The sequence below is a fragment of the Paenibacillus sp. P46E genome, from assembly GCF_001909095.1.
Taxonomy (GTDB): domain Bacteria; phylum Bacillota; class Bacilli; order Paenibacillales; family Paenibacillaceae; genus Paenibacillus_AQ; species Paenibacillus_AQ helianthi.
On the sequence record NZ_LVYZ01000030.1, the window covers coordinates 57,672 to 115,342 of the forward strand.

At 51.8% G+C, this 57,671-nt stretch carries 52 protein-coding genes (2 of these 52 cut by a window edge); 23 read left to right on the forward strand and 29 right to left on the reverse strand.

The features are described 5' to 3' along the window. The 5 genes from A3849_RS08040 to A3849_RS08060 all read left to right on the forward strand — a co-directional run. Positions 1 to 83, forward strand: the final stretch of a protein-coding gene (locus A3849_RS08040; protein ID WP_074110946.1) for a response regulator transcription factor. Its footprint begins 604 nt before the window's first position; only the last 83 of its 687 coding nucleotides appear in the window; its start codon lies off the left edge, out of view; the stop codon is at positions 81 to 83. After that, positions 73 to 1,335, forward strand: a complete 1,263-nt coding sequence (locus tag A3849_RS08045) for a sensor histidine kinase (RefSeq protein WP_074110947.1) — start codon at positions 73 to 75, stop codon at positions 1,333 to 1,335. The genes A3849_RS08040 and A3849_RS08045 overlap by 11 nt, the downstream gene beginning before the upstream one ends. A 233-nt stretch (positions 1,336 to 1,568) precedes the next feature. Beyond that, positions 1,569 to 2,114, forward strand: a complete 546-nt coding sequence (locus A3849_RS08050) for an FMN-binding protein (protein WP_074082902.1) — start codon at positions 1,569 to 1,571, stop codon at positions 2,112 to 2,114. 11 nt (positions 2,115 to 2,125) lie between these two features. Continuing rightward, on the forward strand, positions 2,126 to 3,022 hold the full coding sequence (locus tag A3849_RS08055; RefSeq protein ID WP_074110948.1) for an FAD:protein FMN transferase: 897 nt from the start codon (positions 2,126 to 2,128) through the stop codon (positions 3,020 to 3,022). Then, the gene (locus tag A3849_RS08060) at positions 3,012 to 3,809 is read left to right on the forward strand and encodes an RnfABCDGE type electron transport complex subunit D (RefSeq protein WP_074110949.1); all 798 of its coding nucleotides are present in this window, start codon (positions 3,012 to 3,014) and stop codon (positions 3,807 to 3,809) included. The genes A3849_RS08055 and A3849_RS08060 overlap by 11 nt, the downstream gene beginning before the upstream one ends. Positions 3,810 to 3,813: 4 nt before the next feature. Here the strand turns inward: A3849_RS08060 and A3849_RS08065 are convergent, their stop codons facing one another. The 7 genes from A3849_RS08065 to A3849_RS08095 all read right to left on the reverse strand — a co-directional run bounded on the left by A3849_RS08065 (position 3,814) and on the right by A3849_RS08095 (position 8,293). Continuing rightward, complete coding sequence (locus A3849_RS08065) at positions 3,814 to 4,026, reverse strand: MerR family DNA-binding transcriptional regulator (RefSeq protein WP_074110950.1); 213 nt, start codon at positions 4,024 to 4,026, stop codon at positions 3,814 to 3,816. Positions 4,027 to 4,163: 137 nt separating this feature from the next. Further along, positions 4,164 to 5,096, reverse strand: a complete 933-nt coding sequence (locus A3849_RS08070) for an ADP-ribosylglycohydrolase family protein (RefSeq protein WP_074110951.1) — start codon at positions 5,094 to 5,096, stop codon at positions 4,164 to 4,166. Between the two features lie 86 nt (positions 5,097 to 5,182). Next, positions 5,183 to 6,181 (reverse strand): Gfo/Idh/MocA family protein, encoded by a 999-nt coding sequence (locus A3849_RS08075; RefSeq protein WP_074110952.1) that lies wholly within the window; start codon positions 6,179 to 6,181, stop codon positions 5,183 to 5,185. Positions 6,182 to 6,268: 87 nt separating this feature from the next. Continuing rightward, the gene (locus A3849_RS08080; protein WP_074110953.1) at positions 6,269 to 6,619 is read right to left on the reverse strand and encodes a DUF1648 domain-containing protein; all 351 of its coding nucleotides are present in this window, start codon (positions 6,617 to 6,619) and stop codon (positions 6,269 to 6,271) included. 47 nt (positions 6,620 to 6,666) lie between these two features. Further along, positions 6,667 to 6,996 carry a nucleoside triphosphate pyrophosphohydrolase gene (locus tag A3849_RS08085; protein ID WP_074110954.1) on the reverse strand — a complete coding sequence of 110 codons (330 nt, stop codon included), beginning with the start codon at positions 6,994 to 6,996 and terminating at the stop codon, positions 6,667 to 6,669. A gap of 46 nt (positions 6,997 to 7,042) precedes the next feature. Further along, on the reverse strand, positions 7,043 to 7,432 hold the full coding sequence (locus A3849_RS08090; protein ID WP_074110955.1) for a (deoxy)nucleoside triphosphate pyrophosphohydrolase: 390 nt from the start codon (positions 7,430 to 7,432) through the stop codon (positions 7,043 to 7,045). A 144-nt stretch (positions 7,433 to 7,576) separates the two neighbouring features. Beyond that, positions 7,577 to 8,293 carry a YceI family protein gene (locus A3849_RS08095; RefSeq protein ID WP_074110956.1) on the reverse strand — a complete coding sequence of 239 codons (717 nt, stop codon included), beginning with the start codon at positions 8,291 to 8,293 and terminating at the stop codon, positions 7,577 to 7,579. 183 nt (positions 8,294 to 8,476) lie between these two features. Here A3849_RS08095 and A3849_RS08100 point away from each other — a divergent pair, with 183 nt between their 5' ends. The 4 genes from A3849_RS08100 to A3849_RS08115 all read left to right on the forward strand — a co-directional run bounded on the left by A3849_RS08100 (position 8,477) and on the right by A3849_RS08115 (position 12,681). After that, positions 8,477 to 9,157, forward strand: a complete 681-nt coding sequence (locus tag A3849_RS08100) for a response regulator transcription factor (protein ID WP_074111006.1) — start codon at positions 8,477 to 8,479, stop codon at positions 9,155 to 9,157. Beyond that, a complete protein-coding gene (locus A3849_RS08105; RefSeq protein ID WP_074110957.1) occupies positions 9,145 to 10,563 on the forward strand; it encodes a sensor histidine kinase in 1,419 nt (472 codons plus the stop codon). Before A3849_RS08100 ends, A3849_RS08105 begins: the two co-directional genes overlap by 13 nt. Positions 10,564 to 10,658: 95 nt before the next feature. Next, positions 10,659 to 11,153 carry a hypothetical protein gene (locus tag A3849_RS08110; RefSeq protein WP_074110958.1) on the forward strand — a complete coding sequence of 165 codons (495 nt, stop codon included), beginning with the start codon at positions 10,659 to 10,661 and terminating at the stop codon, positions 11,151 to 11,153. Between the two features lie 70 nt (positions 11,154 to 11,223). After that, entirely contained in the window at positions 11,224 to 12,681 is a 1,458-nt protein-coding gene (locus tag A3849_RS08115; RefSeq protein ID WP_074082848.1) for an amidase family protein, read from the forward strand. A 60-nt stretch (positions 12,682 to 12,741) separates the two neighbouring features. Here A3849_RS08115 and A3849_RS08120 read toward each other — a convergent pair whose 3' ends face one another. The 3 genes from A3849_RS08120 to A3849_RS08130 form a co-directional block, all read right to left on the reverse strand. Continuing rightward, positions 12,742 to 13,062, reverse strand: a complete 321-nt coding sequence (locus A3849_RS08120; RefSeq protein WP_218619216.1) for a YciI family protein — start codon at positions 13,060 to 13,062, stop codon at positions 12,742 to 12,744. Between the two features lie 13 nt (positions 13,063 to 13,075). Next, positions 13,076 to 13,633: an SLOG family protein gene (locus A3849_RS08125; protein ID WP_074110959.1), complete on the reverse strand. Its 558-nt coding sequence runs from the start codon at positions 13,631 to 13,633 to the stop codon at positions 13,076 to 13,078. Between the two features lie 122 nt (positions 13,634 to 13,755). Next, the gene (locus A3849_RS08130) at positions 13,756 to 15,783 is read right to left on the reverse strand and encodes a beta-galactosidase (RefSeq protein ID WP_074110960.1); all 2,028 of its coding nucleotides are present in this window, start codon (positions 15,781 to 15,783) and stop codon (positions 13,756 to 13,758) included. A gap of 118 nt (positions 15,784 to 15,901) precedes the next feature. Between A3849_RS08130 and A3849_RS08135 the strand changes: the two genes are divergently transcribed. Beyond that, positions 15,902 to 16,738: an AraC family transcriptional regulator gene (locus A3849_RS08135; protein ID WP_074110961.1), complete on the forward strand. Its 837-nt coding sequence runs from the start codon at positions 15,902 to 15,904 to the stop codon at positions 16,736 to 16,738. A 140-nt stretch (positions 16,739 to 16,878) separates the two neighbouring features. Here A3849_RS08135 and A3849_RS08140 read toward each other — a convergent pair whose 3' ends face one another. From A3849_RS08140 to A3849_RS08155, 4 genes are all read right to left on the reverse strand, one after another. After that, positions 16,879 to 18,882: a beta-galactosidase gene (locus A3849_RS08140; protein ID WP_074110962.1), complete on the reverse strand. Its 2,004-nt coding sequence runs from the start codon at positions 18,880 to 18,882 to the stop codon at positions 16,879 to 16,881. 150 nt (positions 18,883 to 19,032) lie between these two features. Further along, on the reverse strand, positions 19,033 to 20,340 hold the full coding sequence (locus A3849_RS08145) for an ABC transporter substrate-binding protein (protein ID WP_074110963.1): 1,308 nt from the start codon (positions 20,338 to 20,340) through the stop codon (positions 19,033 to 19,035). A gap of 55 nt (positions 20,341 to 20,395) precedes the next feature. Continuing rightward, complete coding sequence (locus tag A3849_RS08150; RefSeq protein WP_074110964.1) at positions 20,396 to 21,229, reverse strand: carbohydrate ABC transporter permease; 834 nt, start codon at positions 21,227 to 21,229, stop codon at positions 20,396 to 20,398. Then, complete coding sequence (locus A3849_RS08155) at positions 21,229 to 22,110, reverse strand: carbohydrate ABC transporter permease (protein WP_074082835.1); 882 nt, start codon at positions 22,108 to 22,110, stop codon at positions 21,229 to 21,231. The genes A3849_RS08150 and A3849_RS08155 overlap by 1 nt, the downstream gene beginning before the upstream one ends. Positions 22,111 to 22,243: 133 nt before the next feature. Here A3849_RS08155 and A3849_RS08160 point away from each other — a divergent pair, with 133 nt between their 5' ends. The 3 genes from A3849_RS08160 (at position 22,244) to A3849_RS33305 (ending at position 25,889) form a co-directional block, all read left to right on the forward strand. Continuing rightward, positions 22,244 to 24,076 (forward strand): sensor histidine kinase, encoded by a 1,833-nt coding sequence (locus A3849_RS08160; RefSeq protein WP_074110965.1) that lies wholly within the window; start codon positions 22,244 to 22,246, stop codon positions 24,074 to 24,076. Then, positions 24,073 to 25,701, forward strand: coding sequence for a response regulator (locus A3849_RS08165; protein WP_074110966.1), 1,629 nt, complete (start codon positions 24,073 to 24,075; stop codon positions 25,699 to 25,701). The genes A3849_RS08160 and A3849_RS08165 overlap by 4 nt, the downstream gene beginning before the upstream one ends. A gap of 92 nt (positions 25,702 to 25,793) precedes the next feature. Then, a complete protein-coding gene (locus tag A3849_RS33305; protein WP_218619217.1) occupies positions 25,794 to 25,889 on the forward strand; it encodes a YjcZ family sporulation protein in 96 nt (31 codons plus the stop codon). A gap of 55 nt (positions 25,890 to 25,944) precedes the next feature. Here A3849_RS33305 and A3849_RS08170 read toward each other — a convergent pair whose 3' ends face one another. The 3 genes from A3849_RS08170 to yicI all read right to left on the reverse strand — a co-directional run bounded on the left by A3849_RS08170 (position 25,945) and on the right by yicI (position 30,072). Beyond that, the gene (locus tag A3849_RS08170) at positions 25,945 to 26,253 is read right to left on the reverse strand and encodes a hypothetical protein (RefSeq protein WP_074110967.1); all 309 of its coding nucleotides are present in this window, start codon (positions 26,251 to 26,253) and stop codon (positions 25,945 to 25,947) included. A gap of 85 nt (positions 26,254 to 26,338) precedes the next feature. Further along, on the reverse strand, positions 26,339 to 27,523 hold the full coding sequence (locus A3849_RS08175; protein WP_074110968.1) for an SGNH/GDSL hydrolase family protein: 1,185 nt from the start codon (positions 27,521 to 27,523) through the stop codon (positions 26,339 to 26,341). A 227-nt stretch (positions 27,524 to 27,750) separates the two neighbouring features. Beyond that, positions 27,751 to 30,072: an alpha-xylosidase gene (gene yicI / locus A3849_RS08180; protein ID WP_074110969.1), complete on the reverse strand. Its 2,322-nt coding sequence runs from the start codon at positions 30,070 to 30,072 to the stop codon at positions 27,751 to 27,753. A 126-nt stretch (positions 30,073 to 30,198) separates the two neighbouring features. On the opposite strand from yicI, the gene A3849_RS08185 reads away from it, so the two are divergent. Continuing rightward, positions 30,199 to 31,116, forward strand: a complete 918-nt coding sequence (locus tag A3849_RS08185) for an AraC family transcriptional regulator (protein WP_074110970.1) — start codon at positions 30,199 to 30,201, stop codon at positions 31,114 to 31,116. 297 nt (positions 31,117 to 31,413) lie between these two features. Here the strand turns inward: A3849_RS08185 and A3849_RS08190 are convergent, their stop codons facing one another. After that, the gene (locus A3849_RS08190; RefSeq protein ID WP_074110971.1) at positions 31,414 to 33,543 is read right to left on the reverse strand and encodes a class I SAM-dependent methyltransferase; all 2,130 of its coding nucleotides are present in this window, start codon (positions 33,541 to 33,543) and stop codon (positions 31,414 to 31,416) included. Positions 33,544 to 33,861: 318 nt separating this feature from the next. On the opposite strand from A3849_RS08190, the gene A3849_RS08195 reads away from it, so the two are divergent. Then, positions 33,862 to 34,671 (forward strand): DUF1963 domain-containing protein, encoded by an 810-nt coding sequence (locus A3849_RS08195; protein ID WP_074110972.1) that lies wholly within the window; start codon positions 33,862 to 33,864, stop codon positions 34,669 to 34,671. 151 nt (positions 34,672 to 34,822) lie between these two features. On the opposite strand, the gene A3849_RS08200 is transcribed toward A3849_RS08195, so the two are convergent. The 10 genes from A3849_RS08200 to A3849_RS08245 all read right to left on the reverse strand — a co-directional run bounded on the left by A3849_RS08200 (position 34,823) and on the right by A3849_RS08245 (position 48,172). Continuing rightward, positions 34,823 to 35,779, reverse strand: coding sequence for an alpha/beta fold hydrolase (locus A3849_RS08200; RefSeq protein WP_074111008.1), 957 nt, complete (start codon positions 35,777 to 35,779; stop codon positions 34,823 to 34,825). 305 nt (positions 35,780 to 36,084) lie between these two features. Beyond that, positions 36,085 to 37,452: a sensor histidine kinase gene (locus A3849_RS08205; RefSeq protein ID WP_074110973.1), complete on the reverse strand. Its 1,368-nt coding sequence runs from the start codon at positions 37,450 to 37,452 to the stop codon at positions 36,085 to 36,087. Then, positions 37,449 to 38,123 (reverse strand): response regulator transcription factor, encoded by a 675-nt coding sequence (locus A3849_RS08210; RefSeq protein WP_074110974.1) that lies wholly within the window; start codon positions 38,121 to 38,123, stop codon positions 37,449 to 37,451. The genes A3849_RS08205 and A3849_RS08210 overlap by 4 nt, the downstream gene beginning before the upstream one ends. Positions 38,124 to 38,160: 37 nt before the next feature. Then, the gene (locus tag A3849_RS08215; RefSeq protein ID WP_074082816.1) at positions 38,161 to 39,036 is read right to left on the reverse strand and encodes a radical SAM/SPASM domain-containing protein; all 876 of its coding nucleotides are present in this window, start codon (positions 39,034 to 39,036) and stop codon (positions 38,161 to 38,163) included. 38 nt (positions 39,037 to 39,074) lie between these two features. Beyond that, positions 39,075 to 40,061, reverse strand: a complete 987-nt coding sequence (locus tag A3849_RS08220) for a Gfo/Idh/MocA family protein (protein WP_074110975.1) — start codon at positions 40,059 to 40,061, stop codon at positions 39,075 to 39,077. Between the two features lie 261 nt (positions 40,062 to 40,322). Further along, positions 40,323 to 41,711 carry a threonine synthase gene (gene thrC / locus A3849_RS08225; protein ID WP_074110976.1) on the reverse strand — a complete coding sequence of 463 codons (1,389 nt, stop codon included), beginning with the start codon at positions 41,709 to 41,711 and terminating at the stop codon, positions 40,323 to 40,325. A gap of 195 nt (positions 41,712 to 41,906) precedes the next feature. Beyond that, positions 41,907 to 42,401: a CYTH domain-containing protein gene (locus A3849_RS08230; protein WP_074110977.1), complete on the reverse strand. Its 495-nt coding sequence runs from the start codon at positions 42,399 to 42,401 to the stop codon at positions 41,907 to 41,909. 86 nt (positions 42,402 to 42,487) lie between these two features. Further along, complete coding sequence (locus A3849_RS08235) at positions 42,488 to 43,039, reverse strand: hypothetical protein (protein WP_074110978.1); 552 nt, start codon at positions 43,037 to 43,039, stop codon at positions 42,488 to 42,490. A 397-nt stretch (positions 43,040 to 43,436) separates the two neighbouring features. Beyond that, positions 43,437 to 45,590 (reverse strand): alpha-galactosidase, encoded by a 2,154-nt coding sequence (locus A3849_RS08240; RefSeq protein ID WP_074110979.1) that lies wholly within the window; start codon positions 45,588 to 45,590, stop codon positions 43,437 to 43,439. A gap of 41 nt (positions 45,591 to 45,631) precedes the next feature. Further along, a complete protein-coding gene (locus A3849_RS08245) occupies positions 45,632 to 48,172 on the reverse strand; it encodes a glycoside hydrolase family 2 protein (protein WP_074110980.1) in 2,541 nt (846 codons plus the stop codon). A gap of 349 nt (positions 48,173 to 48,521) precedes the next feature. Here A3849_RS08245 and A3849_RS08250 point away from each other — a divergent pair, with 349 nt between their 5' ends. From A3849_RS08250 to A3849_RS08275, 6 genes are all read left to right on the forward strand, one after another. Further along, positions 48,522 to 49,868: an ABC transporter substrate-binding protein gene (locus tag A3849_RS08250; protein ID WP_074110981.1), complete on the forward strand. Its 1,347-nt coding sequence runs from the start codon at positions 48,522 to 48,524 to the stop codon at positions 49,866 to 49,868. A gap of 123 nt (positions 49,869 to 49,991) precedes the next feature. Then, complete coding sequence (locus A3849_RS08255; RefSeq protein ID WP_074110982.1) at positions 49,992 to 50,885, forward strand: carbohydrate ABC transporter permease; 894 nt, start codon at positions 49,992 to 49,994, stop codon at positions 50,883 to 50,885. A 2-nt stretch (positions 50,886 to 50,887) separates the two neighbouring features. Then, a complete protein-coding gene (locus A3849_RS08260) occupies positions 50,888 to 51,721 on the forward strand; it encodes a carbohydrate ABC transporter permease (protein WP_074110983.1) in 834 nt (277 codons plus the stop codon). A gap of 28 nt (positions 51,722 to 51,749) precedes the next feature. Then, complete coding sequence (locus tag A3849_RS08265; RefSeq protein WP_074110984.1) at positions 51,750 to 53,567, forward strand: sensor histidine kinase; 1,818 nt, start codon at positions 51,750 to 51,752, stop codon at positions 53,565 to 53,567. A gap of 30 nt (positions 53,568 to 53,597) precedes the next feature. After that, complete coding sequence (locus tag A3849_RS08270; RefSeq protein ID WP_074110985.1) at positions 53,598 to 55,094, forward strand: response regulator transcription factor; 1,497 nt, start codon at positions 53,598 to 53,600, stop codon at positions 55,092 to 55,094. 14 nt (positions 55,095 to 55,108) lie between these two features. Continuing rightward, entirely contained in the window at positions 55,109 to 55,858 is a 750-nt protein-coding gene (locus tag A3849_RS08275) for a spermidine synthase (RefSeq protein ID WP_074110986.1), read from the forward strand. Between the two features lie 226 nt (positions 55,859 to 56,084). On the opposite strand, the gene A3849_RS08280 is transcribed toward A3849_RS08275, so the two are convergent. Then, a complete protein-coding gene (locus tag A3849_RS08280) occupies positions 56,085 to 56,450 on the reverse strand; it encodes a nuclear transport factor 2 family protein (RefSeq protein ID WP_074110987.1) in 366 nt (121 codons plus the stop codon). Positions 56,451 to 56,689: 239 nt separating this feature from the next. On the opposite strand from A3849_RS08280, the gene A3849_RS08285 reads away from it, so the two are divergent. Both A3849_RS08285 and A3849_RS08290 read left to right on the forward strand, forming a co-directional pair. Next, positions 56,690 to 57,442: a 3'-5' exonuclease gene (locus tag A3849_RS08285; RefSeq protein ID WP_074110988.1), complete on the forward strand. Its 753-nt coding sequence runs from the start codon at positions 56,690 to 56,692 to the stop codon at positions 57,440 to 57,442. A 206-nt stretch (positions 57,443 to 57,648) separates the two neighbouring features. Next, positions 57,649 to 57,671, forward strand: partial view of a MerR family transcriptional regulator gene (locus A3849_RS08290; RefSeq protein WP_074111009.1) — the 5' portion only. It continues 745 nt past the right edge of the window; only the first 23 of its 768 coding nucleotides appear in the window; the start codon lies at positions 57,649 to 57,651; its stop codon lies off the right edge, out of view.

The following is a 57,671-nucleotide window of genomic DNA, read 5'->3' on the forward strand; positions in this document are numbered from 1 at the left end:
TGGCTCCCTACGGAGGCGACCTCTATCTGAAGACGATCCGTGGAGTGGGGTATCTGCTGAAGGGAGAAGATCATGTTCAGTAAAACCCGCCGTCAGTTGGTGCTGCTGAATTCGGCAATCCTTGTATTCATTTTGCTTGTATCGGGCTTGGCCCTGTATACTCAGCTCCGCTACCGTTTATTCCACGAAGCAGATGAAGCTATTCTGAATACAGCCAAAACTATGAAAAACGCATCCATCGACCAAATGCTTCAAGAAGATCATCCCGAACCGGATGCCGACCGGAGAACCTCCTATTTCTTCTGGGACGGGCAAGGAAAGTTGATTATACAATATCCGAAGCATGACTTCACAAATGGAGAGGCCCAGAGATTTAAGGATGCTGCCGCTGGGGGGGCATTACAGACTGTGAAGACCGGTGACGACCGGGATTATCTGACTTTGGGTTTTGCTAATGCCTCTAGAGAGACGGCTGGCTCTTTCGCAGCCTCTCATGTCGCTTATGTGGTTGTGGTCAGGAATCTGGAAGAGGAGAACAAAATGCTGGACTCCCTCCGCATGGACCTTGTCGTAGGCTGCGCTGCGGGTGTACTCTTTTCGGTACTCATCGGCTTCTTCCTGGCGGGACATGCTCTTGTGCCGATTCGCCGGTCGTGGAACAAGCAGCAGCAGTTTGTTGCAGACGCCTCCCATGAACTGCGCACGCCAACTGCCGTGATTCTGACCCGTACCGAGCTGTTGTTCCGTCATCCGCAGCACACCATTGAAGAGGAGAGCCAGAACATTGCGCTGATCCTAAAAGAAAGCAAACGTATGGGCCGGCTGATTGACGATCTGCTGACCCTGGCAAGAACGGACTCCAACCAGCTACAGATTCACAAAGCCCCGGTTCCGCTGCATCTTCTCCTCCAAGAGATCACCGAGCAGTTTGAGCTTTTGGCTGAAATGAGGTCCATTCAGATCCATTCCCAGTTCCAGCCCGCCGAAATCGAGGGTGACGACAACCGCCTGCGGCAGTTGTTTATTATTTTGTTGGATAATGCGCTAAAGTTCACACCGCCGAACGGCTTCATCAAGCTGACCTGCCACAATTCCCCTCACTCTGTCCGAGTCCTTGTGAAAGACAGCGGCTGCGGAATCAGCCCGGACGATCTTCCACATGTGTTCGAACGCTTCTATCGCGGGGATAAAAGCCGGTCCCGCACCGAAGGCGGAACAGGTCTTGGCCTGTCTATCGCCGAATGGATCGTGCTTGCCCATAAAGGGACGATTCATGTCACCTCCCAGGAGGGGAGCGGAACGGAGTTCCAGCTCATTTTCCCCAAGAAGCTGTAGCCTGCTCTCCGGCTGTGTCATTTCAAGTAGAAACGGCTGCGCCGTCCTCAAAAGGAGCATATGCTTCCGAAGGAGCGATACTCCGTATCGCTTTCAGGTATCTGTTTCAGCGAGAAATATAAGGATAAAGTATCGGGTGAAACTTATACTTTCTTATATTTTAAGAAAATTTCAATAATCCCTTCTTATACTTAAAACATTCACACAAGCATTCTATTGGAGGGATAATCAATATGGCAAAGATGAACAGCAAGTGGGTCATCCTGTGTTCCGCAGCCATTGGAGCGATCTACACTGCAGGCTATTTCACAACGGACACACTGGCGGCTATTCAGCAGCCCGTACCATACAGCCAGGTAAGCGGTTCATCCGGCAATCAGGGCAGCAAGCTGGATAGCCAACCGGCGGGCAGTCAGGTCAGCGTTAATGTTAGCCAACCGACCAGCAAGCCGGCCAGCACAAAGGTTAAGCCCAAGACTGCAACCCCCACCCCCGCGCCTACGGTCAAAAGCAAATATATAAACGGAACCTTCTACGGCGCAGGAAACAACCGGCGGGGGTCCGTTCAGGTAGCGGTGAGCATTAAGAATGATAAAATTACGGGCGTAGAAATCAGTGATTACAGAATGCGTTACTCCCAAGACTATATAGCCGGACTACCCCAAGAGATTATACAGAATCAGAGCGCTAAGGTGCACAATGTATCAGGCGCAACCTATAGCACCAGGGCGTTCAGGGACGCTATCCAAAATGCGCTTGACCAAGCGTTGAACGCTTAACGGAGGGTAACATGAAGAGAACAAAATTGTTTATGGATACCACCGTCGAGATCCAGGTTATTACCGGTAGAGCACAGGATATAGCCGCTGCCGCTGCCCTGGATCGGGCCTTCGAAGCCTTTCGCAAGGTTGAGCAGGCCTGCAGCCGGTTTAGCCCGGATAGTGAGCTGATGCAGGCTACGCGGCAGATTCAGACCCCTGTGCCCGTTAGCCCGTTTTTATTTGAGCCGCTGAAGTTTGCCCTGGAGGTGGCTGAATGGACGGATGGCCTATTTGATCCCACCGTGGGGCAAGTGCTGGAGGACCTTGGTTTTAATGAGCATTACTTGACTCAGCAAGCGATTCACAACTTCACCTCTGCTTCCGCCTCCTACCGGGATATTGTCCTGGACGAGGAGAAGCATACGCTATATTTACAGAAGCCGCTGGTCATTGATTTAGGAGCGGTTGCCAAAGGTTTTGCCATTGATTTAGCCGCACATGAGCTGCAAGCTTTTGATGGTTTTGTCGTCAATGCCGGGGGCGACTTGTATGCCGGAGGCCTCACTGAAACCGGGAGCAAGTGGAAGATCGGCATTCAGCATCCTGTGCATCAGGAACAAATCATCCACACGGTTGAACTTTCAAATGAAGCTATCTGCACTTCCGGAAGCTATGAACGCAGAAGCTCTATCCACCCGGAAACTCATCATATTATCGACCCGGGCAGCAAGCAATCCCCGCATGAAATGATTAGCTGCAGTGTAATTGCCCCTTATGCCATGATGGCAGATGCCTTCTCGACAGCGAGCTTCTTGTCAGGGGTGAAGCATGGGACAGCGTTCATTGAGCAGGTGAATCTCAAGGCACTCTTTATCACTTCCGATTTAACAACAGTTACGCTTGGAGGGATTCACATTGAAAGTTAAACAATGGATCAAAACACCAAAAGGTTATGTCATCCTATGCATGCTTGCCTATGTCCTGCTGGCTTCAGCCGGAACAATGGATATTAAAGGCGTAATTAACGCAGGCATTGCCGTCAGTGTATCCGTCGTCGCCGACATGCTAGGCACTTCTCTGGTCAAAAAGAAACGGACTCCACCCTATAGCGCCGTCATCACGGGACTTATCGTCGCTCTGATCCTAAGCACAAGTGCTTCATGGATCGTTGTCGCCGCAACTGCCTTGCTCGCCATTGTACCGAAATATGTATTTGTGAATAAGAAAAAGGCCATTTTCAATCCGGCGGCTCTCGGCCTGCTGTTATCCAGCCTGCTCTTTCAAACCGGACAGAGCTGGTGGGGGGCCTTCGGCGACCTTCCGGCCTGGAGCCTGATTTTCCCTGTAATTGGCGGTTATCTGGTGACCAAGCGTGTGAATAAATTCCCTTTGGTCTTTTCCTTTCTCGGCACGTATTTCGTCCTGCTGCTGATCATGGGACTATTCCAGTTCGGTGACGCCACAGATGCCCTACGGATTCCTTATATCAATGCCAGCCTGTTCTTTGCCCTGTTTATGCTTACGGACCCGCCTACCTCACCGGCCAAGTATAAAGATCAAATCATTTTCGGTGTCCTGTGCGCTGTTGCGGGGGCTATGGTGTATGCATACTTCGGCGGTTTGATCTACTTATTTGTGGGATTGCTTGCCGGGAACCTGTATCACTACGCAAGAACAAGACCTTCTTATCGTACACAGCTGCTGACGAGATAACCGTCTACTCCTTATCCGCCGGAATCTTTACCAGATAATCCTCGGAGTAGATCCGGTAGCCATTTGCTACCCTCCCGGGGACGGGCAGAATGCCGCTATCCTCATAGTAGCGGATAGTTGCCATGCTTAGGCTGGTCCGCTTAGCCAGCTCGCCGCGTGTCATTCCTTCCATGCCTGTTCTCCCCTGCTTTTGATAGACCTTATTCGCTGAAGTCATTTGACTGAATCCCCAAAAAAAGCTCCGCAGCTGCGGAGCTTACTCACGTTCTATTCGCCCACCCTTACACTATGCCCCATTATCCTCGCGCACTGACCACTCGCCTTTTCACGCTACCCTGATCGCCTGCCTGCTTGTTATTGTCCGCTTCCCGCCCGCTCCGTAAACAGGCGCCTTGCGTAATCACTGATCAGCCCTTGCAGGGTAAGCTTGTCAGACCACCGCGCAGGGATGCCGCCTAGGCCGTAATACGCTCCCGCAATCTGGCCGTAGACGGCGCCGGTAGTATCAGCATCATCGCCCAGATTAACTGCCAACAGCGCCCCCTCCTCAAAGCTGGCCGACTGGTGGAACGCCCAAAGGGCTGCTTCCAGCGATTGCACCACGTAACCGGAGCCCTTAATCTCCGGCGGAGCCTTGCGCTGGTAGGAACCGTGCTTAATGTCCAGAATGCTGCCGGACAACGTCCCCTCGTGCAGCCAGCCGCCGAAGGCGCCCGGGGCCAGCATCTCCTGCTTGCTCCACCCCTGCAGTCCGGCCAGGATATAGGCCGCCATCAGGCGGCAGGCATCCACACATTCTGCAGCAGCATGGGTCGTCCGTGAGCTGAGCGCAGCGTACTTAATGGCTTCAGCCGGGTCCTCAGCATAATAGAGCACCACCGGGGCCAGGCGCATAATCGAGCCGTTGCCGGCTGCATGCGGATCCTCCGACCCGCTCCAGGCTTCGCCGCTGGCCTCGAAGTGCATCAGCGCTGAGCGCGTGGCGTTCCCGATGTCGAAGCACTCTCCCGTGCTGCTCAGGTAGCCTTCGCGGAACCACCGGACATACCGCCGCAGCTGGTCGGCGGGATCAAATCCCCGGGACGCAAGCAGGCTGTCCGCCAGGCATAGCGCCATCGATGTATCGTCCGTCCACTGTCCCGGCTGCAGACTGAACACTCCTCCGCCAACAATATCCTCCAGCGGCGCAAAGGTCCCCGGAGCCTTGAATTCTACGGTGGTTCCCAGCGCATCACCCGCTGCCAGCCCTTGCAGGCAGCCTTGATAACGATCCATATCCAGTGCCATGTTACACCTCCTGCATTCCCCTTCTAAGCATTAACGGTACTCGGTTGTTGGGCAGGTAATCATCATGTCCACGTATCTATCCGGGGTTATTCACCGGGATAGACAAGCCCCCACTCGGCGCGGATCTGATCCAGCAGCTTCAGAATCGCTACCGATTCATCCAGCGTCAGCACCGGGCTCTCCGTTAGTCCGGCCTGCAGGCAGCGTCCCACTTCCTCGGCTTCAAAGGCATACCCGATGGACCCCCGGTCATCCTCAAAGGTCTCCACAAGCTCGCCGCCGACATACAGCTCGGCTGATCTCGGGTTTATAAATGAGCCTTTAACCACAATATGGCCTTCTGTTCCGAACACATAAGCCTCCTGCAGCATATTCAGGCGTACCCCGCCGTTCAGGGAAGCCGATTTGCCATCGCCATAGGACAGCAGCAGCGAGAAATGCTCATCTACCCCCGTTTCACCCATATGTACAGTGCTGGCTACCTTTTCGGGGTGAGGCCCAAAGATCATGGAGGCAAAGGAAATCGGGTAAATGCCAACGTCCAGCAGCGCCCCGCCGCCCAGTGCCGGGTTCAGCAGACGGCTCTCCGGGTTCCATTCGGTGCGGAAGCCGAGGTCCGCCTTCACCATCCGTACGTCTCCAATCCGCTCTGCGGCAACCCATTCTCTGACCTTGACGTTGGCCGGAATATACCGGCTCCACATGGCTTCCATCAGAAACAGCTTATGTTCGCGGGCATAAGCTACGATCTCCTCAAGCTCGCCGCTGTTCACCGTGAACGGCTTCTCGCAGAGCACCGCCTTGCCGGCACGCAGCGCAAGCAGCGCGTTGTCTTTATGAAAAGGATGTGGCGTCCCGATATAAACCGCATCCACCTCCGGATCATTAACTAAGTCATCATACGTGGCGTGGGCTACAGGAATACCGTGATTCTTGGCAAATTCATCGGCGCTTTCCTGATTGCGTGAACCTACAGCATAGGCAATCCCGTTCGATGCATGAGCCAAATCGGTTGCGAACTGGTGGGCGATCCAGCCGGTGCTGAGAATCCCCCATTTCACCTTGTAAGCGTTATCGATTGTCATTGATGAATCCTCCTTGTTTTTGGCCATAAGGTACTTTTGATTCTATCAAACTATATTCTGTGAGTACAGCCAGCGCAGGCCAGCCCGCTAGACCATAGCGAGCAGGGCACAGACGCTAATCGCGGCGAACCCGGCCGTCACAAGCAATGTCGCCGCATTCCAGATCCGGTGAATGAACGCCACATTATGGATATAGCTGTTCAGGAACATTTTTTGCAATAAGAATTGAAGCAGCCGCATAAAACCGAAGCCGAACCAGCTGAGCAGACAGAGCAGAGCCACATCGACACTCCATTTATCCACAAACCGGTCAGCCGTGGCCCCGTTGTAATGAATCGGTACAAAATCGGGCATCCGCGGGTAGAGATAGAAATACAGCACAATCGGTACAATGGCGGCAGCACTGCTTAAGAGCATGGTCAGTCTGCTTTTGAACATGAATTGTCAACCTCCTATAGCTTGAACGGGAACCATCCGGTACGCAGCTAGCTGCCATCCTCTACCCGCAACAGAAAAATACGCTCCTGGAATCCGCCGCGGCGTTCCGCCTTCTCTACACGGATCTGTTCCAGCGTCTCAGGGCTCCCCCCGTGTGTGGCTGCCAGCGCCCGAATGACCTCCAGCAGATCCGCCAGTTCTTCAAGTGCCAGCCTGTCGTTGTCCTCACGGAAATACTCCTCCGCTTCCTCTCGCAATTTCGCACGCAGCTGGTCTATGTACTCTTCATGCTCCAGTGTTCTTGTAATGCACGAGTGCCCCCCGGCAGCAATCAGCTCCGGTATGCCGTCACGCACAAGCTTATGGTACTCAGGCAGATGAAACAGCCCCTTCCTATGTATATTCTATCGTCTTTTATCCGGTTTACTGTAATGGATCAAGCAGCCTGTGCACAAAAGGGATATCCGCCGGAGCAAAAGCAAAATCGTTCAGCTCATTCGCCGCCACCCACCGGAAAGCATCATGATCACTCAGTCTGATTTGGCCTTCAAGCAATTCGGCCTCCCAGGCAATCAGCCTGATCTTGAATCCGCCATAATCATGCTCATTCACTCCATAAGCCGCGTAAGGAAGAATCGTGATGCTCATCTCCTCCATCAGCTCTCTGCGCAGACAGTCCGGCACCTCTTCGCCGTCCTCCAGCTTACCGCCCGGGAATTCCCATAATCCGGCCTGTGATTTGCCCTCCCGCCGCCGTGCGATCAGGATTTGCCCTTCTGCATTATGTATAATCGCTGCCGCCACTTCAATCATGGAGCTTCCCTCCTTCAGGCTATAGGTAAAAATATACCCCGGTGCAGCAGGGATATCCAGTAAAAAACAAAAAACTCCTCCCGGGAACCACAAAGATGCGGCTGCCGGGAAGAGTCTTAAGCTTATTATATTGAAGTGTTCCTGTTATTTCGATAGTACAAGCTCCAGGCGGACCTCGAGATTATTTTCGGTGTCTAACACAATCGAGTGCGGGTTGGCCATGCCGAAATCTTCAAAGGTTACGGTGGTTGTGCCCGAGAGCATAAGCTGTCCGCCGCTATATACGGCCTGACTGTCGAAGGTGACATCCTTTGTAGTGCCTTTTACGGTCATCGTGCCCTGCAGCTGGACGGGTACCGCCGTGCCTTCCGTCCATTCCGCCGGCAGCTCCGAGAATGACTTCACGACAAAGGTGGACTGCGGAAATTCTGTTACGGAAAGGAAGTCTGCTCCCTTTACATGCTCGTCTCTCTGACCGTTGCCGGAATCAAGCGCACTCATCTCCACGGTGCCTTCTCCGGTCATCGCCCCCGCATCGTCCAGGTTCACGTTCCAGGTTCCCGTAACTGACGGGTCCACGAAATTGACAGTTTCCTTGGAGGTCGTTACCGACCAGTATACTTTCGAAGTGTCGGCGATGTTCCAGGCACCATTTAATTGTTCTGCTGTAACAGCTGCGCCTGCGGGCGATGCTGCCGCATTCGCTGTGTTCGTACCGTTTGCTGCACCTTGCGCCTGTGTCGGAATCACGGACTCGATTTCAACATTATTTCCCAAGCTTTTATTCAAATAGGAAAATGCGGTGATGGCTCCTACAATGACGACTCCAGCAGCGACGATGGCGATTGTTTTTTTCTTCATCCTGTTTCCTCCATCCAAATGGTTCTGTATAGCCCGGTATGGCTTGGTTCCCATTCTAGCAGAGCAATATGTCGGGAATAAGTCAAAGCACCCCCATCTGTATTGTGGTAAAATTGTCGTAATTTTAACTATATCGAGTGAACTTAAGAATCTGAGTAGCTGTAAGGAGACTGTCTATAGATGATGAAATCGATTCTGATTGTAGAAGATGAAGAGGCCATTGCCCGCGTGCTTGGTGCTTATCTCAAAAAGGCGGGCTTCCAGATCACCCGTGCCGCCGACGGACGCACTGCGCTGGAGGCCTTCGAGGTGGCTCCGCCTTCCCTGATTCTGCTCGATATCCATTTGCCGAATATGGATGGCTTTGAGCTGCTGGGTCTGATCCGTGAGAAAAGCAGCTGCCCTGTGATTATGCTGACGGCCAGAGACTCTATTCACGACCGGCTGGCCGGACTGGACGGAGGGGCCGACGATTACATGTCCAAGCCCTTTATTCCTGAAGAGGTGGTGGCCCGTGTAAATGCGGTGCTGCGGCGCCCCTCCCAGTGGTCCGACGGCAGCCGCAAACGCCATTATGGCAGCCTGTTTATTGATTTTGGCGCACGCTCAGTGTTCCTGAACGGAGCCGAGGTTTCCTTGAGTCCGCGTGATATGTCGGTGCTGCTCTTCCTTGCGGAACGACCGAATCAGATCTGTACGCGGGATCAGCTGCTGGAGCATGTGTGGGAGATGGATTATGAGGGAAGTGACAGGGCTGTGGACCTGTCGATCAAAAGGCTGCGCCAGGCCCTGTCGCACTGGCCTGCCGGAGAAGGCGAAATCCGCACGCTTAGAGGAACGGGGTACCAATTATGGACCACCTGAAGTTGAAGAAGCCGCGCAGCACCCACACCTCCATCCTCTCCTACTGGACGGTCCGCTACCTGCTGATTATCGGCACGGGTCTCCTGCTCACCGCGCTGGTGACCTTTTGGTGGATTCAGCAGGAAGCAATGAACAACCGGATGCAAACCACCGGTCTGCTCGCGCAGGAGATTGCCGACCGCAGCGTGAATGCGGACGGAAATCTGAATATTTCCCCGGCTCTGAATCAGCTGATTGAGGACCGCAAGCGGTTCTTCAAACTGACGCAGGAAATGTGCGTCATTATTACCGGACCGGAAGGAGAGCTGCTGTTCTCCCAGCCGGCAATGACCGACCAGGAGATGCGCTACGAGCTCAACGACAGCCTGAGCGCGGCACGCAGCCCGGAGTTCAAGTCGGCCGGTGCCCGGATTCAAGGAAACGGCGAAACGCTGGGGCAGGTAGTGGTCCTGCAGTCCAAACGATCCCTTCGGTTCATTCCGCGGGAGGAGATTACCTTCTTCTCGATTCTCATCTTCTTCCTGATTCTCTTAAGCTGGCTGACTATTTATCTCCTGTCCATTAAGCTGGCCAAGCCGATTCAGCGGGTTGCCGCCGCTGCTTCGCAGATCAGCGGCGGTGAATATAACATCATCTTGAAGACGGAGGCCAAAGAGCGGGAAATTCACGAGCTGCTGCTCTCCTTCCAGGAGATGGCGGGCAAGCTTCAGCAGTTCGAGCAGTCCCGGGCGGTGATGCTGGCCGGGGTCTCCCATGAACTTAAAACCCCTGTCACCTCCATCAAAGGACTGGTGCATGCGGTGCGTGAGGGCATTGTGGAAGGCGAAGAAGCCAGTGAATTCCTCGACATTGCTCTGCTGGAGGCCGGACGGCTGCAGCGGATGGTTGCGGATCTGCTGGATTACAACGCCCTGGCTGCAGGTATTGTCGCTATCCGTCATGACAGGCTGGATGCTGTTCCGCTACTGGAGGAGGTCGTCTATCAGTGGAAGCTGACCCAAAGCGAGGAGGTATGTGAGCCGGTGCTGCAGCTGCCGGAGCAGCCCCTATTCCTGCGGGGCGATCCGCTGCGCATCCAGCAGATTCTCGTCAATCTGCTTAACAATAGCGTACAGGCCAAAGCGCCGGGGCATCCCCTTCATCTGACCCTCTGCCTTGAGGGGACTCCGGAGGGATATGCCGTGATTACCGTCACCGATAATGGGCCGGGCATTTCTGAAGAGAACAGCGGGCGGATCTTCGAAGCCTTCTTCCGCAGCAGTGACAAACAAAGCACACTCCGTGGCCTTGGACTGGGCCTTACCTTCAGCCGGCTGCTTGCCGAAGCCCTGGGCGGAAGCCTGCGGCTCGGCGACAGGCCGGAGCAGGGCTGCGCTTTTGTAATCACCCTGCCTCTATACCGGTAGACCCGGGAGGGTACGATCCGGATTATAGTCCTTGAAGGGAACCGCATGGTATAATCAGGGCGACTGAAATTGAAACCGTAAACCGGAGGCTGTATATGCTTACTTTTGAACAGAAATTGGCTATTCTTGATTCCTACCCCCAGCTTGAGCGGAGAAATGTATCGCTGGGCCGGGTGAACTACCACTATGAAGAGAGCCGCCATGAGAAGAAAACGGTGGCCTTCCATCTGCATCCGAATGGCAACGGGTTTGTGTATGCAGGACTGCTGCGCGGCTATGAGACCGATGACAAAGGCATGGTGAACATCCGTGATTACGGGGAGCCCGAACTGCGCAGCCTGCTGGAGGCGTCCATCACCTCACTGTCTATGTATATCCCGGAGGCACCGGCACCTGGCAAGAGAAAGAAAAAGCAGGTAGCCGGAGCACAGACACTATGGACGAATGATGAAGGACATACGCTTACCCTGAAGCCGGAGGATGACCTGTGGTATCTCTACGCCGGGCTTCAGCTGGAGATGGCTTTTGAGACGCTTGAAGAAGCTGAGGAATACCTGGCGGAAGAAGGATTTACCCAGGTGCAGGACTAGGATTCGAGAAGGACCTGAAGACCCTATAGACAATAAGGCTATATTCCACAGGGAAAGAAGCGTGAACCGCATGAGTTTTGAAATCGTAGAGGCTACCATTCCGGAGATTCAGGCTGCGCTTGAAACCGGAGAAATGACGTCCAGACAATTAGTCCTCATGTATTTTGAACGTATCGCCGAGCATGACAAAAGCGGGCTGACAGTCAACTCCATTCTGGAGATCAATCCCGATGCCCTGTTCATTGCCGAATCTCTGGATGTGGAACGCTCGCTGCAAGGCCCCCGGGGGCCGCTGCATGGTATACCTGTCTTAGTGAAGGACAATATCAACACCGGCGATAAAATGCACACCAGTGCAGGCTCGCTGGCTTTGGCGGATTCTTTTGCCGGGGAAGATGCTTATATCGTCACCAAGCTGCGCGAAGCTGGGGCCGTCATTATAGGCAAAGCCAATATGACTGAATTCGCCAATTTCATGACGAACGGCATGCCGTCCGGGTACAGCTCACGCGGCGGACAAGTGCTGAATCCCTACAATATATCCACGCCGACGGGCGGCTCCAGCGCCGGCTCTGCGGTAGCAGTGGCCTGCAATTTCTGCACAGTGTCCGTGGGTACGGAAACCTCAGGCTCCATTCTGAATCCAGGCAATCTCGGCTCCATCATCGGCATCAAGCCGACGGTGGGGATGATCAGCCGTTCCGGCATTCTGCCGCTCTCGAATACACAGGATACTGCCGGACCCATGGCACGCACGGTCCGCGATGCGGTACTGCTGCTGAACGCAATGCTGGGGAAGGATGACAGAGATGCCGCCATGGGGACAAGTGCAGGCCGTCTGCATGAGGATTATACCGTCTTCCTCGACCCGAACGGGCTGCAGGGCGCACGGATTGGAATTCCGCGGGATTATTATTTTGAGGAGCTGACCGATGAGCAGCTGGCGCTGTTCAACGCCTCGGTGGACCGGATGCGCGAGCTTGGCGCCACCATCATTGATCCGGCAGAGATCCGGACCGCACGCGAGATCAGTTATTCCTCCGTCGTGCTGAACGAATTCAAGACCTCGCTGAACGCGTATCTGGCCGCTCTCGGCCCGGGAGCCAGAATGCGCACGCTGAAGGATATTATCGACTTCAATCATGCACATCCTATGGAGACCTTGAAATACGGTCAAGCCACCCTGCTGGATGCCGAATACACCTCCTCCGGCACGTTCACTGAGCCGCAATATCTGCGCGACCGGGCAACGGATCTCAGGCTCTGCAAGGAGCTTGGCATCGACGCCACGATGAAGGAGCATCAGCTTGACGCACTGCTGTTCCCGGCGGATTTCGGTGCACGGATTACCTCCAGGGCAGGTTATCCTTCCATCGTTGTGCCTTCCGGCTACACTTCTGCCGGTGCTCCCTTTGGGGTCACCTTCTCGGCGCAGGCTTACCAGGAGCCGGTACTGATCCGGCTGGCATATGCCTACGAGCAGAATTATAAGGTCCGCAAAGCACCTTCCCTGCAAAGCTTCATATAAACAGAAACGATACCGTCCTTCTGAGGGACGGTATCGTTTCTGTGAGAAGAGCTGCTTGTTCTATTCCTCCGCGATGCCCATATACCGGTTGCCTGCATGTGACAGCCCCCAGGTGCGCAGCTCATAGCTGCGGATTCCCGTGAGAATGTACGGATCGCGCTCTGCGATCCGCTCCGCTTCTTCGCAGGAGTCTGCACGAATAATGACCATGCCGCCCGGACTGTCGCTGAAGGGTCCGCACATGACCAGCTGTCCGCTGCGTTCGAGCTCCTGCAGATGCTTGACATGCGCCCGGATGATATCTATATCCCTCCGGTCCTGAGGGGTGGGACTTAACATAATAACATAACAAATATCCTCTCCGCCATTAACAGAACTCATTTGTCTGTCCTCCTTATTCATATCCGCGCTGGCTCTCCTCATCCGCAATATTCTGGACTTCCTCGGCATGCATCAGATAGAGGCTATAGTTTCCCTCCTCATGCAGCTTCTGGACCCGCTCTTTCAAGAATTTGGGACTTCCCTCGGCTGCGTCTTCGTCATAGAACAGCAGAATCCCGTCGCTTTTGCGCAGCAGCAGGTCATCCCTGGCCCGGAACTGCCAGCTTCCGTCGTATGGAGCATTGCTGACCGCCCCGTAATAATCAGCCTCGGCAATAATCCGGCGGTATTCATCCTGCTTCTCCTCTTTCCACTTTTCTTCCGGAGCGGCATGTGCTGTAATAATGCCCAGCTTCAGGCCGGGATACTGCTGCTTCAGCTCCAGCACCACTTCACAGGCCCACAGATCCACCCCGTATTGCCCGGGAGTAATGATCCATTCTACCCCTTCCTCGATCAGAGGGATTAATCTGTTTCTCAGCGCTTTTTTGATATACGGAATCCCCTGATGTTTGCTGTCAAAAATCCCGAGCTCATGCGCGCGGTAGCCTGTTACCAGTAAGGTTGTCATATGCTGCTTCTCTCCTGAACCGTTAATCTTCGTATCTCAATCTATTTCTGCATTATACCATTTTGGGCGTAAAAAAAAGGACGACTCTCCAGGCCTGAAGACCGGGAAATCGTCCCTTAATATTATTTGTCTGTCAAAATCAGCACGCCACGTCCCGGAACAACGGCCGTACCGCTGAAGGTCTTACCTGTCAGCAGATCGGTGCGCTGAACGGAACCGATATCAGCGCTGAGTTCGCTTTCCTTATGGTTCAGCAGGAACAGATAGGATACACCGTCCTTAACACGTTGTACGGACTCGATGCCTTCTGGTGCACTGACCAGCGGCTGGATCTCTTGTTCGGCACAGAGGTTCGACAAGAACCCTTGCAGGAACGCCGCATCCGGACTGGTTGCCACATAATAGGCCTTGCCTTCGCCAAAGCGGTTCATGGTCAGGGCCGGCATGCCTTTGTAAAAGTCGGTGCCATACTCCGCGAGCACTTCTGCGCCTTCAGCGTGAATCAAATCGCACAGTAAATCGCATGGATAGGTGCGGTTCAGCGCTCCCCACTCTTTGCTCATCACGATTTCATTGCTCATTCCCGGCAGCAGCGCATCGATCTCCTCAGCCCAGATGCCGAGTACGTTGCGAAGCTCACCAGGGTAGCCGCCTACGGTAACCAGATCATTCTCATTCACGATTCCGCTGAAATAAGTCGTAACGAATGTGCCGCCTGCCTTCACGAAGGCTTCTACCTTCTCAGCAAATCCCGGCTTAATCATGTACAGTACCGGAGCAATGACTATCTTGTACTTGGACAGGTCTTCTTCAACACCGATCATATCGGCTTCGATATTCTGCTGATACAGGGCATCATAATATTTATGCACTTCGTTCACATAATCCAGTGCTACGGAAGGTCCGCTCGACAGATCCAGCGCCCAGCGGTTCTCCCAGTCGTAGATAATGCCTATCTGTGCTGCGCTGCGCGCATCCAGAAGCTGGTCGCCCAGCAGCTCCAGTTCTTTGCCGAGCTCAGCACATTCACGGAATACCCGGGTATGCTCATGTCCCACATGCTCAATGACTGCACCATGATACTTCTCGCAGGCACCGACGGAACGGCGGAGCTGGAAGAACAGCACAGTATCCGCACCGCGTGCTACCGCCTGATAGCTCCACAGACGCATCACGCCCGGACGCTTCAGCGAGTTGTACGGCTGCCAGTTCTGCTGGCTTGGCGTCTGCTCCATCAGCATGAACGGCTGGCCATGCTTCAGGCCGCGCATCAGATCATGTGTCATAGCCGTATGGCTGACCGGCGTATCGAGCGACGGGTAGTTGTCCCAAGAGATGACATCCATGTGCTTGGCCCACTCGAAATAATCCAGCTCCGGATAGAAGCCCATCAGGTTCGTGGTAACCGGAACATTCGTGCTGTGCTCCTTGATCGCTTCATATTCCAGCTTGTAGCATTCCAGCAGACTGTAGGACATGAATCTGCGGTAATCGAGGGATATCCCCTGGAAGTTGGTCCGGTTGCCATTCCATTCCTCACTCAGCTCACTGGGCACAACAATTTCTTCCCAGTCATAGAAGGTATGTCCCCAGAAACGGGTATTCCAGGCTTTATTGAGAGCATCCAGCGAGCCATAACGGTTCTTCAGCCAGACTCTGAAAGCGGCTTCGGATTGCTCAGAGTAATCGTAGCCGCCATATTCATTGGAGATATGCCAGGCGACCAGACCCGGATGATCCTTGTAGCGTTCGGCCAGCTTGCCAGCCAGCTTAGCAGCAAATTTCCGGTAGACCGGACTGTTCGGATTGGAGTTGTGGCGTCCGCCGAATTTGCGTTTTCTGCCCTGCACGTCCACCCGGGTTACTTCAGGATAACGGTGAGCCATCCAGGCCGGATGAGCACCGGTGCTTGTCGCCAGACATACATAAGTTCCATTCTTATATAAGCGGTCGATTAATTCATCCAGACCGGTGAAATCATAAGTATCCTCAGAAGGCTGAATCAATGCCCAGGAAAATACATTAATCGTGGCGACATCAATCCCCGCCAACTTGAACATCCGTTCATCCTCTGCCCATACCGGGGCATCCCACTGCTCCGGATTGTAGTCTCCACCGTACCAGATCTTCGGCAATTTCTCGTTGATCACACTTCGCACATCCTTTATAGTATAAGTATATTCTTATTTTAATCCCTAACCGAATCCCTTTAAATATAAAATAAAATACTAAGTATATAATAATATGGAACTACAGGAGATGACATGTATGTCAGTGAGTGCCGTGCGCAGAATCGTCTTTGCCCAGGAGAGCGGACAGCAGCTTCCAATCACCCTGGACAGTATGGGGTATAACCCCGATCAGGAAAAAGTATCCCGCCCGCAAGGCTACCATACCTATCACTGGCTGCAGACGGCGCATGGTGAAGGCATCATCCATCTGGACAACAAAAAAGTCACACTCGCTGAAGGCAGCGGCATTCTGCTCATGCCGGGTACGCCGCACCATTATGAATCCCTCTCTTCAGAGGTGTGGTGCACGTATTATCTCACCTTCGGCGGTGCTTCAGCCCGGAATATTCTGGATTCGCTCGGCATGAACAGGAGCCTGCTCTACCGCTGGGAGAGTGAAGCGCCGCTCTCTCATATGCTGGAGGAGATGCTTGACCGCCATGATGCCGCAGATGATATGTTCAGCCTGGGCGAATCGACTGACGCTTACCGCTTCCTGCTGACGCTGAATAAGTACGGGCAGCTGCATAATAATACGGCGATTTCCCGCAATGTGGACAAGCTGCAGCCGCTGCTGAAATGGATGGACAGCCACTATGGCGACCCGGATGTGGGACTCTTTGATCTCGCGGCGCAGCTTGATGTGTCGGGACGGTATCTGAACAGCCTGTTCCTTCAGACCTTTGGACTGTCCCCTTATGCTTATTTCGTCCGTCTGCGCATCCGCAAGAGCAAGGAGCTGCTCGTTACCCAGCCGGGTCTTACGGTAAAAGCGATCTCCCAGCGCGTCGGGTTCCGCGACGTCAGCCATTTCGTGGCCACCTTCCGCAAGCAGTCCGGAACGACGCCGGATCAATTCCGGCGGCTGCACTAAATCTCCGTTCATGATCTAGCCCCCCCGGCAATAGCCTTGCACACAAACATCAGATAAACTTTTAGATTATCATGTGGGGTTATGGCGCATGATGGACAAAAGACGCCATCCTTCCGCCTGATCCCGGATGCCCGGATAGATCAGCTTTCGGCCTTCAGAATCTCAACGGCGTAAGGCCCAAGCTCAAACGGTCCACTAAGCAAGGCACCGGTAAGAGCACTGCGGTAATGCTTGTCGAGTCCCACGGTCTGTGCCGTACGCGTGAGATTCAGCAGGAACAGCAGATCTCCCGCCTTTCCGGTACGCGTAAATGCCTGCACACCGTCCGGCAATCCCGGAAACAGGACCAGCTCTGCCTCTAGCGCGATATCATGGAGAAGCTTCAGCCAGTAGTCCTCACCGGCATGAGTCCCGATATAATAAACCCGGCCCGATCCGAAGCGGTTCACAGTAACCGCAGGAGCTCCGGTGAAGAAATCGTCACCATACCAGGCAATGGGCTCGGCCCCCTCTGGCCGCAGAATGTCGCACCACTGGCTGCATTCATACAGCATACTTTCACGATCAACAAGCAAATGATTTTCGGTTCCGACCGGGTCGTATTCCTCCACCGAAACGCCCGCCGCACGCGAGAAGAATCCCGGCAGAGGCTGCATTTCGCAGATGTTGCTCATATTCTTCACGCCGCTGCGGTTCGTGAGAATCACTGTTCCCCCGGCTTCGGCATAAGCCTCCAGTGACTGGGAGGCTTCTTCATCGTGCAGGTACAGACTGGGGGCAATCACCAGCCTGTACCCCTCAAGCGGCTGACGCCAGTCGATAACATCACAGCTGATGCCAAGCCGGGTCAGCGCACGGTGGTACAGCTTGATATTCTCATAATAATCCATCCCCTCGGCCTGGGGCTGGATACGCAGTGCCGCCTGCTGCTCATGCGAATACAGGATGGCGGCCCGGCTGACGACCTCAGTCCCCTGCAGCAGCGGGGCCAGACCATTCACCTCGCCGCACAGCTGTTCGAATTCGGCGAACCTCCGTCCGGGCACATTGCTGTGGTCGATCAGCCCATGCCAGAATTGCTCCGCTCCGGCTGCCGCACTGCGCCAGCGGAAATGCACAACTGTATCCGCCCCGCGCGCAATCGCCTGCCAGGCATAAGCGCGGATGAGACCCGGGTGCGGCGTCCGCCACATGGGGAACCAGCAGCCCGGAGGCCCGCTAAGCTGCTCCATGATCCAGAAGTTCCGGCGTTTGATGCCCCGGGTCAGATCCAGGGAAAGCGCGCCGCTGTAAGGCGCGGTCGCCTGCTTCTGCGGTGACGGGTTCGGATAATAATCGAAGGCGGCCACGTCGAGATCCTCAGCCAGCCCATGCATGTTGAGCCGCTGCGGATAGCTGTGGAAATTATGCGTAATGAAATGCTCCGGGCAGACCCGTCGCAGAATCTCTACCTGGGAACGCTGGAAGGCAATACATGATTCCCACTGGAACCGCTGATAGTCCAGCAGAAGTGAGGGATTCTGGTGTGGCGAGCCGCCGTAAGGCACTGTAACCTCAAACCAGTCACTGTATTCACCGCTCCAGACCACGGTCCCCCATTCCTGGTTCAGATGCTGGAGCGTGCTGTATTTTGCCCGCACCCAGTCCCGGAAGTCCTTATTGCAGCGGTCGCAGCAGCAATCCAGCATGCTGAATTCATTATCGGTCTGCCAGCCGATCACGGCCGGATGACTGCTGTAGTGTTCAGCCAGGCGTTCAATGATGCGGCTTCCGAATTTGCGCAGGGAGACACTGTTGTAGCAGCGGTGCCCGCGCACGCCTTCGTGATAAATCCGCCCGTCCGCAAAGACCGGCAGCACATCCGGGTAAGTCCGCGTTACCCAGCGCGGCGGTGTTGCTGTAGGCGTTCCGATCACAACCTGGAGGCCATATTTATGAAACAGATCTATCGCCCTATCCAGCCAGCCGAACTCAAATTCCCCTTCGCTCGGCTCCAGACGGCTCCAGGCAAACTCTGCCACCCGCACCAGTCTGACGCCGCTCTCCTTCATTAGCTTCACATCCGGCTCCCACATGGATTCATCCCAGTGCTCCGGATAATAATCAACACCGACTTGAACGTTCTTATAACCTTCCCCGCCCATTCCTTCACTCCCTTTCATCCTCTTATTTTAAATCAAATAAAGACGCTCCGCCTCACATCAATGATGAGATAGACGGAGCGCCTTTCGCAAATCCACTTTATCCAACTGCTTATTTGGTCCGTATCCGGACTCTCTGTTTACTTGATCCGCTTATTTCTTCAGCTTGTCCCAAGCAGCCTGCATACCTTTTTCCCAGCCGGCTTCGTCGGTTTTACCAGCGATCAGTTCTTGGATGACGCTGGCGAATTCCTGAGTTACACCATCAGGGAATTTTGAAGCCTGCAAACCGTATACTTTACCTTCTTTAACATATTTCCATACATCAGCACCAAGAAGACCGATATCTTCAGGTGTTGCTGGAATGGTGGACAGAGCAGGAATGAATTTCCATTTTTTCACGATATACTCTTTACCCATGTCTGAAGTTACGAGCCAGTTCAGGAAGGTTTTAGCTTCTTCCTTCGATCCGGAATCCTTGTTAACGACCAAGTTCGCTGGAACGCCTACAGACAGCTTATCGTTCATCGCAGGATCGTCGTTAATTGGCATAGGAAACATACCGATGTTCATGTTAGGCTTGATGTTATCAACCAGAGTCTGTGCCCAGTTGCCCTCCTGCATCATAGCCGTTTCGCCATTGGCGAACATAGCCAGATGAGTATTAGCATCTGTAGTCAACGGATTTTTTTGTCCGTATTTTACAGTCAGGTTAAGCAGGTTGCTCCAATCCTTGAATTTCTCGTTGCCCACGATTGTGGAAGTTCCGGCATTCAGGCCCTTGATGAAATCATCAACATTAGCCTGCTGTGCAAAAGCTACGCTAATCCCCTGGATACCCAGCAGCCACCATTCCTGATACGCATTGCCGAAAGGAATAACATTGATCGCCTGCAGCTTCTTAGCGTCTTGTTCCAGCTCAGAAATGGTCTTTGGAGTTTCAGTGATACCCGCTTTTGCAAACAGGTCTTTATTGTATACATAACCGATACCTTCAAGGTTCATTGGCATACCATAGGTTTTGCCGTCTTTGGTCATTGGCTCTGCAGCCAAAGGAATCAGATCCTTCACCCAAGGCTGATCGGACAGGTCTTCCAATTTGTCAGCCCACAGTGCCATTTCAGCGTAACCGCCGTTCGAGAAAATATCAGGAGCATCGCCGGAAGCAAATTTAGTCTTCAGGGCTGCCGCATAGTCTGCACCGCCGCCGACCGTTTGGATGTCCAGCTTGATGTTAGGATGTTCTTTCTCGAATTCAACCTTCAGCTCGTTCAGGCCTTCCACGATTTCAGTCTTGAACTGAAAAATTTTAACCGTTTTCACTTCGCCGGATTTGTTGCCAGCGCTTCCATTAGATGCAGTATTGGATGCGGCATTATTTGAATTCCCGCCACAAGCCGCGAGCACTACTGTCATTAGCATTACAGATGACATCAACAGTGCAGAACGTTTCTTAATCATTTTATTTCCCCCTCATATAATTTAACTGATTCCTATGTGGAACGGGGGCCCGGTGTTAACCTTTCACCGAGCCGGCCGCTATTCCCTCAACAATGTACCGCTGCATGAACAGATAGAAGATCACAATTGGAGCAACCCCGATTGTCAGTGCCGGGAGCGCCATATCCCATTGCTTCGTATACTGCCCGAAGAATGAGAAGGTAGCCAGCGGAATCGTACGAAGCCCAGGCGCCTGAAGAATCAGCGACGGAAGCAGGTAGTCATTCCAGATACCCAGAGCATTCAGCACGATAATGGTCATCAGCATCGGCTTCAGCAGAGGAAGCACAATCCGGAAGAACGCCGATATCGGATTACAACCATCGACCGTTGCCGCCTCTTCAATCTCAAGAGGTACGGACTTGATGAAGCCGTGGAACAGGAAGATCGCCATCGGAATACTGAGGCCCAGGTTGGAAATAATGAGGCCCAGAAAGGAGTTATTCACTCCTAATACATTAACGACCTTTAGGATCGGAATCATAATGGTCTGGAACGGAACGACCATCGCCGCTACGAACAGCAGCAGCAACACCCGGTTAAACCGGTTATTGGCGCGAACCATACGGTAAGCAGCCATTGCACTGAACAAAGAGATCAGAACCACACTGATGATGGTGACAATCAGCGAGTTGCGGAAGGCTTCAGAGAAGCGGGCCAGTTTCCAGGCATTCGAGTAGTTGGACCACATGAAGTGCTGCGGCCAGCTTGCAGCATCGCTCAGGATCTCCCCGAAGGATTTCACCGAGTTCGCCAGCAAGAAATAGAAAGGAGAGAGGAATAGAAGCGCCAAAAGAATCATGATTACTTCAATTCCGACATTCCATCTGCTTTTGGACTTTGCATTCATTAAGCTTCTACCTCCTTGCTCTTCGTCACACGGACCTGAATGACAGTGATAATCGCTACAATCAGGAAGAAGAGCAGCGCTTTGGCCGTACCCAGACCGTAACGGTTGTTCAGGAAGGCTTCATTATAGATATTCATGGCAACAGACTCGGTCGATTTGAACGGTCCGCCTTTGGTCAGCGACAAGTTCAGGTCGAACATTTTGAAGGACCAGGAAATGGCCAGGAACAAGCCGATGGTTACCGCAGGCATAATCAACGGTACGATAATGTTGCGAAGCACCTGCATCCGGGATGCGCCGTCAATCTCAGCAGCCTCCAGCACTTCTTTGGATACGTTACTGAGTGAAGCGATGTAGATTACCATCAGATAACCGGAAGACTGCCAGATAAACACTAAGACAATCGCCCAGAAGCCCGTGGTTGCATCACCTAGCCATGGAAGGTTAAAGAAGGACCAGCCGGTGACATCGCCCATCGTGGCGAAACCCTTGATAAAGATAAATTGCCATATAAACCCGAGCAACAATCCCCCGATCACATTCGGCATGAAGAAAATGGTACGGAGCATATTGCGTGTTTTTAATGGTTTAGTCAGCAGATAGGCCAGAAAAAAGCCCACTACATTGGTCAAAACCACTCCCAGCACAGTAAATCTTACGGTGAACCAGAAGGATGACCAGAAATCCGGATCATTTGTAAATATCGCTTTAAAGTTATCAATGCCAACCCAGCTTACGTTTCCGGATACGCCGTTCCAGTCCGTGAAGGAATAATACATTCCCATCAGAAATGGAATAATCGTAATCAGGGTAAAAAACAATAATGCCGGACCCACAAAAAAAGCCTGTTGACCAAATTGGGACAACTTCGAACCGCGCATTCACCCGTCCCCCTTTCTTTTACTCACTCACTTGTTTATGATCTAAACATATTATCTGTTTTTTGAAGGACCTCTTACACCTACTCAGGTGATCTTTCAGGTGTAAAATATTGATCGGATGTGACAAGAATCGATGAAATGGAACAGTATCCGCACCAAATTGATTGTTTTTTTACTCCTTCCCACCCTAATCTGTATCATGGCTACGATGTTTATCAGCTATTCTTACACGACGAAGTCTCTCCGAACCCGGGCGGTAGATGAGAATAAAAATCTGCTATACCAGGGCTACAAAAATATCAGCACCCTGATCCAGGAGGTAAACCGGTTGTCTCTGACGGTCTACTCGGACTCCGACTTCTACAGGCAGCTTGAAGCGGGCTACGATGATATGACGGCCAATATCCGGATCTACTCTTCGCTGAACTATATTTTGACTTCTATTCCTGACGTTTTTCAGGTCTATCTATATCGTGTCAAGGATAGCAAAGCCACGCTCGTAGCCCACAATGCCACACCCATGCGCCGGCAGGGGATTCCGCTCTTTAGTGACACCCGGATCACGGACTCATCCCCCCTATCCATTCAGAGTACACATATAAGCAACAGCTACGGGCTGAATTCAGTGATTCCGCAGTTAACTCCGGAGCCGGTCTTCACCCTGCATAGAAGGATTGAGAGGGTCCCTTCCACCGATGCGCTCGGCTATCTCTCTATTGATGTGAAGCTGACAGCGTTTACGGACATCATGGACCAGCTGTATGAGCGCGATAAAGAAAACATCTATCTGGTGGATGACAGCGGCACGGTCGTATACAGTCATGATGAGGCAACCTTGGGTAAACCGCTGAATGCCTCCTGGTATGATAAGCAAATCGCGGCAAACGGACTGTCTCAGGGTTATTTTGAAGAGGAAGGAGCCGTGTTTATCTATCAGAAGATTGAGAGCCCGGGACTGAACTGGACGCTGGTGAAGCAGATTCCGGTCTCTTACCTGTACCGTGAAGCGAACGAAGCCGTCAGAATCAACATCATGCTGCTGGTGCTGCTGATGATTATGATTATCGCACTGACGATTCTCATCTCCTTCCGGATTACGGCTCCCATTAAGCAGTTGACAAGGTATATGAATCAGGTGCAGACGGGTAATCTCGAGATCGATATCAGGCCGACCGGCAAGGATGAGATTGGTCTCGTTACCGAACGATTCCGCAGCATGATGGATACGATCAACAACCTGATTCTGCGCGAATACCGGCTGGAGCTGTCGAACAAGACCAATGAGCTGAAGGCGCTGCAGGCACAGATTAATCCTCATTTTCTGAACAATACGCTACAGATTATCGGTACACTCGCTTTGGAGCTTAAGGTGCCGCAAATCTATGCCCTGCTCTCCGCGCTCGCCAAAATGATGCGATACAGCATGTACAATGATGAGAAAATTGTGACGGTTCAAAATGAGCTGGATCATGTCAAAGCCTATATGGAGCTGCAGAAGGAACGTTTTGAAAATAAGTTCACTTTCCGCTACGATATGGAGGACTCGCTGCAGAATGCGCTGATGCCCAAGATGATCCTCCAGCCCATTGTGGAGAATTACTTCAAGCATGGCTTCAATCTCGCCCGTACCGACGGGCTGATCGAAATCACAGCGGCCCGGCTTGCCACCGGACGGATGGAAATCATCATCCAAAACAATGGCAGCTCCATTCCTGCAGCAAGGCTGGAAGCGCTACAGCAGGAGCTTGAGCATCCCAGCCGGCTGGATATCGGCTCCCTGAAAGACGCGGACAGCAAAGACAGCACACGGGATGCCCCGGGTGCCCGGATCGGACTGCCCAACGTGCTGGCCCGGCTAAGGCTGGTCTGTGGGGACAGTGCTGTGCTGATGGTGGATAATCATAAGGCAGGCGGAGTCGTTGTCAGATTGGAAATTGAAATTGTTGTGGAGAGTGAAGGAATATGAAGGCGCTGATTGTTGACGATGAGGCCAGAGTACGCAAGGCGGTCAGACTTCTGGTCGACTGGGATGCGCATCAGATCGGGGAAATTCTGGAGGCCGGGAACGGTAACGAAGCCATTCAGCTGATCCGCAAGGAAAAGCCGGCACTTGTCATCATGGATATGATGATGGAGTCGGGTAACGGGATTGAGCTGATGACCTGGGTCAATGAATTTGCCGGGAGCACCAAGTTTATTGTGGTCAGCGGCCATAATGATTTTGACTTTGTCCGCCAAACCGTCCGTCATGGCGGGATTGACTATATCCTCAAACCCATTGAGCCGGAAATGATCAATAACGCTGTATCCAAAGCGGTAGCCGCCTGGAGGACCGAAGAGGAAGAGCGGAGCCACCGGCAGAAACAAAGCATAAGGCTGAATGAAATCAAGCCTATCTACGGGGAGAAGCTGCTGTCGGCGCTGATTGATGATCCGCTGAATGCGGAAGCCACGCTGCGCAGGCTTTTGGATGAGGGAGTGGTCCCGCACCATGCCAGTGTCTCACGGCTGATTCTGGTGCAGACTGATCCCGGCAACAATCCGCTGATCAAACGGTTCGGCGGAGACAGTGAGCTGATGTATTATGCCATCGTCAATATCTGCAATGAATTTCTGCAGCAGAGCAAGGGGATAGCGTTCCGCTATTGGGGAGGACCGCCGGAAATTGCAATGATCCTGTGGGATGTTCAGGAATCGGTTGTCGAGCTGATCAACCGGATCAACCAGGGAATATACCTGACACTGCAGTTCCGGATGCACTTTGGCATCAGCTCAGTAGGAAGCCTTCCTGGAGGACTGCCCGCCGAACGCGCAGAAGCCGCCGAAGCACTACTCCGGCGGAATCTGTTAAGACATGAGGATTACTGCCATTTCTCCTCACCCGCTGAACCTTTGGATACCGGAAACGGGGCGCCGATGCTTTTTGCAGACGTACAGGAAGAATGGAGAATGGCCGTGATCAGCGGCAGTCCAGAAGTGCTGTCAGCCGCAGCACAGCATTGGACCCACGAGCTCAGCCGCCGGGGTGTGGTTACCCCGGAGATGCTGAATTCCTGGAAAGCCGACGCCCTGCTCTTCCGTTCCCGGCTGGTGCGGGAAGTCCTGGGCGGACAGGCCGATCGTGCACTGGCAGAGCTGGAGCGGGCGGATACCCTCAATCCGGCTCCACTGCCGAGCGGCTATTCCTTTTCTTTATTCGCCTGGCGCGACTGGTCCTTCGCCATGCTGCAGCAGCTCTCGCAGGAGCTTGCCGCCAGAGCAGTGAAGGAACGTAACCCGATGACGGATATTGTAAAATATATTGAGCAGAACTACCCCTCCGACCTGTCACTGCAGGAGGTAGCCGGTAAATTCTACGTTAGCCGCGAGTACATTTCACGCAAATTCAAGCAGGAGTATGGCATCAATTTCTCTGACTTCATCGGAAATGTCAGAATCGACAAAGCCAAGCTTCTGCTGCAGAACCCCAACCTGAAGCTGTCGCAAATCTCGGAAATGGTCGGTTTCCATGATGTCAAATACTTCAGCAAGGTGTTCAAAAAACAGGTAGGCTGCTCTCCCAAGGATTACCGTATACAGAATACCCCCTGATTTATTTTTCATTCGGGTTAATCGTCCATACAGACAGTGAGGAAGGTGCATATCATGGGTCTGTAAGATGAAAACGCGGAGGAGGTTATACAATGAGCGGTTGCGGAAATATTGGAGGCCTGGTTACTTCCACTACTACAATCTTGGTGCTGTATATTCTGCTGGTGATTATTCTTAGAACATTTTAATCTGTCATAAGCCAAAAAAAGAGAGCCTACAACCATGTAGGTTCTCTTTCATGTGTTAGGTATACAACAGAGTAATAACAAGCAATTCATACAGCACAAGGGTTAATATCATTTCATCACTGCTGCTTCCGAAAAAAGCGCGTTGTCCTCCATGATGCTGTACCTTCAAATAAAGCAACCCTCTATCACAGCCCACAATTCTCCCGGTGAACACTTGACCGTCTAATGTTTGTACTCGGACAAACTGATTGGCATGTTGTCTGCATATGCCGTGTAAGTGATCTCTAACGGTTTTCAGACTTTGGATATAATGATTGTCAGCTTGATACAACACTTTTTGATGTGATCCCATTTGGATACCCATAGTAAGCACTACCTTCCTGTAAAAGTAATACATAGTATGCCTAGTGTGCTTTGGGTGTTCTTTTTCCGGTAATCCCTACGGAGCCTTACTTACTAACGGTTCCTTCATACCATGCCAGAAAAGCATCCGCCACCGCCTTGCCGGCCGTGCCGTTCGGATGCGGGTCGTCACTATTGCTCATATACTCCGCGCGGACCCGATGGTCTGCCGGAGCCGGCATAGACAATACGGCCGCGATATCAAATATACGGCTGACTCCCGCAGGCGGTGCGGTAAGAATCTGTGCATTTACACTGCGCCAGGCTTCCTCACGCTCGCCCTCAAAATTAAATGGCGGTACAGTGCTTAGAATAATCTCCACTTCCGGATTGGCCGCTCTGATCAAGGAAATGATATGCGCCAGATCTTCAAGCAATTCCGCAGCCGAGCGTTTACCGATATCAAGATCGTTCACACCCAGCACAATAAGCACTTCATCTCCCTGCTTGGCTTTATTCAGCCAAGAGCCGTTCGTGGCCACATCGTAAGCTCTGCCCCAGCCGGACCCGAGATTCCACAGCCCGTACCCGGTTCCAAGCCCTTCAGCTATCCGCGCAGCCCAGTAGGAATATTCGTCTTTAGCCGTCCGCACACCCTGTGTGATGGAATCACCCAGGAACACGAGCCTTTTGGACACTTTTTTCTTGTAGCCGATGTAGCTTGGCAATACCAGGAGCTTGTCCGATACACTGAAGGAAGCATCCGATTCCTGTCCGGCGAGATTTCCCGGGGCATCGTAGGCAGAGACCAGGATGCCCTCCACGTTGTACGGGAAGGTTTTGCCCGGTGCAGCCGTTCTAATCGTCCATGTAAAAGCAAGATAGTGGCCCTCCGGCAGTATAAGCGAAGCCTCGTCACTCCAGAAAGTCTCCCCCGGGGCCACCTGCTTCGCCGCTGCTCCCGAGAAGGTCACAGGCACCTCAGTGCCTGACGCGACGGTACCATCCGGCGCAAGCCCTCCGTCAGCAATATAAGCCGCCTCAATGCTCCATTCGCCTCCCGGCTCGCTGCCTCTCGCTTCAAGTCCCATATCCCAGGTCGAATCCACCGCGTTGCTGTGCCAGAATTTCAGGGTCAGGCTTCCGTTCTCACGTAACCGGATGTACGTCCGGTAAGTATGCGTGAACGGCTGCTGCGAGTTCATGATATAATTGGCGGCCGTGGACAGCGCCGTGGCTGAGGAATACTCAGACTGGCTGAACACTTCGCCTTGATTCTCTTGACTGTGCATAGTGAAGTAGCTCCTTCGTTCATACGAATCTGTAAACATTCACAGTATACGGACATTACCGGCATAAAACTAATACGAATCAGCCGATATATAACACAATTCTGATCCCCGGATCCCCCCGGCAGATCCCCTCACAACAAAAACCTCTCTGACTCCATGGAAGCTTTCGCAGCCATGCTGTACAGAGAGGTTGTGTGTCATTCTGCTATTGTACAGAATCCTAATTCTTATTTCAGTGTGATGGTGAACGATACAGATTTGGTTCCGGCGTTTACTTTCACTGTTGCATCGTCTGCTTGCTCCGCTCCGTCTACGGAAGCGATAGCACCCAGGTCTTTCACAGTGAACGTGAATGCCTTGCCGCTTCCTTCTGCGGTAACGGTAACCTTGCTGCCCTTACGCTCAGCCTTCACAGTCAGCTCAGGTGCACCATTCATATCACGGACGGTTGCAGTCGTTGCTGATCCGTCTTCCAGTGCATACAGGCCGAATTTCACGCCATCGGCAAAATCATAATCCGGGCGGGTATCTACACTGCCTGTAGCCAGCAGTGAGTTCTGACGGACAAACAGCGGCAGGCTGAAGAAATCATGTTTTTCCTTGCGCCATGATCCGCCTTGAACCGTTTCACCGCTAAGCAGGTGTGTCCAGCGTCCAGCCGGCAGATAGTATTTCACTTCGCCGTTTTCCTGGAAGATTGGAGCCACCAGCAGCTTATCGCCGAGCATATATTGACGGTCAAGCACTTCACAGGTTGGATCTTCAGGGAACTCCATCACCATCGCACGCATCGAAGCCCAGCCCTGCTCATGTGCCTGTCCGGCGATATCATACAGGTAAGGCATCAGGCTGCATTTGAGCTTGGTGAAGAAGCGGGTAACATCCACAGCTTCGTCGTCGTACGCCCAAGGCACACGGTACGAGGTGCTGCCGTGCAGACGGCTGTGGCTGGAGAGCAGACCGAAGGCCAGCCAGCGTTTGAACACATGCGCCGGAGCGGTATTTTCGAAACCGCCGATATCATGACTCCAGAAACCGAAGCCGGACAAGCCCAGGGACAAACCGCCGCGAAGGCTCTCTGCCATCGACTCATAATCCGCGTAGCAATCGCCGCCCCAGTGAACCGGGAACTGCTGTCCGCCGGCCGTTGCCGAACGGGCAAATACAGCAGCTTCATGTTTGCCAAGCTTCTCTTCCAATACTTCAAAGACCACTTTGTTGTACATTTGAGTGTAATAGTTATGCATTTTCTGCGGGTCAGAGCCGTCGAAGTACACCACATCGGTAGGAATGCGTTCGCCGAAGTCGGTCTTGAAGCTGTCTACACCCATGTCCACCAGATCACGAAGGTAACCGGCATACCATTCACAAGCTGCAGGGTTCGTAAAGTCTACAAGTCCCATGCCTGCTTGCCACAGGTCTGTCTGATAGACGTCGCCGTTTGCTTTTTTGATCAGATAGCCGTTTTTCTTGCCTTCTTCAAACAGCGGTGAACGCTGTCCAATATAGGAGTTGATCCATACGCAGATCTTCAGGCCCTTGTCCTTCAAGCGTTTCAGCATGCCGACAGGGTCCGGGAATACGCGCGGGTCCCACTGGAAATCCGTCCATTGGTATTCACGCATCCAGAAGCAGTCGAAGTGGAAAACATGCAGCGGCAGATCGCGTTCAGCCATACCTTCAACGAAGGAATTAACGGTCGCTTCATCGTAGTCGGTTGTGAACGAAGTGGTCAGCCACAGGCCGAAAGTCCATGCTGGCGGAAGCGCTGGCTTGCCAGTTAGCGAGGTATATTTGGTGATAACTTCTTTAATGGAAGGCCCTTCGATGATGAAGTATTCCAGGCTTTCGCCAGCTACACTGAACTGTGCTTTTTTCACCTTTTCCGAAGCAATTTCATACGAAACCAGCTCAGGGTGGTTAACAAATACGCCATAGCCTTTGCTTGTTACATAGAAAGGAATGTTTTTATAGGCCTGCTCAGAGCTGGTGCCGCCATCCTTGTTCCAGAGGTCAACCACCTGTCCATTTTTGACAAAAGAGGTAAAGCGCTCGCCCAGACCATAGACGAATTCGCCTACGCCGATATCCAGCTCTTCACGCATGAACGTGTTGCCGTCCTGATCTGTAATGTAGGCCATCGATTTGTAACCGCTGCCGGTAATGCGCTCGTCGCCCCGGTAGAAGTCTACGGACCAATGCGTCCCTTTGTTGATTACAACACGAAGTCCGCCGCTGATGAGTACTGTCTGTGCTTCAGTTTCTTCGATTTGTACGTGATCGCCAGTTCCCTTCGTCAATTCAAAGGCAGGACCGCGGTCCAATACGCCATCATTGTGAATGATTTTGATGCCTACCACGCCTGGAAGCGGGGAATGGAACTTCACAGTCAAGAGTGTGGAATTCAGGGTTGCTGCACGTCCTGTAATCGGAGTTGTCTGCGTAACAGCAGTCAAACCTTCAGCCGTTTTTTCTACTACATAGTTCTGAACTGCACCATTGATGTTGATTCCGTCACGAACCAGCCAGAGGCCGTCTGTAAATTTCATGTGGTACTTGCCACCCTTCAATTTGGTGTTTATAGTTGCATTATAACGATAATAATTAGACAAAACTAATATAATATAGCTTATTTATAACATTATTCTGATGTTTCACCAAAAAGGAGGCCCATAATGGACCGCACCTCGCAGCGTCTGCTCAAAGAAGACCGTGTTCATGGTGATGTAATGTTTCCACTCGCCGCCTACTGGATCGAGCTTCCCGCCGGAACCCCTGTCCTGGATACGCACTGGCATGAGGAAGCCGAGTTCTTCCTGCTGCTGGAGGGAGAGATTATGTTCCAGGTCGATACCGATTATTTTCCGCTCCGCCCAGGTGAAGCTGTATTCATTGAATCCGGTGATGTCCATGCAGCATATGCGCTAAAAGATATCCCCTGCCGCTTCTGCGCACTGGTCTTCCACCCCGATCTGCTGGCCAGCGCTCAATATGATACCATTCAGCAGACGGTGATCCTGCCGCTTCTGGAGAAACGCCAGAGTTTCCCCCGCCATATAACAGCCGCTGTCCCCTGGCAGCAGGAGCTGCTGCGCTATCTGGAGCGCATGATGGAGGTATATGATCATAAAATGCCCGGATTCGAGTCCTTTATGAAAGGAACTTTGCTGATCATGCTCTCCCAGATCGCCATAGAGGGCCGTTCGGTGAACCACAGCCAGTCGGAGAGTGCCGATACCACCAAGATCAACCGGCTCAAAAAGGTTATTCTCTATATTCAGGACAACTACCAGGAACCGATCCGTACCCGCGATCTTTCGGAGCTGATCCCAATGAGTGAAGGCCAATTCTGCCGCTTCTTCAAGGCCATGACCCGTAAAACACCGGTCGATTATATCAACTCCTACCGCATCCGCCAGGCGGCAGACCTGCTCCAGCAGACAGAACGCAAAATCTCCGACATTGCCCTGGAGGTCGGCTTCGACAACGTCAGCTATTTCATCAAAGTGTTCCGCAAGGCGATGAAATGCTCCCCTTCAGAATTCCGCAAAGGACAGGGGCAAGTCTCCGCGCAGGGGCAGCTGTATCCTTAAGTGTGGGAGCCCCTAAGTGGAAAAAGTAGAACTAATTCTGCCGAATTTGCTCTGTTATGAGAATTTGGTGGAAAAAGTAAACTTAATTTCGCAATAATATCCCTTTCAGGCTACAACTTGCTGAATTAAGTATACTAATTCCAATATAAGCCTCGCCTATTGTAATCCAGGCACCAGGAAGTGGAGAAAATCCCACGAATCCGGTGCCCAACTATGACTCGTCGGCCGAAGTGGCAACCCTAATCCCTCTACAAAACCAAATTGTCCCGTCTCTCTGGTGGAAAGGCAGCTGGAACCCTACCCTTCTTTCCGAATCACAATAAAACACGTGCTGTCCGGCAGCGGCACCCCATGGCCTTCCTCATCCATAAAGACCACACGGTCCTTCAGCGCATCTGTATAGCCCTCCTGCAAATAGTGGCGGAAAACCTCAAGCTTCGCCCGTTCCCCCAGGGTCTGCTGAATAAAGGCCTTATACTGCGACGGAGTGAAATAACCGAACTGCTCCTGGACCTCATGGATATAAGCTTCTTCTCCCCAGGTATAGGTGTACAGAAACTCCATGGCATCGTTCACCGGCATCAGCACCTCTTGCTCATCTACGTGCTCAACTTGAATGTCCCGTCCGGCAAAATCCTTCGCATATCGCTCCAGCGCCGCCATTCCGCCAGCCTCCAGAAAACGCACCCGGCGCCGCTGATTCACCGGCTCGCTCATAATGCCGTCGCGGATAATAATCGCACCGCCGTCTGCTAATACCTCAAAGCTACTCACCAGTGCCGCAGCCACGGTCTCATGATTGAACTTCACCCCGTTCAGCGGCACATAGGAATACAGCTCATGCAGAATGGAGGAGAAAATAACGGTATCCACCGTACCCGGCTCCACAAAGTCCTTAAGGTTCAACGCATCGCCCTGAAGCACTTCCCAGCGCCGGCCCTCCCGCTGCTTCTTCTGGCGTAGCGCTTCGACAACATTACTGGAGATATCAATGCCCACCGGTATCACGCCAGGCATCCGCTCTTCGATCAGATCCAGCAGCACCCCGCCGCCAGGGCCAATGTCCAGCACCTTCCGGCCGGTGACATACTCCAGAATGACTGCTTTATAGTCTGCCGTCTCATTCATTTGGCTTAAATACGTATCCTCGTTATGGAACCGGTCAAAGGCATCACGGCGCAGCTCAAACAAATCGAACAGCATGAGCACAGCCCGTTCATACAGTGCTGACTTCTCCGCTTCGGTGCAGAACTCAATCAGCTTCTCCGCTGCCGGAGAGAATTCGAAATGGAAGAACAGCGTGTCCGGCAAATACTCCTCCCGCCGCAGCCGGTGAATCAGATGCGGATTGCCCGGAGAGGCAGAACCGTTCAGAATATCCTCCCAGGCCAGCCCGGATAAGTACTTTTCAATAATCCGTTTCTTGTATACATTAATCTTCTTGGCGCCTTTGTAGTCATAATAAATGCTGTTCATAACCGCCTCGTAGCTGATATGGTTCAGACCGGTCAGCTTACTGCCGCAGGCAGTGAGAGCCACAACCTTGAGAAACTGCTCCAGCGAAAAGGTCTGCAGCGCTGATTCCACATACCAGAACGTCATCGGCTGTATCAGCTCCAGAACATCGGGATTGAAGCCCTCCTGCACCAGGCTGCTCCACTCGGTGTCATAATCCTCGCCGGCTGCAATCGCCCCTGCACGCATTCTCCGCAAACGCTCCTTCATCGGTACCCCGGCATGCAGCAGATCCCCGGATGAAATCACGGCGATCAGCTCCATCACCTCGGTCCGCACCTCCTGCCACAGCTCCGGGGATACCGCGGAAATAATGCAGTGATTCAGTGCGAACAGCAGGCGCTCCAGCTCATCAGCGGTCAGCAGCCCTTCCTCTACCATCGATGCCAGCGGACGGTTGACGGATGGCGGCACCTCACCGCGAATCTGCTGCCCGATGAGGCCATGTGTTTCAATCAGCCGGTGCACAATCTCCTGCTTCGCTGCTTCGGTACCCCCTGCCTCCATCACATGACCAGTCTGCAGACCATATTCCTCTGCCCCAGCTCGCCCTGCATGCCTCAAATACAGCTGAGCCGAACCGATATTGTGCACAAAAATATTAATTCCTTCCGCCTGCCACAGCCGGCGCTGACGCAAAGTCCCGCCTTTTGCCGTCTCTGACCAGACCAACGTCTCTTCGGCCAGCTCCTTGATCCAGTAAGACAACGCCAGACTGTCCAGCAGACGCAGGCTTCGTTCCACGTAATCCAGCACCGGGTTGATGTATTCCAGTTCTTGCAGGGAGTCTACGCGTTCCAGGTTGACAATCGTTTCTTCCGCTTGAACGATGTATTCCAGCCAGGGGAAGCCTCCCCCGTACAGTTGTCCGGTTTCGCGGTATTCTTCAATGGCTCGCAGGGATTTTAGCATGCTAATTCCTCCTAAGTATATATAATTGCCGAACCTCTCATAAGTACGAATATGCTAACCGCACCTCCGTCAAACCACACATAATCCAAAACGGAGACATGCTCCTTTTGCACATTTGTTCTGAGTGAATATATAGGTAGTCATTGGAGGATAAGTGATATAACATGGGATAAGAGTACCTGTTGAATAAGGATTGCGAAAGGCAGGATAATGATCGTGAATGTAATCAAGCTACTAACCGCGTGCCTCTTATTTGTAATCTCATTGTCGACCGGTTCAATAGGACACAATGAAGGCTCGAACAAAGTGAACCCTCCTATGGCTGAAAAAATGACTGCCCCGTCCATGGGCGATATTCGTTCGATGCTGGAAGAAGCCGGACTGGGCAAATATTGGAACACCTTAGAACAGCACATCAGACCCGGATTCTATATGGCTCCAACGATGATGGACGAAAGCGCTATTAAGCTTGGTACCAGCAAAATCGGCGGGCATCCTGATGTTCCTTCCACCTTTCAGTGGCCCTCCTGGAAACATCATCCCATGTCTTTTATCGCTCAAATTAATCTCGAGGAATTCCCTATGAATTTGGTAGATCCGGAGTATCCTGCAAGCGGCATCCTCTACTTCTTTTACGTGTACGATCCGGAGCTGTGGTATGACGACCCGCAATATGATGCCGACACAATGAATAACAATTTGGTTTATTATACCACTGAGACTTCAGAATTGATAAGAATGGAACCGCCAAAAGGGCTGCTGGCCCCCGAGATTTTCAGATCTGCCCTATTGGAAAAAAAGCTTGAATTGACGATACCTGACAGCGATTATTTGACAGAGAACAAGCTGATGAAGAATAAAGAAGATTTAGAAAAATACTCGCTGGGATTCTGGACTGACTTCATGGAGACCTATCGGCAAGGGATCGGGTTTCGTTTTTTGGGCCACATGACACCTCTGCAATACGGAGGCCATCCCAGTGATGAACTTCTTCTGTTACAAGCAGACTCTAGTGACGAGATTGGTATGAATTGGGATTTGTCCGGTTTATTATATTTTTTTATACGGGAGGATGACTTCAAAAAGGCATTCTTCGGGCATGTCTATACAGACCGTGTGGGGACATAAGGAAGGGGGATTCTTATTAATGGATAAGCGGTTGACCTTTAAAATGATTATTTCCTTAGAACTTCACCACAAAAACAGCGGCAATCCGGGACTTTAATTCTCCGTCCATGGCTGCCGCTGTTTTCTATAAGTAGGGAAGTAGAGCAATCCTTTATTTGGACTCCTTCATAAATTCAATGAAGTCCTGAACGATTTCTTTGGATCGGGTATGGTGCAGATAATGTTCCCCTTCGAGTGTAATCATTTTTCCATGTACAGAATCTTTGATTTGCCCTTCATGCAGGGAGGTCCATCCTTCAACGTCTGTATTATTCGCTTGTACAAAAAGAAGAAGGGGAAGATTCTTAGGGAATGCCAAAGCTTTCGCTGCATTAAAATTAGAAGAAATATGTTCCATTTCATTCATCACAGTAGCATTATTCGAGTGTATGTTCGAAATTAGTCTCATTTGTTCTTTTGTTTGATCATCAAATGGCAGTCCGGCATAAGGGTCACCGCTTATTTTCATCAGCAGTCTCATGAGACCCGATTTGTCGAGAAATTCTAACGTTTTTACCGGTAATTCTTCATCCACACCGCCTTGCGTGGGAACACTGCTGTCGATCCCGACAAATGCATTCACTTCGTCTGGATATTTGTTCACATAATCCAGCCCGTAAATACCCGCAATGGAATGTCCCATCAGCGTGTAACGTTCAATATGAAGCTGCTGCAAAGCTTCATGAATCTCACTTACAATATTCTCTGTGGTTCGTTCTTTATCCGTTCCATCACTTAATCCATATCCAAACGGCTCAATCACAACTACCTTGTAGAAGGGTGACAGCTCATCTACCAGCAGCTTAAAATCAAGTGCCGGCGCTGCTGTCCCATAACCGGGCAGCAGTACCACGGTATCTTCACCTTTCCCTTGAATCAATACATTCATCTTTTTCCCGTCTACAGGGACTAACTGGCCATAGGACTGGATCCTACCTTGCTCCGATTTGTTGCTGATCAGATTGACTATAAAAACAATGGCTAAAAAAAGGACTATGGCTATCATTAATCCTGCTAATGATTTCAGTATAATCCTAAGCGGTTTTTTCATCCTCGTGTCCATCCCCATTTTCGCTGTCTCTCTTTGTTTCACTTGTATCTTCTCCTGTCCTCATCGGTGATTCCGGTTGCCTTAACGATCCGTTAGGGTAAGTTTAACCAACGAAGATGTACTCCCCGTGACGGCAATATGAACGGAGTATGAACAAGCAAGTAGAAACGGTGCCGTCCTTTTTTAAGGACGGCACCGTTTCAGCGAGAAATAGAAGGATAATTTATAGCGCGAAGCATATAAATTTTTATATTTCAAAAAAAGCTACGGCGTCACAAGCACAGGGGCTTGAAGATCATGCCGTAACCTGAAAAGTGCACCTGCTAATCAGCCTTCGTGGTGATCGGCAAGGTAACAATAAGGGTTGTTCCCCGTCCGGGCTCACTCTCCACCCGGATGTCGCCTTGATGCAGCGATACAATCTGTTTAACGATGGCAAGTCCCATGCCGCTGCCGCTATACTTACGGCTGTGGGAGCGGTCAGCCTTAAAGAACCGTTCGAATATACGTTTCTGGTCCTCGGGAGAAATACCGATACCGTTGTCGGATATCAGGACGGTCACATGGTTAACATCTTCCCTGATGCTAACATCAATAACGCCGCCATCCATGGAAAATTTGATGCTATTGCCGACCAGGTTCGTCCATACCTGGTTTAATTGATCATAATCGGCCACTAGCCGGACAGCCTTCAAATCAAGCTCGAAACGGATGTTGCGGGCCAGCCATTGCGGCTGGATCGCGACGATGACCCGTCTGATCTGTTCATCAAGACTGAACGTAGTGAGCTGCAGCTGCTGTGATTGCGATTCCAGTAAACTCAGTTTTAGCAGGCTATCGCTCATCTTGGACATCCGGTCTGCTTCATTGATGATTATATCGAGATAACGGCTTCGCTCGTTTTCTGTGATGCCTGGTTGCTTGAGCGCCATAGCATAACCGGATATCGAGGTGAGCGGCGATTGAACTTCGTGCGACACATTCGATACGAATTCTCTGCGCATCTGTTCAAGCTGCTGCAGATCATACATCATTTCTTCGAAGCTGCGTGCCAAGGTACCGAGTTCCCCTTTTTGCTTAATATTCAGCTTAATGCTGAAATCTCCAGCGGCTATACGGTGGGTCGCTTTTGTCAGCTTCTTGATCGGACTGATTAGGAACATCGCCGCTACCAGAATCAATAGGCTTCCTGCAATCAACGAATAGGTCAAAAAGTTTATAATCCATTTGATCATAAAAGAAGAGGAGGAGGAGGCACGCTGCTCTACAAACATCGCTTTTGTTCCCATTTCGGTTTTTATCGGCAGCCCTAAAAGGATCGGATTAATCCCATTCGTCTTGCCTTGAAAAACTTTGCCGGCAAGCACTTCCTTTATTTGTTCCGCAGTCACAGAGATTGGATCATGTTCCTTAAGTACTCCCAAAGATTGCAGCTGCCCCGTCTGATCATAGATTCGAACATAATAGGAATTGAGCTGTTTCATACCACTTACGAACGAGTCTGCTTCACGAATAGGTAAAGTCTCGTAAATCCGGGTAATGTCCTGGCCAAAATCAAGTAAGGTGATCTGCAGGTTGTCGTTCAATTGATCTTTAAATATCCAGGTTGCCACAAAAAAAGCAATGATCGTGCCTCCGATTACAGACACTAGAAACGTCAGTACAACGCGTATATATAAGGATCTGATCATTCGTAAACCTCAAGCCGGTAGCCCAGCCCGCGGACCGTCTCGATACGGAATTCGGGTGTTGCCGCGAACCGTTCGCGCAGGCGTTTAATGTGTACGTCTATCGTTCGGTCATCTCCAGCGTAATCAATCCCCCAGATTTGATCGATCAATTGCTCGCGCGTATAGACCTGTCCGGGTGTGCCGGCAAGCTTATACAGCAATTCGAACTCCTTGAGCGGCAATGTGAGCGGCTCCGCCCCTCTCATCACCTTGTAGGTCTGCCGGTCAAGAATCACGTTGCCGAACTGGATCGTCTGCGTGGAGCCAACCCGGTAACGTTTGAGCAATGCCCTGACACGGGCAGTCAACTCCAGCGGATCGAATGGTTTCGTCATATAATCGTCCGTCCCCAGTTCGAACCCTTTCACTTTCTCCCATGTTTCGCCTCTTGCAGACAACATCAGTAATGGGAGATCGGGATTGGCTCTTCTGAGCTCCTTGCATAACGTCCAGCCATCCATAATCGGCATCATAATATCGAGTACAACCAGATCGATATTCGTCGAGGCGTAGACGGTTAGCGCTTCCTTGCCGTCCGCAGCTTCGGCCGTTGTGAATCCGTCGTTGCGCAGAAATAAACAAACGAGTTCGCGAATGTTCGCATCGTCGTCCGCTACCAGTACAGTAGGCATCCGTTCCCTCTTTTCCAGTTCATGCTTGCTTCCCTAGCTACGTTCCAAACCGCTGTCTGTACCCGCATTTGCGGCACAGCTCCTCTACCGCTTCCCGGCGGGAGAAGCCATAGAACAGATTGTTCGCGCGTTCGCCCTCGACAATCTCGGAGAACGGCTTCTCATGGATATTGCCGAGGTTAATCACACCCTCGCCATCCAGACAGCACGGTACCACCGTGCCGTCGACCAGCACCGCCGCCTGGCTGCGCAGCGCGTGGCAGAAGCCTTTGCCGTCATCCTCCGGCTCATGTAAGGCCGGCCATCTGAACTCGTGATCCTGGTTCAGATACACGCGCGGGGCAATTTTCACCCCGCTGCCGGGCACGACCTTTTCTTCAATCTTGAAGTCCAGATTGAAGGCTTCCTCCAGCAGCGCCAGCGTCTCGCGGTTGCGGCTTTTCTCCAGATTCGTCCGGTTGTCCTCGGTCAGATTCCACAGCCGGAAGGAGATGATGACTCCCTGGGCGGATGCCTCCCGTACAAAGGAAATAATCTCTGACACGTACCCCTCGCGGTTCTCCGAGCCCGCATGGCCGTCAAAGCTGTGCAGGGAGAAGTTCATCTGCCGCAGCGCCGGCTTCCCGAGGATTTTGGGCCCCGCTTTATGAATCAGCGTTCCGTTGGTCGTAATGTTGACCTTGAACCCTTTGGCGTGGGCAGCATCAAGCAACTCGCCGATTTTCGGGTGCAGCAGCGGCTCGCCTTTGACATGCAGATAGATGTGATTGCTGTGCGGCTTGATCTCGTCGAGAATGGTATTAAAGGTATCCAGCTTCATGAAGTTTTTCTGCCGTTCGGTAGGCGGACAGAAGCTGCAGGCGAGGTTGCAGACGCTTGTAATCTCGATGTAGACCTTTTTAAAAGTTTTCAAGTTCCGCTCCCCATTTCAATATTCATCCGGTGCTTCGGCTACAGGTCCGAGGCATAGCGGAGGCCGATCTGTGCTCTGGCTTCCTCCATCACCTCAGCGACCGCCAGTGAATTGGCATGGCTGTTCACGCTGCTCTCGCGATGACCATTCTTGATCAGGCTGATAAATTCCTCAACCTCATAATACATCGGCTCAAATACCTGCGGTAGGGTAAGCTCTTCGACCGTACCGTCGCGGTAGTAGATTTTGACCTGGTACGGCTGGTTGATCTTGTCGATGACCATCGTACCGTTCTCGCCTTGAATCTCCGCAGGCAGATAAGAGTCGGCAATTTTGGAATGCATGACCACGGCATCCATATCGGGATACCGCATGACAATGCTGCCTTCACCGTCCACTCCCGAAGAGAGCATCATGCCAACAGACTTTACAGTTTCAGGTTTGCCGAACAACGCTACCATTGGATATAGACAATAGATGCCCAGATCCATTAGTGAACCGTTAGAATAGACCGGATTGAAGGCATTCAGCACCTTTCCCTGGCGGTAAGCATCATATCTTGAGGAGTATTGACAATAGCTGGCGAAATACCGGCGCACTTGGCCCAGCTTGTACAGGTTGTCTTTGATCACGCCGAAGTTCGGCATATAGGTAGACTTCATCGCTTCCAGGAACAGCACATCGTTGCGGTGGGCTGCTTCAATGACTGCACGCAGCTCAGCGCTGTTGGAGGCCGCGGGCTTTTCACAGATCACATGCATCCCGTGGTTGAGACAGATGAGCGACTGCTCCGCATGCATCGAATTGGGGCTGGCAATGTATACCGCGTCCACTTCTCCGCTGGTCACCATTTCCTCAAGGTTGGTATAGATTGAAGCGCCAGCGTATTTAGCGGCAAAATCGCGCCCCTTCTCCTCAGTACGTGAATATACGGCAGTGAGAAGAAATTCCTCGTTCTCAAGACCCGCTTGAATGAAGCGGTCTGTAATCCAGTTGGTGCCTACGACTCCAAATCGAATAGTCATGAATGATCCCGTCCTTTGATTAATATAAGAGCCGTTTGGGCTGGTTATATGGATTCTCTTCCTGCTATTTTCTCATTCCGGGATAGCGATGTCTACTTTTCAGGGGGAATTTCCGACAAATTCCGCAAACCTATGGTTGTGAAAAAAAGCACCAGCCGATTACATGACAAAACCCTGTCCTTTTCAGGAACAGGGCTATATGCCATACGTTAAATTCAAGCGGCCCGCAAGAGGATATCCAGCAACGCTGCTTATTCCATTCTATTCGTAAAACTTCACCAGCTGACGCACAATCTCCGCTTTGTCATGCTCCACCACAGTCATAAACTGCGGCATGGAGAACAGTGCAGAGATGGGAGCAGGGAATTCCTGCTTGATGCCGGTCAGGGCAATCGCCTCGTCGAACTTGGCCGGATGTGCCGTGGCGAAAGTAATATTCGTCTCGTCCGGACCGCTGAACGCTTCGTAGGCTGCAATGCCGCAGGCTGTATGCGGGTCCAGCAGATAGCCGTATTCCTGCTCGTATTTGCCGATCGTATCCAGACACTGCTGATTTTTGACCCCCAGCGCAGAGAAATCCTGCTGCACCTGCTCAAAGGCTGCACCATCCACCGTAATCTTTCCTTCCGCCTGCAGCTGAGCCATGTACGCAGACAGCTTCACCGCATCCTCATCCAAGAGGTAATACAGATAACGTTCAAAATTGCTCGCTACCTGGATGTCCATTGACGGGCTGTAGGTTCCTGTGAAGCTGCCTGGTTTGTATTCGCCGGTCAGCACAAACCGTTCGAGAATGTTGTTCTCGTTGGTGGCGATGATCAGCTTATGGATCGGCAGACCCATTTTTTGGGCCAGATAGCCTGAGAATATATTGCCGAAGTTGCCCGAAGGCACACTGATGCTGATCTTCTTCTCATCGCTGCCCTCAATCTGCAGATAGGCATAGAAGTAATAGACCGTCTGCGCCAGAATGCGCACAAAGTTAATCGAGTTGATCGCCCGCAGGTGATAGCGGCCCTTGAAATCCAGATCAGCGAACAGTTCCTTGATCACCTTTTGGCAGTCATCAAAGTTGCCTTCAACCGACAGATTCAGCACATTGCTGTCATCCACTGTCGTCATTTGCAGTTCCTGCACCTTGCTGACCTTGCCGTGCGGATGAAGGATGCATATCTTGATCCCTTCTTTGCCGCGCACGCCCTGAATCGCCGCTGCCCCCGTATCCCCCGAGGTTGCACCGAGAATATGGATAATTTCCCCCCGTACCTTGGCAATGTAGGAATATAGTTCACCCATAAACTGCAGTGCCACGTCCTTAAAAGCAAAGGTTGGTCCATGGAACAGCTCCAGCACGTACAAGGAATCATTCACTTGGTGCAGCGGTGTCACTTCCGGCGCGCGGAAATTGCCATAGCTGGTGTAGACCATTTCTTTGAGATCATTATAGGGAATTTCATCATTGGTATAGTAAGAGAAAATTTCAAGGAACAGCTCCTGGAAGCTCAGGCTTCTCCATTCTGCCAGCTTCTCAGGGGAGATCACCGGAATCTGAAAAGGCACCATCAGCCCGCCGTCATCCGCCAGCCCCATCAGAACCGTATCAATAAAGCCCTTAGCTTTCACATTGCCTCTTGTGCTTATATACTCCATACCTCTCTCATCCTCCTGAACCCCTCTTTAGTTATCCTTCATACAGCTGGCCTATAAGTTCACGTTCTATATGCTGAAAATGAAGCCGTGCTGAACCAGCCTTAAGCTCACTCTATATTAACACGTTTACGCGTTAAAGTCCGTTACTTCTGTGTCAACTTTTGTCTGAAAATCTGTAGTGCCCGCTGCCTGTTGTCATTGGTTCTGCAGCTCTTTCCAAACAGTCTTGTTGCTGTACTTCTTCTCGACGCTTACATCCTGGCCGAACCATTCGGGGGCCACAAAGCTCTCCGCTTCCTCCAGGGAATCAAATTCAACCTCCAGCACCGCAAGCTCAAGCTGGGTATACAGGTCAATCTCCACTGTCGTGCCGTTCCAAATACCGGTAATCCGCGTCTTGACCAGCGGTACGGCTTTGACGGCTTCAATCATCTGGGTGTACAAACCCTCCGAAATGTTATATTCAATCTCCTGGCGGCTGATGCCCTTGCCATCCTTGAAGGTGTGTGTGTACGTAATTTCACCCGAATCCAGGTCGGTGATCTTGCGCACTCTCAGCTCCTGCCCGTCCTCTATCGCAAGGTACGTCTGGTCAATACTGTGCCGGGTAACCACCTGTACCTGACCATCCTGAATCAGCCGCTCCGGGTACTCCGGCAGCAGAAATTTGCGTTCAATCTCCATAGCCATGCTGTCTCGCTCCTCTGTTCGTTTCACATTTATATTATTAATCATCATAGGTGCGGGTCATCTGCAAGTCAATGGAATCCGCAAACTCAGTCGAACAGGCGGTCGATAGACTGTATATCATAATGATTGATGATTTTAAATGACCCGCTGCTATACTTATCATTTCGGGTTGAGTCATTGATGTAGATATACTTTTGGTCATCCAATGTGATTCCGAATCTTGGATGACCGTCTACAAAGATGCTAATCCAGTAGTTTCTGGTGAAATCATGGGAAGCAGAGGAACTTAATAATTTCACATCAGCAAAAGCATTCATAATACTCGCGATTTCCGCCGGATCAGTCACAGTGACCGTAACTTCATCTGTAGTTTCCGGCAAGGAACGGATGACTTCAATAGAGCTTATATCCTGCAGATCGATGCGGCTGGACACCCGGCTCTCGAACGAAGTGAAGGACTGCACGATCGTCCCTACCCAGAATACTGCAATCCCGAGCAGGAACACAGTCAGGAAGATTTGCGTCAGGGTTGGCTTCTTCCACTTCCCCGAATGTTTCTGCCCCCTCAGCTTCTCTGTATTTTCCACCTCGTTCATCTGATCCATCCCTGTCACCAGCAGCACCTCCTCCGAAATCATGCAATGCTTCCATTATATACAATAATACTGACACACAAAAACTTTTGGCTGAAACGTGAGCTACTTCTATCGAGGATGTTCCAGACTCTTTTCAGCGGTTGAGAGCAAGTACATGTGGAAAAAGTAAACCTAATCCGTCCGATTCCACTCCCGCCAGAAGTACATGTGGAAAAAGTAAACCTAATTTGCCCGTTTAGCACTCTATCAGATGGATTCGCTCAGATTAGGTCCACTAATTCCAACTATCCGCGCTATGAAGCACTTTTGAGCAGATTTAAGTATACTTTTTCCATTCCCCTTTTCCTTTTCTTCAATTCACTTCAACTTTTTAGCTGCGTAATCCAAAAAATAGGGGGAACCAAGTCTCCCTGGCCTCCCCCTATTCCTATAACGCGGTTTACCCCTCAGCCAGCAGCCGGAAGCATCCGCTCACAAAGTCCCGCTGGATCTCCGGCAGCGCCAGACCCGCCTGCATCAAGCGGTCGCCGCCGTAGACTTCCCCGCTGTCCGCGAGCCGGTAGTCCAGCTCCGGGTTCAGCCCGCTGAGCAGCAGACTGCGGCGCGGCGGGTGCGGTTCAGCCAGCACCCGGAAATAGTAGACCAGCGCCTCGCGCTGGTCGTCCGAAACGAACATCCAGGCCGTTTCATTCCCCTCAAATGGGCTCTGCAGCCGGTACAGATTGCCCTGCTGGACCAGGCTGCGAATTCCCTTGTAATTCGCGACCTGCACCTTCACCAGTTCCTTCTCTTCCGGAGTGAACTTCGTCAGATCCAGCTCATAGCCGAAGTTGCCGGACATGGCGACATCTCCCCGGAAGGACAACGGAGTGATCCGTCCCACCTGGTGATTCGGCACGGCGGAGACATGTGCCCCCATAGAGCTGACCGGATAGACAAGACTCGTACCGTACTGAATCTTTAAGCGCTCCACGGCATCCGTATCATCGCTGGTCCAGGTCTGCGGCATATAGTAGAGCATACCCGGATCGAAACGCCCGCCGCCGCTGCAGCAGCTCTCGAACAGAATATGCGGAAATGCCGCAGTCAGGCGTTCCAGCAGCTCGTACAGTCCTAATACATACCGGTGCGCGGTTTCACCCTGGCGTTCGGGCGGCAGCTGCGCCGAGCCAATCTCTGTCAGACAACGGTTCATATCCCATTTGATGTAGGCTACTGGAACGCTAGAGAAGATGCGGCTGAGCGATTCATAAATATAATCCCGCACCTCCTCACGTGTGTAGTCCAGCACCAGCTGCCACCGGAGTTCACTGCGGCGGCGGCCCGGAACATGCAGACACCAATCGGGATGGCTGCGGTAGAGGTCGCTGTCCGGCGAGATCATCTCCGGCTCCACCCACAGGCCGAACTTCAGCCCATGGCCGTTCACCCGGGCCGCAAGATCGGACAGGCCGCCCGGCAGCTTGCGCAGATCCTCCACCCAGTCGCCAAGTGAGGAGTTGTCCGCATCGCGCTTGCCGAACCAGCCGTCATCCAGCACGAACAGCTCGATGCCGAGCTTCGCGCCTTCAGCGGCGATAGCCTCCAGCTTATCGGTATTGAAGTCAAAATATGTCGCTTCCCAGTTGTTCACCAGGATCGGACGTTCTTTATCCCTGTACTCTCCTCTGCTGAGCCGCGTCCGGTATAGCCTGTGATAGGTTCTCGACATTTCACCAAGCCCCTGTCCCGAGTAGACCATAACCGCTTCCGGTGTCTGGAAGCTCTCCCCCGGCTCAAGCCGCCAGGAAAAGTCAAAGGAATTCACTCCCATTGTCAGCCGGGTCATTCCGAAGGAATCCACCTCCGCCACGGCTTCAAAGCCCCCGCTGTACACCAGTGAGAATCCATACACCTCTCCCTGGCGCTCATCCGTGCCACGCTTCGCCAACGCGGCAAAAGGGTTGTGCTGGTGGCTGCTCATCCCCCGGCGGCTCTCGATCGAAGTACTGCCCTGCTCCAGCTGCCTGCGGGTGAGACGGCCTTCCCGCGACCAGGCGCCGGACAGGTAGATCATGTCCATATCCCCTGCCGGGAAATCGACGGAAGTACTCAGTGCCCGCAGCAATTGCAGCGGAGCCTGACCGTCATTTACAAATTCGACGGATCGTGCAATGACATCCATTTCTTGATATACGGAATAACGCAGGACAACATTCAGCTTGGCATAATCGTCGCGGAGGATAAGCTCCAGAGTATCCGCTTCCTCCTCGGACTCCACATACACCGCAGGAAGTCCCGCAAGCTTCGGCTTGCCCGCCAGCACCCGGTAACCGCTGTAGCGCAGCTCCGTAACCCGGGTCCCGTCCTCAAGCTTGGCCTGATAAGCCGGAACACGGAAATCCCCCGTACCGTACTGCGGGTATTCCTGCGGCAGGCGGTCAAGCGAGCCACCGGTCACCAGCGGGTGCAAGCCTTCCAGATTACTTCCGTGGCGTAGCTTTTCACCCCAGTACACATGCGCCGGATAGCCGTTGACCAGCTCAATGATGTAACTCATGCCCTTGCTTTGCAGGTGGAATATCCCCTTGTCTTCCTTTACCCAAATCGCCATGGACCTTATTCCTTCTCTCTTGTAGGTTTCAACTAAAGACTCTATTCCACGTAATCCGCCATCGAGCGAATCTCAAGACCCTTCGGAGCAGCCGGAACGAAGTCCGCTTCCCCGCTGCCGCGCAGGAAGAATTCCACAGTCTTCGTCTCACCTGGAAGCAGGTCAAAGAAGTTATCCGAGAAGATTCCTTCCTCTTCCGTAGTCAGATATACCCCTCTCGCCAGCACATCACTGGTTACCTTGAAGCTGAGTCCGCCGCTGCCGGGAACCTCTGTCACCGTGAGGTGCGGCGGGGTCAGCGCAATTTCTTTGGTGGACACGAAGTAGTGGTGCTTGTGCTCCAGCAGCCGGCCCTCAGCGAGCAAAGACGCAGTTAACAGAACACGGCCGGACTCCCGGCCCTCCAGCAATCCGTCAAGACCTGTCGTAAACACGACATCTGAAGCGTCCGCTGCCAGGGTCACCGGCTGTGACCATTCCTGCAGCACAGCGCCGCTGAAGTCATGCAGCCGGACCTGTAGCTCACCTTCAAACGCTTCCTGACGGTCAGAAACGGCATGCACCTTGAGGGTGTTCCCGTCCGAGCCGTCAATGGAGAGCAGAAGCTCTTTATAGCTATTGCGAGCGGTGTATTGCAGTGCCTTCCAGCGGCCATAGTAATCCATGCTCGCCCAGGAGGCCACCGGCCAGCAATCATTCATCTGCCAGTACAGCGTACCCATGCAGTAGGGTTTGTTCCTCCGGTGGCTCTCAATAGCTACCCGCATGGCCTCTGCCTGAAGAATCTGGCTCATATAGAGGAAACTGCTGAAATCCTTCGGCTGCGGCAGATAAATATCCATGTATTCTTTAATCAGCAGGTTGCCGCGCCCGTTCTTCTGATGCGCGAGCATCACTTCAGATTCCAGCGCCATATCGCGATCTTCCGCATAACTGAGCACCGATTTCAGCTCAGGGAAAGACTGGAATCCGTATTCACTCATGAAGCGGCCAACCTTAACATTGTAGTTCTCAAAAGGCTCGCTTCCATGCCATACCCCCCAGTAGTGCACATCCCCTTCACCGGCAATCCGCGTGGCATGCTGATTCAGGTCATGGGTAAGGTCCCGCATCGGAGAAGATGCCCAGTAATCCACATCCGGGTGACAGGCGGCTACAGCCTCCGGCAAGATACGATGGAATACTGCTTCGTAATCCTTCCACAGCTTCTCACGGATCTCCGGACTGAACTTTTCCTTCCAGCCCCAGCCCATATTCTCCTCATAGTGCGACCACGCCGAATCCATCTCATTATTGCCGCACCACAAAGCGATACACGGATGGTTGCGCAATCTCCGCACGTTATAGACAGCCTCTTCGCGCACATTCTCCAGGAATGGACCATCACCAGGATACATACTGCACGCAAACATGAAATCCTGCCAGACCAGCAGCCCATACTCATCACACAGCCGGTAAAAGACTTCCTCTTCATAGATCCCGCCGCCCCATACCCGCAGCATGTTCATATTGGAGGCTGCTGCTGAAGCGATCTCATGACGATAACGTTCCTCGGTAACTTCCGTGGAAAAACTGTCATTAGGAATATGATTGGCACCCTTGGCGAAAACCCGCACACCATTCAGTTCGAAATAAAAGGAAGCTCCACGGTCATCCGGCTTCCGGACCAGCTTGATCTCCCGGAGTCCTGTGGTAACTTCAGTCTGCGCCACAGCCTTCCCTTCCTCCAGCAGCTCTGCCCGAAAAACAGTCAACTCAGGTGCCCCGAGACCATTACACCACCATAGACGGGGCTGATCCAGGACAACTTCCTGCTCCAGTGTCTGCTTGCCTGGCTGTACTGCAGCGGATTTCATCCATTCCTGACCGCCGCTGCTGATCCGCAGCAGACCGTTCCATCCGGACGGAGCATCCACTTCCACAAGCACAGTCACCCGTGCTTCTTCCCGGTTCACTACATTCTGCCGGATATATACATCTGTAATAGCAACGGTATCCCTGCCTTCCAGCACAGCCTCACGCCAGATGCCGCTGGTCAGGAATCTCGGCCCCCAGTCCCAGCCGTAATGATACGGTGCTTTGCGGGCAAATATGCTGATCTGCTGTCCCCCAAGTCCGCCAAGCTCCGATTGGTCATTAGGTGCCGGCAGCGCATAGCCCAGCTGTTCCAGCTTCGGCAGATCTTCATTCACTACGGAACGGAATCTCACGCGAATCTCATTTTCCCCGGTCCGCAGCAGCCCCTTCACATTCACAGTCCAGGCCCGGAACATATTGTCTGCTGAGAGCACATGCACATCATTTACATAGACATCCGCATACGTGTCGAGTCCTTTGAAGACCAACTCAGTACAAGCACGATGCTGCCATTTCTCTTCCAGCTGCAAGACCGTCCGGTATTCCCAGTCTTTTTTGTCGATCCATTGCAGTTCATGCTCGTTCTTTCCATAAAAGGGCTGTGGGATTCGTTCATTACGGAGCAGATCGGTATGCACCGTTCCAGGTACGGCTGCCGGCAGCCATTCCTCTTCACCACATGCTCTAAATTGCCAGTTGTCCAATTTCAGTTGTATGTGCTTCATAAGAACCTCCTAAAAGTTTTGTGAGCATAGATTTCCTGTAATCACATCATACAAAACCCGCTACTGAAGCATGGGCATAATTTTTGTGAGCCTAAGCTCCTTGGATCTGCATCATACCAGACTCACTTGGTAAACATACGCCCTACAGTATTGTAAGCATGCGCTTTCATGAATAATGTTCATTTCCATTGTATTTTGTTATCCTATTGTTAGCAACAGACTAATTATATTCATTTAAACAGAATAAATAAAGACAATAAATAATAATTCAATCCATTTCTCAATTAGAATTTTATCGCTATAATAACTAATGTAAACGCTAACAATAAAACGAAAAGGGGACAACGCAATGAGAAACAAGTTATTTTCGTTATGTTTTGTTATCATCATGATTTTCTCTTTATCCCTGACAGGCTGCGGCTCTAACAACAATAATAATGCCGCCAAAGCCACAGACGAGCCTGCAGCGACTACAGCACCAGAAAGTACCGGTGGCGATGCGGCAGCAACCACTGAACCGGCAGCAGCAAGCGGCGCCGACATCAGCGGCAAAATCACCTTCCTCACCAACAGAACTGACATGATCGGCAAAGAGTATGACGAATTTGAAAAGCGCTTTAATGAAAAATATCCGAATATTAATGTTGAGTTCGAAGCCTCCAATACCGATTACAACCAGCAGGCCAAAGTAAGAATGGCTAGCGGAGAGTTGCCTGACGTCATGTTCGTTCCTGCCATTCCTAACTCCGATCTGCCAAAATATTTCGCTTCGCTGGACGATCTTGGTCTGAACGACAAGATTACCTTTAAAGATTTCAAGTCCTATGAAGGCAAGCTCTACGGAATTACAACAGGTAACTCCACCTCCGGTATCGTATACAACAAAAAAGCATTCGCCGATGCCGGAATCACTGAAATTCCCAAGACCTGGGATGAATTCCTTGCTGCCTGCGAAAAACTCAAAGCTAAAGGTATCATTCCGCTCGCTTCCAACTTCAAAGACAAATGGCCGCTTAACGACTGGGTCTACGCTGTTCCACGCGTCATTGAAGGCAAACCCGACTTCCCTAATGAAAAGCTGACTACCGACACTCCTTTTACTATGGATAATGGATACGGCAAATCACTCAGCCTCCTGAGAGAGCTTAATGAAAAAGGTTACTTGGAAAAAGACATCAACTCCACCAACTGGGAACAATCCAAGAAAGACATCGCATCCGGCAAGTTCGCCATGTACTTCCTGGGCAACTGGGTCATCAATCAAGTCATCGGTGCAGGTGGAACTTCAGACAACGTCGGCTTCTTCCCGCTTCCATATGACAACTCGGGGGCTCTTACCGCTCCGCTCAGTCCTGACTTCTTCTATTGCGTTGCCAAGGACAGCAAAAATATAGATGCTGCGAAAGCCTTCGTTAAATGGATGATTGAGGATTCCGGATATGAGGATTTCGCCGGATTCATCTCGCCGCTGAAGGGCAAAGAGTCCAAGCTGACCCAGCTGAAGGAATTCCAGGCTACCGGCGTAACACTGCAGGAAGGTACTGTTGATGATGCAAAAGTAATCGAAATAACCAACAAGGCACAGCTCGATCTGCCAGCAATGGCTCAAGAATTCGTACTTGCCAAAGATCCGCAGACCGTCTTCGACAAATGGAACAAAGCCTGGGCCAAAGCTAAAAAAGATCTCGGCTATTGATCCTAAGATCACACTTTAAAGATAAGATATAGCCTATAACTTCGGCGCAAAATGGATTATCGCCTTCATGATAATCCATTTTGCCATAAATACAAAAGCGCTTTCACGAAAGAAGGTCAAGCGATGTTCGGAACATTATCCTACAACAAACAGAAGACGATCATTATCGTATCCTTTCTGCTCATTCCACTGATCCTACTGGCTACATTCACCTATTATCCGGCGATTACACTGATCTATTATAGTTTTACGAACTGGGACGGCTACAGCCCCGAGAAGCCTTGGGTAGGCCTCGACAATTACCGTGAGGTCTTCAGCAATCCCGATATATTCAAGGTATTCACCCATAACTTTGCATACTTCGTTATGGGCATTGTCCAGAATATCGTCGCTATTTATTTCGCCGTTGTGCTGAACAGCAGGCTGCGGGGTCGCAACGGCTTCCGGATTATGCTCTTCCTGCCTTATATTATGAACGGAGTCGCTGTTGCCTTTATGTTTGGCTATGTATTTGATACCACCAACGGCTCGCTGAATCTGTTCCTGGACAGCATCGGGCTGCATCATCTGGCCCAGACCAGCTGGCTCGGGACTGAAGGCCTCGTTAACTATTCCCTCGCATCCACTGGATTCTGGCGTTTCATGGGCTACAATATGGTCATTTACATCGCCTCCCTACAGGCCATTCCGCGCGATATTTATGAAGCGGCCAAGATTGACGGCGCCGGCTCTTTTCAGACCCTGTGGAGAGTGACCTTGCCGAATATGAAGCCCGTTATTCAATTGAATCTGTTTCTAACCGTTACAGGTGCACTGGAAGTCTTTGACCTTCCGTTCGTGCTCACCAAAGGCGGCCCAGCGGGGGCCAGCCAAACTTATGTGCAGCGTGTGGTCGAGACGGCATTCGGATATAATAATTACGGCCTGGCTTCGGCAATGAGTATCATTCTGCTGTTCTTTGTCGTTATTGTGCTGCTGATGCAGCAGCTGGTTCTTAACCGGGGAGGAGACAAATAAACATGACACACACCAAATTTCGTTTTGTTGATATTATCAAATACGTCTCGCTCCTGATCGGGGTCTTTGTTGTCATTTTTCCTCCATACGTAGTCATAGTCAATGCATTTAAATCGACCGATGAGTTCAACTCCAGCAGCTCCATGGCACTGCCTAAGAACTTTTTCAACTTTGATAACTTTATTACAGTATTTCAACGCGGGGATCTCCTCAGCGGCTTTGGCAATGTCCTTGTAATCATTATAATTACATTGACCCTGAACATTCTGTTTGGGACAATGGTAGCATACGTACTTGGCCGGTTTTCTTTTAAGCTGAAGCCGGTTGTGTTCGGTGCTTATCTGATAGCTACCATTATTCCCAGCATCACCACTCAGGTTGCCACCTTCGGCATCATTAAAAACATGGGCCTCTACAACACCCTGGGCGCCCCAATTGTCCTGTACATCGGCGCAGACGTGATCCAGATCATTCTGTATCTGCAGTTCATCCGCAACATTCCGGTTGATCTGGATGAGAGTGCCATGGTGGAGGGTGCTTCCCTGTTCAAAATTTACCGTTCGATCATCTTCCCGCTACTGACCCCGGCGACAGCTACGCTGGTGATCCTGAAGACGATCAGCATTTACAACGATATGTACATCCCTTTCCTATATATGCCCAAACAGAGCCTTGGTGTCGTGACGACCGTCCTAATGCGTTTCCAAGGGGTGAATTCGGGCGAATGGAATCTGATCTGTGCAGCAATTCTGCTCATTCTGCTGCCAACGGTCATTTTGTACTTCTTCCTGCAGCGTTATATTTTTGAAGGCGTGACCAGCGGAGCGGTCAAATAAGGGGGATGTACGGAAAGGAACAACAATCGTGGTTTCATACGTCCGGAGAATCTCACGTCAATTATGGCTGTATCTGGCCAATCTGCCCATGGAGCGGAAGCTCATTGTCGTGTTCGTCTTTCTGATCTCTATGCCTATCACTTATGTCAGCTATCTTTCTTCCCGCTCTACCTTCAATTCGGTTCTGGTGAATGCTACTTCAAGCGCCAGCCAGATGGCTGACAGCGCCTCAAATACCATAGACCGGTATGTTGCCGATCTTAAGCGTAATACAGCGCTGCCGCTGTATAACACCGATGTTCAATTCTACCTGGAAGAGAAGGGTACCAATTGGAATAAGAATTCGAGCATGTCAATGTTCCTAAGCTATTTGAACCATACGAAGGAAGAGATCATTGCCGTATACTTAGTGGACAAATATGGACTAGTCTTTTATGACACCGGTCTTAATATCCATGAGCTCTTCCCGAAGGAATGGCTTCCCGAATGGCAGCGTCTCAGCGAAGCAGCAGGAGTTGCTCCCATAGTCCAAGGACGGCATACTGTGCGGGTGGGCGCCAGCGATCACCGTGAGGTTTTCAGCGTCCTGCGCACGGTCACTTCCGTCAGTACTCTGAAAAGAATCGGCATCATCATCTTTGATATCGACATCAGCCTTTTCAAGGGCATCGTTGATCCGGTCAATACCGTTACCCAAGGCAATACGCTGATAGTGGACGACAAGGGTGAACTGGTCTATGCAAGTGATGACCCAAAGGACCCCAACTCCGGGCAGCAGGAAAAAAATTTAAAATTGCTTCTTCAGCACACGAATGGAGAGGCGGGCCATTTCCAGATCCATCTGGACGGCAAGGATTATCTCGCTGTATATACCGTATCCAAAAAAACCGGATGGACGACCCTTGTTTCTATTCCGCTCGCCCGCATTCTATCACCGGTCGAGAAGACCCGCAATACGCTGATTCTGACCACACTCGCGATTATAGCCTTTGCCCTTTTCGTCGCTACGATCATCTCGCATGCGCTGACAAAGCCGCTGAAATCGATGGTCCGGCTGATGAAACAGGTCCAGCACGGCAATCTGGAGGTCTGGCTGCATCCCAAATACAACGATGAAATCGGCATGCTTGGCAGCCACTTCAACCGGATGATTGTCCGGGTCAAGGATTTGCTGCAGGAGGTCTCTCTGACGGAAAAAAGAAAACAGAAGGCCGATATGCGGGCGCTGCAGAACCAGATTAACCCGCATTTCATTTATAACACCCTGGAATCGATCCGTATGCTGGCCGAGAGCAGTGACGACCCGCGGGTCGCGGAGCTGACCTATCTGCTCGGATTGCAAATGCGCTACGGCATTGTCCGCAGCGAAGAGATGGTTACGATCCGCCACGAGCTGGACCATGTACGGAATTATCTGCATCTGCTGCAGATCCGCTTCCCGGATAAATTCAGACTGGATATTACAGTGCCTGAAGCATTACTCCCCCTTCCTGTCATTAAGCTGGTCCTGCAGCCGATTGTCGAGAATGCTGTCTTTCACGGCCTGGAACCCAAGGAAGGACCCGGTACACTGAGCATCGGCGGTTGGGAAGAGGATGGTCAAGCAGTATTTTGCGTAGAGGATGATGGTGTGGGTATGGATAGTGACACTCTGCGTGCTTTGAACGATAGCCTGAGAAGCGGAGCAGACGGTGAAAGGTTCGGCATTGGTCTTAGGAACGTGAACGAGCGGATCCGCCTGCATTACGGCCCTTTGCTCGGTCTAAGCGTAAGCAGCGAGCCCGGCAGAGGCACCCGTGTCACCTTGCGCATTGAAGCGCTCACCAGCCGCCTCCGGGAGGAATAATACTAGTTATTTTAAAGGAGGGATTCCGGATTGCTGCGTATTGTGATTGTAGATGATGAGATTCTGATTCGCGAGGGCCTGGCCCGGATGATAGGCAAGGAGAGCAGCGGCTTTCTTGTCATAGGAACGTATGCCGACGGCAAGCAGCTGCTGGATGACCTTCCCTCCCTTCAGATTGATGTGGTCATTACAGACATCCGGATGCCACATGTCGACGGGCTGGAGCTGATCAAACAGCTCAAAGCCGGGTATCCGCAGATACGTACACTCCTGATGAGCGGATTTATAGAATTTAATTATGCGCGGGAAGCGATCCGCAGCTCTGCTGTGGACTATTTACTGAAGCCTATCAACAAAGAGCAGCTTTTTGAAGTGCTCTACCGTCTGGATGAGGAGCAGAAGCTGTTTCGGGAAAAGGAAGAACGCCAGCGTTCCGGGCTTCTGCTCTCGCTGCTGCATGTCGAGCAGCCATCCGAAATCCTTCTAAGCAGCCTTACCTTGCCCCAGCCTTACTTCTCCGTGTTCGTGCTCAAAGGAAGCTCGCGGGAAACCGTCTGTGCCTGCTCAGACAGTCTGCGGCAAGAGAAGGAAATATTGCTTGACCTTCTGGAAATCCGAAAGGGACTGTATGTATGGATCTGGTATTCTGCTGAACCTTTAACAGCTGCGGAATTGAATCGTATCGGCGGGACTATCCGGGCGGCAAGCAGCGGACAATACCTCCATGCCGGAGTCAGCGGCTCATACAGCACTCCCTCCAAGCTCAGATCCGCCTACCTGGAAGCCAAGGTGGCCTGTGATGCCGGGATTTACAATTCGCAGCCGCTGCATTATATTACTGCTCAGGAGCTTACGGCTGCCGGCATAAGCCTGAATGATCCCTTTACGCTTGTGCGTGAGCCGCTGATCCACGATCTGCAAATTTTGAATATATCCGGCGTTCTGGAACATCTCCAGTCCATGTTCTCTTTGCTGGAATCGCAGCGGGCTTGTCCTGAACAGATTCTGCGGGCCTGCCGGGAAGTTGAGGACACAGCACGCAAGGAGCTTCAGGAATTCGGAGCCGTTTACAGAGTAAGCAGCCGGTCTTCGCTTGAGGAACAGATGGAGACCTGCATGAGCTTTGAAGAGATCAAGCAGATGTTCATCTCCTCCTTCTCGGACGCATTAAGCGTAATCCGCACCCACCGTCTGGAGCTGTCAGGCACCGCCGTCGAAACCGTGAAGCGCTGGGTAGCGGCTCACTACAATCAGCACGCCGATTTGAACATGCTGGCAGGGATGGTATTTTTGACACCAAGCTACTTGAGCAAGCTGTTCAAGCAGGAAACCGGGCTGACCCTGACTGACTATGTGATAGAAATCCGTATCCGCAAGGCCAAACAGCTGCTGAAGAATGCGCATGATCTGAAGATCCATGAGATTGGAGCTGAAGTCGGCTACCCCGATCCCGCCTATTTCAATAAGCTGTTCAAAAAAATAGTCGGCGTCACACCGAACGAATATAAACGCATATCGCTTATTTAAGGAGACTGATCGCTTTGCAGCCATGGTTACGCACCACCGGGGAAGGGCATGAAATCCAAGTTTACGATACCACAGAATTATATGGCGAGAGAGGCAAGTTCCGTGTGCTGCAGTTTTCAGGAGACGCCATTCAGGGAGCCCTTGATCTGAACCACCCCCGCCGGGTGGTCTTTGAGTATCCTAGAGCAATGATCCACTTAATGGAGGCAGGCGGGGCATTGTTCGAAGATGTGTTTGTTATTGGACATGGCATCGGGACGATCGCCGGTTATTTCGCAGAGAAGCGCTTTAAGACCGCTGAGGTAAGTGCAGAGGTTGTGAAGCTCAGCCGGCAGCACTTTGGCTGCAGCCAGGACAATGTTGTTGTCGGGGATGGGCGCAGCATTCTGGAGGATGAGCCGGACCACCGCTATGACTTCATCCTTCTGGATGCCTTCACCGCAGACGGCACCCCGCAACATCTGGTCTCCAGCGAGTTCTTCGCCCTGGCCCGCTCCAAGCTGAACAGCCGCGGTTCGATCATCATGAACCTGATGGGCAGAAGCGAAAACGACCGCCTGATCGGTGCCATCCACACCACTCTTAGCGAAGAATTCCCCTATACCAAGGCTTTCGCTCTTCCAACAGAAGGCACAGCCGATGTCCGAAACATCATCATCATGGGCAGCATCAAGCCGATCCGCTATCAAGCCCGGCAAATGGCCGGTTTTGTGGAAATCACACTCGGGCAGGGCCATGTGATCCGGGACAGCTTCCAGAGCTGAAGCGCTGGATTCCCAAGTGGAATTAGTACCACTAAATCTGCCGAAATCCGTATCGCAGCCAGGTTTAGTTGGATTTCCTCCATCTATTTCAACCAAAATCAGGATTTCCCCATCAATCGGGCTAATTAGTTGTACTTTTTCCCATTACTGTGGTTTCGGCCGTGCGGTCACCCGGATTAGTTGTACTTTTTCCACATACGTTCTTCTCTGCATATACCGGTTGCTGTCAATCCCCCACCCAGGCCGGTGTCCCTTGATGAAAAAACATCTGCCAGCGTCCATCCCTAAATTTCCATATAGAGCTGCGGAGGGTCACCCTGCCGGTTTCAGCGTTACAGGTCCGGTAAGTAGCCAGCACGGCCCCTTCAGACAGCGGATAAAGCTCGAACCCGCTCAGGGTCATCTTCACCACACCCGCGCCTCCTTCACCAGTCATGTCTTCTTTATGCCACACCCTGCCGGAGCTTCCGAACTCCACAAAATCATCTGTCAGCAAAAGCGCCAGCTTTTCCGGTGATGTCCGTACCTCCGCGCTCAGCAGCAGTTTTTCCAGCCCGCAGATATGCTCTTTCAATAATGCTTCGTCTTCCATGACAATGCCCCCTAGTCTACTCGTAAACTACATAACCGAAGCCCATTTCCAGCAGCTCCAGATTCTCTTCCACTTATCCCTACATCCCCACCTATTCGACACCCCGGCACCCTCCCTCCTGCATACCAACGGTAGAATCCCTCTGAACCCCCCACTCCTGCGTTTTTTTTGCTAAAATAGAATAGTCGGCGTATTTTAAGGCAATCCTAGCGCCAGTCACTGAAACGGAGGCATTACCTGTGGATTATATTATTCTGGACATCGAATTCAACGGCCGCAAATTTGCCAGCGAGCACCCTATGGAGGTCATTGAGATTGGAGCCGTCCGGTTAGACGCTTCTTTGCAATATAAGGATGAATTCTCAGCTTTGATCAAACCCATATACTTCTCCACCCTGAATTCGTTCATTAAGAAAAAAACCGGCATCCCCCAGGAGGATATCGACGTGGCCGAACGGTTCCCTAAGGTGATTACGGCCTTTCGGGCCTGGCTGGATCAGAGCCTGGACGGCGTGCTCCTTCTAACCTGGGGCGGGGAGGATATGAAACGGATCATTCAGGATGTCCGCATGCACAAAATAGACGATGCCTACTGGCTGTCTGCCACCTATTTCGATCTGCTCAAAGGCGTGCTGCGTGCCCGCGGCCTCACCAACGATATCAGCGTCGAAGGGGCGATGGCCCTATTCGAGCTGGAGCCTTCCGGCTCCGCGCATCGTGCGCTGGACGATGCCAAGATGACAGCGGAAATTTTCCGCGCCGTCTTCCCGGATCTCGACTTCGAACGCTCCCAGCACTATGTGGACACCTTCTCCAATGCCAGAGAACGCAAGACGGTCAAGATTGCGATCAAAGCGATGAACGCGCAGAAGATCGTTCCCACCTGGGACCTCGTTGCCGAGCACTATTTCCCGGCTGAGGACGCTTTGGCTGATCCACGCAAGCTGGCTGAGTTGCAGGCCTATTTTGCAGCACAACTCGGCAAAAAGTAAACTGCATTCATTATCGCCACACGACAGCGGCAGTTCCCTTAGTGGGTATACTAGGGAGACTGCCGCTGTTTTTTCATCATAAAAAAGATTGACATTGCCGTTACGTAAAGGTGTACATTCATTTTGCAAGCAGCTGCTTGCAAGTCGCTGACGTGAAGCGATCCAATCAAATACACGCTGAGAATGAGCTGGAGGCTGAAGAAATGATGGAGTATACCGTGCAGAAGCT

Excerpts from the sequence above, each read along its gene's own strand:
- A3849_RS08240 (WP_074110979.1), bottom strand. The coding sequence starts at position 45,590 with ATGGCGATTTGGGTAAAGGAAGACAAGGGGATATTCCACCTGCAAAGC.
- A3849_RS08070 (WP_074110951.1), bottom strand. The coding sequence starts at position 5,096 with ATGGCACTGGATATGGATCGTTATCAAGGCTGCCTGCAAGGGCTGGCA.
- A3849_RS08140 (WP_074110962.1), bottom strand. The coding sequence starts at position 18,882 with ATGGGCGGGGAAGGTTATAAGAACGTTCAAGTCGGTGTTGATTATTAT.
- A3849_RS08080 (WP_074110953.1), bottom strand. The coding sequence starts at position 6,619 with ATGTTCAAAAGCAGACTGACCATGCTCTTAAGCAGTGCTGCCGCCATT.
- A3849_RS08245 (WP_074110980.1), bottom strand. The coding sequence starts at position 48,172 with ATGAAGCACATACAACTGAAATTGGACAACTGGCAATTTAGAGCATGT.
- A3849_RS08125 (WP_074110959.1), bottom strand. The coding sequence starts at position 13,633 with ATGACAACCTTACTGGTAACAGGCTACCGCGCGCATGAGCTCGGGATT.
- A3849_RS08165 (WP_074110966.1), top strand. The coding sequence starts at position 24,073 with ATGAAGGCGCTGATTGTTGACGATGAGGCCAGAGTACGCAAGGCGGTC.
- A3849_RS08055 (WP_074110948.1), top strand. The coding sequence starts at position 2,126 with ATGAAGAGAACAAAATTGTTTATGGATACCACCGTCGAGATCCAGGTT.
- A3849_RS08250 (WP_074110981.1), top strand. The coding sequence starts at position 48,522 with ATGAGAAACAAGTTATTTTCGTTATGTTTTGTTATCATCATGATTTTC.
- A3849_RS08045 (WP_074110947.1), top strand. The coding sequence starts at position 73 with ATGTTCAGTAAAACCCGCCGTCAGTTGGTGCTGCTGAATTCGGCAATC.
- A3849_RS08210 (WP_074110974.1), bottom strand. The coding sequence starts at position 38,123 with ATGCCTACTGTACTGGTAGCGGACGACGATGCGAACATTCGCGAACTC.
- A3849_RS08145 (WP_074110963.1), bottom strand. The coding sequence starts at position 20,340 with ATGATTAAGAAACGTTCTGCACTGTTGATGTCATCTGTAATGCTAATG.
- A3849_RS08280 (WP_074110987.1), bottom strand. The coding sequence starts at position 56,450 with ATGGAAGACGAAGCATTATTGAAAGAGCATATCTGCGGGCTGGAAAAA.
- A3849_RS08175 (WP_074110968.1), bottom strand. The coding sequence starts at position 27,523 with ATGCACAGTCAAGAGAATCAAGGCGAAGTGTTCAGCCAGTCTGAGTAT.
- A3849_RS08110 (WP_074110958.1), top strand. The coding sequence starts at position 10,659 with ATGCTTACTTTTGAACAGAAATTGGCTATTCTTGATTCCTACCCCCAG.
- A3849_RS08065 (WP_074110950.1), bottom strand. The coding sequence starts at position 4,026 with ATGACTTCAGCGAATAAGGTCTATCAAAAGCAGGGGAGAACAGGCATG.
- A3849_RS08205 (WP_074110973.1), bottom strand. The coding sequence starts at position 37,452 with ATGATCAGATCCTTATATATACGCGTTGTACTGACGTTTCTAGTGTCT.
- A3849_RS08160 (WP_074110965.1), top strand. The coding sequence starts at position 22,244 with ATGAAATGGAACAGTATCCGCACCAAATTGATTGTTTTTTTACTCCTT.
- yicI (WP_074110969.1), bottom strand. The coding sequence starts at position 30,072 with ATGAAATTTACAGACGGCCTCTGGCTGGTTCGTGACGGAATCAACATC.
- A3849_RS08190 (WP_074110971.1), bottom strand. The coding sequence starts at position 33,543 with ATGCTAAAATCCCTGCGAGCCATTGAAGAATACCGCGAAACCGGACAA.
- A3849_RS08135 (WP_074110961.1), top strand. The coding sequence starts at position 15,902 with ATGTCAGTGAGTGCCGTGCGCAGAATCGTCTTTGCCCAGGAGAGCGGA.
- A3849_RS08185 (WP_074110970.1), top strand. The coding sequence starts at position 30,199 with ATGGACCGCACCTCGCAGCGTCTGCTCAAAGAAGACCGTGTTCATGGT.
- A3849_RS08105 (WP_074110957.1), top strand. The coding sequence starts at position 9,145 with ATGGACCACCTGAAGTTGAAGAAGCCGCGCAGCACCCACACCTCCATC.
- A3849_RS08230 (WP_074110977.1), bottom strand. The coding sequence starts at position 42,401 with ATGGCTATGGAGATTGAACGCAAATTTCTGCTGCCGGAGTACCCGGAG.
- A3849_RS08255 (WP_074110982.1), top strand. The coding sequence starts at position 49,992 with ATGTTCGGAACATTATCCTACAACAAACAGAAGACGATCATTATCGTA.
- A3849_RS08100 (WP_074111006.1), top strand. The coding sequence starts at position 8,477 with ATGAAATCGATTCTGATTGTAGAAGATGAAGAGGCCATTGCCCGCGTG.
- A3849_RS08120 (WP_218619216.1), bottom strand. The coding sequence starts at position 13,062 with ATGAGTTCTGTTAATGGCGGAGAGGATATTTGTTATGTTATTATGTTA.
- thrC (WP_074110976.1), bottom strand. The coding sequence starts at position 41,711 with ATGGAGTATATAAGCACAAGAGGCAATGTGAAAGCTAAGGGCTTTATT.
- A3849_RS08155 (WP_074082835.1), bottom strand. The coding sequence starts at position 22,110 with ATGCGCGGTTCGAAGTTGTCCCAATTTGGTCAACAGGCTTTTTTTGTG.
- A3849_RS08150 (WP_074110964.1), bottom strand. The coding sequence starts at position 21,229 with ATGAATGCAAAGTCCAAAAGCAGATGGAATGTCGGAATTGAAGTAATC.
- A3849_RS33305 (WP_218619217.1), top strand. The coding sequence starts at position 25,794 with ATGAGCGGTTGCGGAAATATTGGAGGCCTGGTTACTTCCACTACTACA.
- A3849_RS08260 (WP_074110983.1), top strand. The coding sequence starts at position 50,888 with ATGACACACACCAAATTTCGTTTTGTTGATATTATCAAATACGTCTCG.
- A3849_RS08075 (WP_074110952.1), bottom strand. The coding sequence starts at position 6,181 with ATGACAATCGATAACGCTTACAAGGTGAAATGGGGGATTCTCAGCACC.
- A3849_RS08220 (WP_074110975.1), bottom strand. The coding sequence starts at position 40,061 with ATGACTATTCGATTTGGAGTCGTAGGCACCAACTGGATTACAGACCGC.
- A3849_RS08090 (WP_074110955.1), bottom strand. The coding sequence starts at position 7,432 with ATGATTGAAGTGGCGGCAGCGATTATACATAATGCAGAAGGGCAAATC.
- A3849_RS08050 (WP_074082902.1), top strand. The coding sequence starts at position 1,569 with ATGGCAAAGATGAACAGCAAGTGGGTCATCCTGTGTTCCGCAGCCATT.
- A3849_RS08195 (WP_074110972.1), top strand. The coding sequence starts at position 33,862 with ATGGCTGAAAAAATGACTGCCCCGTCCATGGGCGATATTCGTTCGATG.
- A3849_RS08235 (WP_074110978.1), bottom strand. The coding sequence starts at position 43,039 with ATGATTTCGGAGGAGGTGCTGCTGGTGACAGGGATGGATCAGATGAAC.
- A3849_RS08095 (WP_074110956.1), bottom strand. The coding sequence starts at position 8,293 with ATGAAGAAAAAAACAATCGCCATCGTCGCTGCTGGAGTCGTCATTGTA.
- A3849_RS08170 (WP_074110967.1), bottom strand. The coding sequence starts at position 26,253 with ATGGGTATCCAAATGGGATCACATCAAAAAGTGTTGTATCAAGCTGAC.
- A3849_RS08200 (WP_074111008.1), bottom strand. The coding sequence starts at position 35,779 with ATGGGGATGGACACGAGGATGAAAAAACCGCTTAGGATTATACTGAAA.
- A3849_RS08115 (WP_074082848.1), top strand. The coding sequence starts at position 11,224 with ATGAGTTTTGAAATCGTAGAGGCTACCATTCCGGAGATTCAGGCTGCG.